The organism is Streptomyces sp. NPDC002825, assembly GCF_040295385.1.
Taxonomy (GTDB): Bacteria; Actinomycetota; Actinomycetes; order Streptomycetales; family Streptomycetaceae; genus Streptomyces.
Window position 1 is genome coordinate 1 of record NZ_JBEOVH010000022.1, and the last position, 56,059, is coordinate 56,059.

General features: G+C 71.9%; 53 protein-coding genes and 2 tRNA genes (1 of these 55 cut by a window edge). 10 read left to right on the forward strand and 45 right to left on the reverse strand.

Annotation, left to right across the window (positions count from 1 at the left end):
• Window positions 1–100: 100 nt before the first annotated feature.
• From nusB to ABT041_RS25305, 15 genes are all read right to left on the reverse strand, one after another.
• Entirely contained in the window at window positions 101–538 is a 438-nt protein-coding gene (nusB, locus tag ABT041_RS25235; RefSeq protein WP_351188075.1) for a transcription antitermination factor NusB, read from the reverse strand.
• 2 nt (window positions 539–540) lie between these two features.
• Window positions 541–1,107 (reverse strand): elongation factor P, encoded by a 567-nt coding sequence (efp, locus tag ABT041_RS25240; RefSeq protein ID WP_351188077.1) that lies wholly within the window; start codon window positions 1,105–1,107, stop codon window positions 541–543.
• Window positions 1,108–1,154: 47 nt separating this feature from the next.
• Window positions 1,155–2,267, reverse strand: coding sequence for an aminopeptidase P family protein (locus ABT041_RS25245; RefSeq protein ID WP_351188079.1), 1,113 nt, complete (start codon window positions 2,265–2,267; stop codon window positions 1,155–1,157).
• Window positions 2,268–2,327: 60 nt separating this feature from the next.
• Window positions 2,328–3,410 carry an AAA family ATPase gene (locus tag ABT041_RS25250; protein ID WP_351188081.1) on the reverse strand — a complete coding sequence of 361 codons (1,083 nt, stop codon included), beginning with the start codon at window positions 3,408–3,410 and terminating at the stop codon, window positions 2,328–2,330.
• Between the two features lie 141 nt (window positions 3,411–3,551).
• Window positions 3,552–3,998, reverse strand: coding sequence for a type II 3-dehydroquinate dehydratase (gene aroQ, locus ABT041_RS25255; RefSeq protein WP_351188083.1), 447 nt, complete (start codon window positions 3,996–3,998; stop codon window positions 3,552–3,554).
• The gene (aroB, locus tag ABT041_RS25260; RefSeq protein ID WP_041128243.1) at window positions 3,995–5,092 is read right to left on the reverse strand and encodes a 3-dehydroquinate synthase; all 1,098 of its coding nucleotides are present in this window, start codon (window positions 5,090–5,092) and stop codon (window positions 3,995–3,997) included. Before aroB ends, aroQ begins: the two co-directional genes overlap by 4 nt.
• Window positions 5,089–5,607: a shikimate kinase gene (locus ABT041_RS25265; RefSeq protein ID WP_351188085.1), complete on the reverse strand. Its 519-nt coding sequence runs from the start codon at window positions 5,605–5,607 to the stop codon at window positions 5,089–5,091. Before ABT041_RS25265 ends, aroB begins: the two co-directional genes overlap by 4 nt.
• A complete protein-coding gene (aroC, locus tag ABT041_RS25270; RefSeq protein ID WP_351188087.1) occupies window positions 5,604–6,788 on the reverse strand; it encodes a chorismate synthase in 1,185 nt (394 codons plus the stop codon). Before aroC ends, ABT041_RS25265 begins: the two co-directional genes overlap by 4 nt.
• A gap of 114 nt (window positions 6,789–6,902) precedes the next feature.
• The gene (locus tag ABT041_RS25275; protein WP_351188089.1) at window positions 6,903–7,115 is read right to left on the reverse strand and encodes a hypothetical protein; all 213 of its coding nucleotides are present in this window, start codon (window positions 7,113–7,115) and stop codon (window positions 6,903–6,905) included.
• Between the two features lie 79 nt (window positions 7,116–7,194).
• Window positions 7,195–8,037: a shikimate dehydrogenase gene (locus tag ABT041_RS25280; RefSeq protein WP_351188091.1), complete on the reverse strand. Its 843-nt coding sequence runs from the start codon at window positions 8,035–8,037 to the stop codon at window positions 7,195–7,197.
• Window positions 8,018–9,787: an endolytic transglycosylase MltG gene (mltG, locus tag ABT041_RS25285; protein ID WP_351188093.1), complete on the reverse strand. Its 1,770-nt coding sequence runs from the start codon at window positions 9,785–9,787 to the stop codon at window positions 8,018–8,020. Before mltG ends, ABT041_RS25280 begins: the two co-directional genes overlap by 20 nt.
• Before the next feature lie 102 nt (window positions 9,788–9,889).
• Complete coding sequence (ruvX, locus tag ABT041_RS25290) at window positions 9,890–10,354, reverse strand: Holliday junction resolvase RuvX (RefSeq protein WP_030693079.1); 465 nt, start codon at window positions 10,352–10,354, stop codon at window positions 9,890–9,892.
• A gap of 2 nt (window positions 10,355–10,356) precedes the next feature.
• Window positions 10,357–13,026, reverse strand: a complete 2,670-nt coding sequence (alaS, locus tag ABT041_RS25295) for an alanine--tRNA ligase (protein WP_351188095.1) — start codon at window positions 13,024–13,026, stop codon at window positions 10,357–10,359.
• Window positions 13,026–13,379 (reverse strand): DUF6167 family protein, encoded by a 354-nt coding sequence (locus ABT041_RS25300; protein ID WP_351188097.1) that lies wholly within the window; start codon window positions 13,377–13,379, stop codon window positions 13,026–13,028. The genes alaS and ABT041_RS25300 overlap by 1 nt, the downstream gene beginning before the upstream one ends.
• Before the next feature lie 6 nt (window positions 13,380–13,385).
• The gene (locus ABT041_RS25305; RefSeq protein WP_351188099.1) at window positions 13,386–13,823 is read right to left on the reverse strand and encodes a DUF948 domain-containing protein; all 438 of its coding nucleotides are present in this window, start codon (window positions 13,821–13,823) and stop codon (window positions 13,386–13,388) included.
• A gap of 158 nt (window positions 13,824–13,981) precedes the next feature.
• On the opposite strand from ABT041_RS25305, the gene ABT041_RS25310 reads away from it, so the two are divergent.
• The gene (locus tag ABT041_RS25310) at window positions 13,982–16,198 is read left to right on the forward strand and encodes an ATP-binding protein (protein ID WP_351188101.1); all 2,217 of its coding nucleotides are present in this window, start codon (window positions 13,982–13,984) and stop codon (window positions 16,196–16,198) included.
• Between the two features lie 34 nt (window positions 16,199–16,232).
• Here ABT041_RS25310 and rpsD read toward each other — a convergent pair whose 3' ends face one another.
• The 5 genes from rpsD to ABT041_RS25335 form a co-directional block, all read right to left on the reverse strand.
• A complete protein-coding gene (gene rpsD / locus ABT041_RS25315; RefSeq protein WP_041128255.1) occupies window positions 16,233–16,847 on the reverse strand; it encodes a 30S ribosomal protein S4 in 615 nt (204 codons plus the stop codon).
• Window positions 16,848–17,188: 341 nt separating this feature from the next.
• A complete protein-coding gene (locus ABT041_RS25320; RefSeq protein WP_351188310.1) occupies window positions 17,189–18,544 on the reverse strand; it encodes a replication-associated recombination protein A in 1,356 nt (451 codons plus the stop codon).
• Window positions 18,545–18,586: 42 nt separating this feature from the next.
• Window positions 18,587–19,213: a vitamin K epoxide reductase family protein gene (locus tag ABT041_RS25325; protein ID WP_351188103.1), complete on the reverse strand. Its 627-nt coding sequence runs from the start codon at window positions 19,211–19,213 to the stop codon at window positions 18,587–18,589.
• Window positions 19,214–19,345: 132 nt separating this feature from the next.
• Complete coding sequence (hisS, locus tag ABT041_RS25330; protein WP_351188105.1) at window positions 19,346–20,608, reverse strand: histidine--tRNA ligase; 1,263 nt, start codon at window positions 20,606–20,608, stop codon at window positions 19,346–19,348.
• Window positions 20,609–20,618: 10 nt separating this feature from the next.
• Window positions 20,619–21,326 (reverse strand): MBL fold metallo-hydrolase, encoded by a 708-nt coding sequence (locus tag ABT041_RS25335; RefSeq protein ID WP_351188107.1) that lies wholly within the window; start codon window positions 21,324–21,326, stop codon window positions 20,619–20,621.
• A 162-nt stretch (window positions 21,327–21,488) separates the two neighbouring features.
• Here ABT041_RS25335 and ABT041_RS25340 point away from each other — a divergent pair, with 162 nt between their 5' ends.
• Both ABT041_RS25340 and ABT041_RS25345 read left to right on the forward strand, forming a co-directional pair.
• On the forward strand, window positions 21,489–22,283 hold the full coding sequence (locus ABT041_RS25340) for a peptidylprolyl isomerase (protein WP_351188109.1): 795 nt from the start codon (window positions 21,489–21,491) through the stop codon (window positions 22,281–22,283).
• Between the two features lie 199 nt (window positions 22,284–22,482).
• Window positions 22,483–23,712: a DUF349 domain-containing protein gene (locus ABT041_RS25345; RefSeq protein WP_351188111.1), complete on the forward strand. Its 1,230-nt coding sequence runs from the start codon at window positions 22,483–22,485 to the stop codon at window positions 23,710–23,712.
• Window positions 23,713–23,852: 140 nt separating this feature from the next.
• On the opposite strand, the gene ABT041_RS25350 is transcribed toward ABT041_RS25345, so the two are convergent.
• The 16 genes from ABT041_RS25350 to pgsA all read right to left on the reverse strand — a co-directional run bounded on the left by ABT041_RS25350 (window position 23,853) and on the right by pgsA (window position 39,828).
• Window positions 23,853–26,315, reverse strand: a complete 2,463-nt coding sequence (locus tag ABT041_RS25350) for a RelA/SpoT family protein (protein WP_351188113.1) — start codon at window positions 26,313–26,315, stop codon at window positions 23,853–23,855.
• A 225-nt stretch (window positions 26,316–26,540) separates the two neighbouring features.
• Window positions 26,541–27,092 carry an adenine phosphoribosyltransferase gene (locus ABT041_RS25355; protein ID WP_351188115.1) on the reverse strand — a complete coding sequence of 184 codons (552 nt, stop codon included), beginning with the start codon at window positions 27,090–27,092 and terminating at the stop codon, window positions 26,541–26,543.
• Window positions 27,089–28,159, reverse strand: coding sequence for a protein translocase subunit SecF (gene secF, locus ABT041_RS25360; RefSeq protein ID WP_351188117.1), 1,071 nt, complete (start codon window positions 28,157–28,159; stop codon window positions 27,089–27,091). The genes ABT041_RS25355 and secF overlap by 4 nt, the downstream gene beginning before the upstream one ends.
• Window position 28,160: 1 nt before the next feature.
• The gene (secD, locus tag ABT041_RS25365; RefSeq protein ID WP_351188119.1) at window positions 28,161–29,918 is read right to left on the reverse strand and encodes a protein translocase subunit SecD; all 1,758 of its coding nucleotides are present in this window, start codon (window positions 29,916–29,918) and stop codon (window positions 28,161–28,163) included.
• A gap of 144 nt (window positions 29,919–30,062) precedes the next feature.
• Entirely contained in the window at window positions 30,063–30,536 is a 474-nt protein-coding gene (gene yajC / locus ABT041_RS25370; RefSeq protein WP_351188121.1) for a preprotein translocase subunit YajC, read from the reverse strand.
• Between the two features lie 165 nt (window positions 30,537–30,701).
• A complete protein-coding gene (ruvB, locus tag ABT041_RS25375) occupies window positions 30,702–31,793 on the reverse strand; it encodes a Holliday junction branch migration DNA helicase RuvB (protein ID WP_351188123.1) in 1,092 nt (363 codons plus the stop codon).
• Between the two features lie 32 nt (window positions 31,794–31,825).
• A complete protein-coding gene (ruvA, locus tag ABT041_RS25380) occupies window positions 31,826–32,458 on the reverse strand; it encodes a Holliday junction branch migration protein RuvA (protein WP_351188125.1) in 633 nt (210 codons plus the stop codon).
• The gene (gene ruvC, locus ABT041_RS25385) at window positions 32,455–32,991 is read right to left on the reverse strand and encodes a crossover junction endodeoxyribonuclease RuvC (protein ID WP_351188127.1); all 537 of its coding nucleotides are present in this window, start codon (window positions 32,989–32,991) and stop codon (window positions 32,455–32,457) included. Before ruvC ends, ruvA begins: the two co-directional genes overlap by 4 nt.
• A gap of 123 nt (window positions 32,992–33,114) precedes the next feature.
• Window positions 33,115–33,867, reverse strand: a complete 753-nt coding sequence (locus ABT041_RS25390) for a YebC/PmpR family DNA-binding transcriptional regulator (protein ID WP_351188129.1) — start codon at window positions 33,865–33,867, stop codon at window positions 33,115–33,117.
• Window positions 33,868–33,930: 63 nt separating this feature from the next.
• The gene (gene pdxT / locus ABT041_RS25395; protein WP_351188131.1) at window positions 33,931–34,518 is read right to left on the reverse strand and encodes a pyridoxal 5'-phosphate synthase glutaminase subunit PdxT; all 588 of its coding nucleotides are present in this window, start codon (window positions 34,516–34,518) and stop codon (window positions 33,931–33,933) included.
• Between the two features lie 6 nt (window positions 34,519–34,524).
• Window positions 34,525–35,439: a pyridoxal 5'-phosphate synthase lyase subunit PdxS gene (gene pdxS / locus ABT041_RS25400; protein ID WP_184932491.1), complete on the reverse strand. Its 915-nt coding sequence runs from the start codon at window positions 35,437–35,439 to the stop codon at window positions 34,525–34,527.
• A 114-nt stretch (window positions 35,440–35,553) separates the two neighbouring features.
• On the reverse strand, window positions 35,554–36,096 hold the full coding sequence (locus ABT041_RS25405; protein WP_351188133.1) for a LemA family protein: 543 nt from the start codon (window positions 36,094–36,096) through the stop codon (window positions 35,554–35,556).
• 11 nt (window positions 36,097–36,107) lie between these two features.
• Window positions 36,108–36,743, reverse strand: a complete 636-nt coding sequence (locus tag ABT041_RS25410) for an N-acyl homoserine lactonase family protein (protein ID WP_351188135.1) — start codon at window positions 36,741–36,743, stop codon at window positions 36,108–36,110.
• 360 nt (window positions 36,744–37,103) lie between these two features.
• Window positions 37,104–38,258 carry a glycosyltransferase family 4 protein gene (locus tag ABT041_RS25415; RefSeq protein ID WP_351188137.1) on the reverse strand — a complete coding sequence of 385 codons (1,155 nt, stop codon included), beginning with the start codon at window positions 38,256–38,258 and terminating at the stop codon, window positions 37,104–37,106.
• Complete coding sequence (locus tag ABT041_RS25420; protein WP_351188139.1) at window positions 38,255–39,169, reverse strand: phosphatidylinositol mannoside acyltransferase; 915 nt, start codon at window positions 39,167–39,169, stop codon at window positions 38,255–38,257. The genes ABT041_RS25415 and ABT041_RS25420 overlap by 4 nt, the downstream gene beginning before the upstream one ends.
• On the reverse strand, window positions 39,166–39,828 hold the full coding sequence (gene pgsA, locus ABT041_RS25425) for a phosphatidylinositol phosphate synthase (protein WP_351188141.1): 663 nt from the start codon (window positions 39,826–39,828) through the stop codon (window positions 39,166–39,168). The genes ABT041_RS25420 and pgsA overlap by 4 nt, the downstream gene beginning before the upstream one ends.
• Before the next feature lie 277 nt (window positions 39,829–40,105).
• Here pgsA and ABT041_RS25430 point away from each other — a divergent pair, with 277 nt between their 5' ends.
• Together ABT041_RS25430 and ABT041_RS25435 are read left to right on the forward strand one after the other, a co-directional pair.
• Window positions 40,106–42,322 carry an elongation factor G-like protein EF-G2 gene (locus ABT041_RS25430; RefSeq protein ID WP_351188143.1) on the forward strand — a complete coding sequence of 739 codons (2,217 nt, stop codon included), beginning with the start codon at window positions 40,106–40,108 and terminating at the stop codon, window positions 42,320–42,322.
• Between the two features lie 176 nt (window positions 42,323–42,498).
• On the forward strand, window positions 42,499–44,154 hold the full coding sequence (locus ABT041_RS25435; protein ID WP_351188145.1) for an AbeC-like domain-containing protein: 1,656 nt from the start codon (window positions 42,499–42,501) through the stop codon (window positions 44,152–44,154).
• 27 nt (window positions 44,155–44,181) lie between these two features.
• On the opposite strand, the gene ABT041_RS25440 is transcribed toward ABT041_RS25435, so the two are convergent.
• On the reverse strand, window positions 44,182–44,745 hold the full coding sequence (locus ABT041_RS25440) for an HIT family protein (RefSeq protein ID WP_225799511.1): 564 nt from the start codon (window positions 44,743–44,745) through the stop codon (window positions 44,182–44,184).
• Window positions 44,746–44,810: 65 nt separating this feature from the next.
• Here ABT041_RS25440 and ABT041_RS25445 point away from each other — a divergent pair, with 65 nt between their 5' ends.
• A complete protein-coding gene (locus tag ABT041_RS25445; RefSeq protein ID WP_351188147.1) occupies window positions 44,811–45,509 on the forward strand; it encodes a potassium channel family protein in 699 nt (232 codons plus the stop codon).
• Between the two features lie 46 nt (window positions 45,510–45,555).
• On the opposite strand, the gene thrS is transcribed toward ABT041_RS25445, so the two are convergent.
• The 3 genes from thrS to ABT041_RS25460 all read right to left on the reverse strand — a co-directional run bounded on the left by thrS (window position 45,556) and on the right by ABT041_RS25460 (window position 49,605).
• The gene (gene thrS, locus ABT041_RS25450; protein ID WP_351188149.1) at window positions 45,556–47,532 is read right to left on the reverse strand and encodes a threonine--tRNA ligase; all 1,977 of its coding nucleotides are present in this window, start codon (window positions 47,530–47,532) and stop codon (window positions 45,556–45,558) included.
• 193 nt (window positions 47,533–47,725) lie between these two features.
• A complete protein-coding gene (locus ABT041_RS25455) occupies window positions 47,726–49,039 on the reverse strand; it encodes a serine/threonine-protein kinase (protein WP_351188151.1) in 1,314 nt (437 codons plus the stop codon).
• Window positions 49,039–49,605, reverse strand: a complete 567-nt coding sequence (locus ABT041_RS25460; protein ID WP_351188153.1) for a DUF4365 domain-containing protein — start codon at window positions 49,603–49,605, stop codon at window positions 49,039–49,041. The genes ABT041_RS25455 and ABT041_RS25460 overlap by 1 nt, the downstream gene beginning before the upstream one ends.
• Window positions 49,606–49,726: 121 nt before the next feature.
• Here ABT041_RS25460 and ABT041_RS25465 point away from each other — a divergent pair, with 121 nt between their 5' ends.
• Window positions 49,727–50,455 carry a 3'-5' exonuclease gene (locus ABT041_RS25465; protein ID WP_351188155.1) on the forward strand — a complete coding sequence of 243 codons (729 nt, stop codon included), beginning with the start codon at window positions 49,727–49,729 and terminating at the stop codon, window positions 50,453–50,455.
• A 79-nt stretch (window positions 50,456–50,534) separates the two neighbouring features.
• Here ABT041_RS25465 and ABT041_RS25470 read toward each other — a convergent pair.
• Window positions 50,535–50,606, reverse strand: a tRNA-Val gene (locus ABT041_RS25470).
• Window positions 50,607–50,645: 39 nt separating this feature from the next.
• Window positions 50,646–51,092, reverse strand: a complete 447-nt coding sequence (locus ABT041_RS25475; RefSeq protein ID WP_351188157.1) for an SRPBCC family protein — start codon at window positions 51,090–51,092, stop codon at window positions 50,646–50,648.
• 92 nt (window positions 51,093–51,184) lie between these two features.
• On the opposite strand from ABT041_RS25475, the gene ABT041_RS25480 reads away from it, so the two are divergent.
• Window positions 51,185–53,959, forward strand: a complete 2,775-nt coding sequence (locus ABT041_RS25480) for an SCO7613 C-terminal domain-containing membrane protein (RefSeq protein WP_351188159.1) — start codon at window positions 51,185–51,187, stop codon at window positions 53,957–53,959.
• Between the two features lie 50 nt (window positions 53,960–54,009).
• On the opposite strand, the gene ABT041_RS25485 is transcribed toward ABT041_RS25480, so the two are convergent.
• Window positions 54,010–54,084 (reverse strand) — tRNA-Val (locus ABT041_RS25485).
• 54 nt (window positions 54,085–54,138) lie between these two features.
• Window positions 54,139–54,561: a TIGR02611 family protein gene (locus ABT041_RS25490; RefSeq protein ID WP_351188161.1), complete on the reverse strand. Its 423-nt coding sequence runs from the start codon at window positions 54,559–54,561 to the stop codon at window positions 54,139–54,141.
• 190 nt (window positions 54,562–54,751) lie between these two features.
• Between ABT041_RS25490 and ABT041_RS25495 the strand changes: the two genes are divergently transcribed.
• Window positions 54,752–55,165 (forward strand): SsgA family sporulation/cell division regulator, encoded by a 414-nt coding sequence (locus ABT041_RS25495; protein ID WP_015032345.1) that lies wholly within the window; start codon window positions 54,752–54,754, stop codon window positions 55,163–55,165.
• A gap of 191 nt (window positions 55,166–55,356) precedes the next feature.
• Complete coding sequence (locus tag ABT041_RS25500; protein WP_351188163.1) at window positions 55,357–55,914, forward strand: CGNR zinc finger domain-containing protein; 558 nt, start codon at window positions 55,357–55,359, stop codon at window positions 55,912–55,914.
• A 37-nt stretch (window positions 55,915–55,951) separates the two neighbouring features.
• Here ABT041_RS25500 and ABT041_RS25505 read toward each other — a convergent pair whose 3' ends face one another.
• On the reverse strand, window positions 55,952–56,059 hold the 3' portion of the coding sequence (locus ABT041_RS25505) for a hypothetical protein (protein WP_177181792.1). Its footprint extends 57 nt past the window's final position; only the last 108 of its 165 coding nucleotides appear in the window; its start codon lies off the right edge, out of view; its stop codon occupies window positions 55,952–55,954.

Consider the following 56,059-nt stretch of genomic DNA (forward strand, 5'->3'; position numbering starts at 1 on the left):
CTCTCCCGATCGGGCGCGGATTTTTTCTCCGGGGGGGGGGGGGACGGGTTGGGGGCCCGCAGCACTCGGTGCTGCGGGCCCCTTCGCGTGCCGTGCGGGACTAGACGTCGGCGTCCCGGCGCAGGCGCGGCTTCAGGTCCTTGAAGCGCCCCAGCAGGCCGTTGACGAAGACCGGGGACTCGTCGGTGGAGAACTCCTTGGCGAGCTGCACCGCCTCGTCGATCGCGACCGCGTCCGGCGTGCCGTCCTCCCAGATCAGCTCGTACGCACCGAGGCGCACGATGTTCCGGTCGGCGACGGGCATCCGGTCGAGGTCCCAGTCCACCGCGTAGGTAGCGATGAGCTCGTCGATCCGCGCCACGTGGGCCGCGTACCCCTCGATCAGCTGCATGGTGAAGTCGTTGACCGGCGGCTGACGGTCGTCGGACCGCGCGAGCCGGACCTGGTCCGCGAGGACCTCCTGGACGGAGGCGCCGCGCTGGTCGGCCTCGAAGAGGATCTGGAAGGCGCGCTTGCGCGCCTTGCTCCGAGCGGCCACGGTTAGCTGTTCACCCGGCCGAGGTAGCTGCTGTCGCGGGTGTCGACCTTGACCTTCTCACCGGTGGTGATGAAGAGCGGGACCTGGATCTCGTGGCCGGTCTCCAGCGTGGCGGGCTTGGTGCCACCGGTGGAGCGGTCGCCCTGGACGCCCGGGTCGGTGTGCTGGATGGTCAGCTCGACGGCGGCCGGGAGCTCGACGTAGAGCACCGAGCCCTCGTGCTGCGCGACCGAGGCGGTGAAGCCCTCGATGAGGAAGTTGGCGGCGTCGCCCACCGACTTGCGGTCGACGTGCAGCTGGTCGTAGGTCTCCATGTCCATGAAGACGAAGTAGTCGCCGTCCATGTAGGAGAACTGCATGTCGCGGCGGTCGATGGTGGCCGTGTCGACCTTCACGCCGGCGTTGAAGGTCTTGTCGACGACCTTGCCGGACAGCACGTTCTTGAGCTTGGTGCGCACGAAGGCCGGGCCCTTGCCGGGCTTGACGTGCTGGAACTCGACGACGGACCAGAGCTGGCCGCCTTCGAGCTTGAGCACCATGCCGTTCTTGAGGTCGTTCGTGGAAGCCACGGTTGCGGAATCTCCTGGACTGACGTGACCGGGGAGGCGTACGCGCCCTACAGCGCGAGCAGCTCCTTGGTCGTGATGGTGAGTAGCTCGGGTCCGCCGTCCGCCTCCTGGCGTACGACGAGCGTGTCATCGATCCGGACCCCGCCCCGGCCCGGGAGGTGGACCCCCGGTTCGACGGTGACCGGCACACAAGCGTCCAGTTTACCCATGGCCGAGGGTGAGAGCTGCGGGTCCTCGTCGATTTCGAGCCCCACACCGTGCCCGGTGAGGGGCACGGCGGCCTCCGCGTGCCCTGCGGCGTCCAGGATCTGGCGGGCCGCCCGGTCCACGTCCCGGTACTCGGCGCCGGGCGCGAGGGACTCGCGGCCCGCCCGCTGAGCGGCGAAGACGAGCTCGTACAGCTCGATCTGCCAGTCGGCGGGGGCCGTACCGATGACGAAGGTGCGGCCGATCTCGCACCGGTAGCCGCGGTAGTCCGCGCCGAGGCAGACGGAGAGGAAATCGCCTTCCTCGACCCTGCGGTCGGTGGGCCGGTGCCCGCGGCGGCCGGAGTGCGGGCCGGTGCCCACCGAGGTGGGGAACGCGGCCCCGTCGGCGCCGTGGTCGACGAGCCGCCGCTCCAGCTCAAGGGCGAGGTGACGCTCGGTCCGGCCCACCAGGATGGACTCCAGGAGCTCGCCGAGGGCCTGGTCGGCGATCTCCGCCGCGATCCGCAGGCAGCCGATCTCGTCCTCGTCCTTGACGATCCTGAGCTGTTCCACGGCGCAGGCGAGGTCGGCGAGGCGCAGTGCGGGGGCGACGGAGCCCATGGCCCGGTGCCGGGCCACCGTCAGGTGGTGCTCCTCGACGGCGAGCGCGTCGGCGCCGGCCCGGCGGGCGAGGTCGACGGCCGCGACGGCCGGATCGCCTCCGCCGGTGGGCAGGACCTGCTGCCGGAGCAGTTCGTCGAGCCGCCCGTCGGCCTGTTCGCCACCGGGCGCGACGGGGCAGAGGAGGACGTCCGTCTCCGGTTCCGGCCCGACGAGCAGGACGGAGCCGGGTGGCGAACCACCCGCGAGATAGCGGACGTTGGCGGGACGGGAGACCAGGGCCGCCGGGCTGCCCGCGGCCGCGCACCGGTCGCGCAGCCGCACACGGCGGTCCGCATACACCTCTGACATGCTCCGAGCCTACGAGCCGGGCGCCGGGTCGTCCTGTTCAGAACGGCCGTCCGGGCGCGGTCACCAGGTGGGCGGGCTCGCGATCGCGCGGGCGAGGACGTCGTCGAGGACGCGCGCGGTGGTCTCGACGTCGTACGTGGAGTTGTCGATGATCGGCAGGCCCGAGCCGTACCAGCCGGCCATCCGGCCGTGGATGGCGGCGACCTCCTCGTCGGAGAGGCGCCGGTTGCCGCTGCGCTCGGCGTTGCGCTCCAGGACGATCTCCAGGCCGGGCAGCAGCACGACGGGCAGCAGACCGGGGCCGACGTGGCGCTTCCAGCCGCCGAGGCCGACGACGGGCCGGTCCGGGAAGACGGCGTCGTCGAGGATGCACGAGATGCCGTTGGCGAGGAAGTTCCGCGCGGCGAAGCCGCAGGTGCGGCGGGCGAGCCGGTACTGCGCCTCGGAGTGCTCGTTCCAGCCGGACTGCGGGTCGGCGAAGCCGGAGCAGACCCACTCGCGGACGTCGTCGAGGCTGATGTGCGCGGTGGGTACGCGGCGGCGCTGCGCCCAGTGCCGGGCGACGGTCGTCTTGCCGGCACCCGCGGGGCCGATGAGGAGTACGGCGAGGGTCGCCGCGCCGGTCCCGGCGCCGTGCTCCACGGCCGGCGCGAGGGGCGCGCTCACGGGCGGCAGCGGCACGTGCCCGGTGAGGTCGGCACGCGGCGGGGCGACGGAGGGGTGCTGCGGACCGGCGGGGTGGGGCGCGGAGCCGGGATGCTGCGGGGCGGCGGGGTGCGGCCCCGAGCCGGGGTGCTGCGGGGGCCCGGGGTGCGGCCCGGCGCCCGGATGCTGTGGGGCGGCGGAATGCGGCCCGGAGCCGGGATGCTGCGGGGCCCCCGGGTGCTGACCGGCCGCAGGCTGCGGGGCGCCCGGGTGGGGTGCCGCGGGGTGCTGCGGTATGCCCCCGGGAGGGCCCCAGCCCGGCGCGGGCTGCGAGGGCTGCGAGGGCCGCGGGGTCCCGGCCTGGACCGTGGGGTGCACACCGAGCCGGGGTCCGGACGCGGGCCCCGGGTACGGGGCACCGGGCGCGACCGGCGGAGGAACGGGCGGCCGGCCGCCCAGGTCCCCGCCGTCCGCCGGACCCCCCACTGCGTGCTGCATCCGGTGCCACTCCGTCTCGTACGCCTGTCGGATCCCCGGACGGTTGTGTCCGTGGACGGCGGAACGTTACCGCCCCCGGCCCCCACGGGGGGAACGACCGGGGACGCCCCCTGGTGCCCTGTCAGGCCCTGGCAAGCCCTCTCAGGCGGCGAGCTCCTCGGCGAGCGCCCGCAGCGCCAGCCGGTAGGAGCCGATCCCGAACCCGGCGACCGTCCCGGTCGCCACGGCCGCGACGACCGAGGTGTGCCGGAACTCCTCCCGGGCGTACGGGTTCGAGATGTGCACCTCGATCAGCGGGGCGGTCCGCTGGGCGGCGGCGTCCCGCATCCCGTACGAGTAGTGCGTGAACGCGCCGGGGTTGATCACCACAGGGATCGAGCGGTCCGCGGCCTCGTGCAGCCAGCGGATCATCTCGCCCTCGTCGTTCGTCTCCCGTACCTCGACGTCGAAGCCGAGCTCCGCGCCGAGGGTCCGGCAGGACTCGACGAGCCCCTTGTAGGAGGTCGCGCCGTAGATGTCGGGCTCCCGGGAGCCGAGACGGCCCAGGTTGGGGCCGTTGAGCACCAGAACCGGACGCGTCTCGCTCACGCGGACACCTCGCCGTAGGCCGCGATCAGCACGGCCGGGTCCGGGCCCTCCAGGACCGTCGGCTTGGCGAGGCCGTCGAGCACGATGAAGCGCAGCAGGTCGCCGCGGGACTTCTTGTCGACCCGCATGGTCTCCAGGAGCTTCGGCCACTGGTCACCGCGGTAGGTGAGCGGCAGGCCCACGGACTCCAGGATGGCCCGGTGCCGGTCGGCGGTGGCGTCGTCGAGCCGCCCGGCGAGGCGGCCGAGCTCGGCGGCGAAGACCATGCCGACGGAGACCGCGGCGCCGTGGCGCCACTTGTACCGCTCGTTCTTCTCGATGGCGTGGGCGAGGGTGTGGCCGTAGTTGAGGATCTCCCGGCGGCCGGACTCCTTGAGGTCGCCGGAGACGACCTCCGCCTTGACCTTGATCGAGCGGACGAGCAGCTCGGCGGTGTGCGGACCGGCCGGGGTGCGGGCGGCCTGCGGGTCCTCCTCGATGAGGTCGAGGATCACCGGGTCGACGATGAAGCCGGCCTTGATGATCTCCGCGAGCCCGCTGACGTAGTCGTGCACCGGCAGCGAGTCGAGGGCCGCGAGGTCGCACAGGACCCCGGCGGGCGGGTGGAAGGCGCCGACGAGGTTCTTGCCCTCGGCGGTGTTGATGCCGGTCTTGCCGCCGACGGCCGCGTCGACCATGGCCAGGACCGTGGTCGGCACGGCGATCCAGCGCACGCCCCGCAGCCAGGTCGCGGCGACGAAGCCGGCCAGGTCGGTGGTGGCGCCGCCGCCGACGCCGACGACGACGTCGCTGCGGGTGAAGCCGGTCTGGCCGAGCGCCTTCCAGCAGTAGGCGGCGACCTCGGCGGTCTTGGCCTCCTCCGCGTTCGGCACCTGGATGGCGACGGCCTCGTAGCCCTGCTCGGCGAGGTCGGCGCGGAGCGCCTCGCCGGTGTCGGCGAGCGCCTCGGGGTGGATCACGGCGACCCGCTTGGCCTGGGTGCCGATCAGGCCGGGCAGCTCGCCGAGGAGCTGCCGCCCGACCAGTACCTCGTACGGATCGGTGCCCGCGGAGCCGCCGACCTGGATACGGGTCACCTGGTCCTGGTCCGTCATACGTCCTTCAACTCCAGTGCGTCGAGGACCGCCTGGGCGACCTCTTCGGGCGTGCGGTCGTCGGTGGCGACGACGGCGCGTGCGACTTCTTCGTACAGATGGCGGCGCGCCTCCATCAGCTCGCGCCACTGGCGGCGCGGGTTGACGGCGAGCAGCGGCCGCGCGGTGTTCAGGCCGACGCGGCGGACCGCCTCCTCGACGTCCATCGAGAGGTACGCGACGGGCAGCCCGGCGAGCAGGGCGCGGGTCCCCGCGTCCAGGATGGCGCCGCCGCCGAGGGCGAGGACGCCCTCGTGCTCGGCGACGGCCGTGGCGACCGCGGCCCGCTCCAGGGCGCGGAAGTGCTCCTCGCCGTCCTCGACGAAGATGTCGGAGATCTCGCGTCCTTCGGCGGCGACGATGTCGGCGTCGGTGTCCCGGTAGGGCGCGCCGAGCCGTTCGGCCAGGAGCGCGCCCACCGTGGACTTGCCGGAGCCCATCGGCCCGACGAGGACGACCAGGGGTCCGGCGGTCACCGGATGTTCAGGTTGTCGAGGTAGGACCGGACGTTGCGACGGGTCTCGGGGACCGAGTCGCCGCCGAACTTCTCGACGACCGCGTCCGCGAGGACGAGCGCGACCATGGCCTCGGCGACGATGCCGGCGGCGGGGACGGCGCAGACGTCGGAGCGCTGGTGGTGGGCGGCCGCGGCCTCGCCGGTGGCGACGTCGATCGTGGCCAGGGCGCGCGGGACGGTCGCGATCGGCTTCATCGCGGCGCGGACGCGCAGCAGCTCGCCGGTGGTGAGGCCGCCCTCGGTGCCGCCGGAGCGGCCGGAGGTGCGCTTGATGCCGTCCTCGGTGCGCACGATCTCGTCGTGGGCCTTCGAGCCGGGCACGCGGGCGAGGTCGAAGCCGTCGCCGACCTCGACGCCCTTGATGGCCTGGATGCCCATGAGGGCGGCGGCGAGCCGGGCGTCGAGACGACGGTCCCAGTGGACGTGCGAGCCGAGGCCGACGGGGACGCCGTAGGCGAGGACCTCGACGACGCCGCCGAGGGTGTCGCCGTCCTTGTGGGCCTGGTCGATCTCGGCGACCATCGCCTTCGACGCGTCGGCGTCGAGGCAGCGGACCGGGTCGGCGTCGAGCTTCTCGACGTCGGCGGGGGTCGGGTAGACGCCGTACGGGGCCTTGGCCGCGGCCAGCTCGACGACGTGCGAGACGATCTCGATGCCGGCGGCCTCCTTGAGGAAGGACCGGGCGACGGCGCCGAGGGCGACACGGGCGGCCGTCTCCCGGGCGCTGGCGCGCTCCAGGATCGGCCGGGCCTCGTCGAAGCCGTACTTCTGCATGCCGGCGAGGTCGGCGTGGCCGGGCCGGGGCCGGGTCAGGGGGGCGTTGCGGCCCGTCTCCTTGAGCTCCGAGGGGTCGACCGGGTCGGCCGACATGACCTTCTCCCACTTGGGCCACTCGGTGTTGCCGACCATGACGGCGATCGGGGAGCCGAGGGAGAGTCCGTGCCGGACGCCGCCGAGGAAGGTGACCTCGTCCTGCTCGAACTTCATGCGGGCGCCACGTCCATAGCCGAGGCGTCGCCGCGCGAGGTGGTCCGCCACCAGCTCAGTGGTGACCGGGACGCCGGCGGGAAGACCCTCCAGCGTCGCGACCAGCGCGGGTCCGTGGGATTCCCCAGCGGTCAGCCAACGCAACCTGCTCAACGATGCTCCTCATGCTCGCGCCTGGGCACTGCAACGACGCGGCCGGGTGCGCGGCCCTGGCCCGCCACCCCCGATCCTCCCACGTCCGGGGGACGAACCGGCCCTCCGGTCCAGCTATCGGACGTCGGCCTCGCTCTCCTGGTCGGCCTCGCCGCTCTCGTGGTGGGCCTCGCTCTCCTCCAGGGGCGCGCCGAACCGCTCACGCAGCCAGTCGAGGACCTGGTGGACGAGCAGGGTGCAGCCCAGCGCGAGCAGGGAATACCTCACCCATTCGGGCAGCTCGTCGCGGAACCCGAAGACGACCGCGCGCACGATGTCCCAGGTCACGCTCCACCGCGACGCCAGTACGAATTCCCCACCCGTGTCCACAACCGCTCCCCCGTGATCGACTCGGTGCGGGTGGAGCCTACCGAGCCGCCAGCGCCTGCTCCCCCGCCGCCCGCATGGCCGCGAGCGGGGCCTTCGGGACGCCCGTCATCTGCTCCACCTGAAGGACGGCCTGGTGGACGAGGAGGTCGAGGCCGCCGACGACCTTGCCGCCGTGCTCGGACCAGGCGGCCGCGAGCGGGGTCGGCCAGGGGTCGTACAGGACGTCGAAGAGGGTGCCGACGCTGTCCGGGACGGCGGCCGCCAGGGCGTTCGTGGTGCCGGCCGGGGTGGTCGCGATGACCAGCGGCTCGTCGAAGGCCTCCGCCGCCCGCTCCCAGTCGGCCGTACGGACGTCCACGCCGAGCCGCTCGCCCCAGCCGCGCATCTCCTCGGCCCGCGCCTCGCTGCGGACGTACGCGGTGACGGGGCCCGCGCAGATCCGGGCGAGGGCGGCGAGCGCGGAGGAGGCGGTGGCGCCGGCGCCGAGGACGGCCGCCGACTCCACCTTCTCGACGCCCCGCTCGCGCAGGGCGGCGATCATGCCGGGGATGTCGGTGTTGTCGCCGACCCGGCGCCCGTCCTCCCGGAAGACGACGGTGTTGACGGCCTCCACGGAGGCGGCCGTATCGCTGATCTCGTCGAGCAGCGGAATGATCGCCCGCTTGAGCGGCATGGTCAGCGAGAGCCCGGCCCAGGTCTCGTCCAGCTCGGCCACGAACCCCGGCAGCGCCGCCTCGTCGACCTCGAAGCGGTCGTACGCCCAGTCGTCGAGCCCGAGCTCGGCGTACGCCGCCCGGTGCAGGACCGGGGAGAGCGAGTGGGCGATCGGCGAACCGAGGACGGCCGCGCGGCGGCCCGTCTCACTGGTTCGTGCTGGCATTGAACTTGTCCTTCAGCTTGAGGAACTCTGCGTGCGTCTTGGCGAACTCGGTCTTGTTCATGCCGTCCGTGGCCACGAAGTAGAGCCAGCCGTCGTTCGTGGGGTTGAGCATGGAGGCCAGGGCCTCGTTGCCCGGGTTGCCGATCGGCCCCGGCGGCAGCCCCTTGTGCTTGTACGTGTTGTACGGGTCGGTGTTGGTGTTCGCCTCTTGCTCGGAGATCTTGATGTTGCTCTGACCCTTGAGGTAGTTGAGGGTCGAGTCGAACTGCAGGAGCTGGACGGTCTCCAGGTTCTCCGGCTTCAGGCGGTTGTAGACGACCTCGGCCATCTTGCGGAAGTCGTCGTGGGTCTTGCCCTCCGCCTGCACGAGGCTCGCGACCGTGACGAGCTCCCACGGTCCCTTGAGGCCGAGCCCCTTCGCCTTCGCGTCCAGGTCCAGCTTGGCGTACTCCTGGTTCGCGCGGGACACCATCTTGCGCAGTGCGTCCTCGGGCTTGGTGCCCTTCGCGACCGGGTAGCTCGCGGGGAAGAGGAATCCTTCCAGCGGGTCCTTGACCTCGTCGTGGTTCTTGGCCCAGTCGGGCAGCCCGAGGGAGTCCGCCTTCGCGAACGCGATCTCCTTGGTGGTGCCCGGCTTGAGGTCCAGACGCTCGTCGAGCTTCTCGTAGACCCAGGCGTTCCGCTTGCCCTCAGGGATGATCAGGTTGGCCTGGCTGGCCGGGTTCAGCATCAGCGTCACCGCGGCGTCGGCCGACATCTCCAACTTCAGCGTGTAGGCACCCGCCTGGATCGACAGACCCCGGGGATTCTTCTGCTGCGCGGAGACGAAGGCGTCGACGCTCTTGACCACGCCCGCCTTCTTGAGGATGTTGCCGATCTCGTAGCCGCCCGCGGACTTCGGGATCTCGACCTGGACCTCGCCGCTGCCGCTGCCCACGTAGTCGGGGGCCGCACCGAACTCGCCCTGCCAGAACTGGTAGCCGAAGTAGCCGATGCCGCCGACGCCGCCGACCATGACGAGCGCGACGACGAGGCAGGCCACGCCGTTCTTGCCTTTGCGTTTCTTCGCTTTGCTCCGACGCTCGCGGTCGTCGTCACGGGAGCCGCGGCCACGCCCCGGCTCGTCGTCGTAGTCGTCGTAGTCGTCCTGGGAGTCACCGGTGAAGAAGGGGTGCTTCTCCTCCTCGGGCTCCGGACGCGCCTCTTCCTCCGGCGCCCAGTCGACGACCGGCTCCGGCGGAGTCCGCCGCCGGCCGGGCGGCTGGGGCGGCGGGTAGGCCTCGGGCGTGCCGTAGAGGTCCGGGTTCTGGCCGCCGTACGGATCGGCCGGGGGCGCGCCGTACGCCATCGCCGCCTGGCCGGTCTCCCAGTTGCCGTCGTACTGCTGTCCGAGCTGCCCGGGCGTTTCGTAACCGCCCGGGTAGCCCGTCTCGTACTGCTGCGGCTGCTGGTACTGCGGGTGCTGCTGCTGGTACTGGGGATCGACGTACTGCTGCGGCTGCGGCTGCGGCTGCTGGTACTGCTGCTGCGGCTGGTACTGCTGCTGTGCCTGCTGCTGGTACGGGTCGCCCCCGTAGCCCTGTCCGGCGTGACCGCCCTGGGCATAGGGGTCCGCGTAGCCCTGGCCACCGTGGCCGTACTGGTTCGGCTGCTGCGGGTACTGCTGCTGGCCCTCCCACCCCTGGTCCCCGTAGAGCGGGTCCCCGGGGTGCCACGGTTCGGAGCCAGAGCCCCGGCCATACTCAGTCATCGATCCCCAAAACAGCCGCGAGGCTTCCGGACGATCCGCCTCTACGTAGTGCGGCAGCTGTTCGAACACCGCCGCATCGCGCGGAACGTTACCGTATCGCGATCAGATGACCACTTCGACGCCCTCGCCGGGCGGATTACCTGATACCCGTTCGGACTCAAGAGCGTTCTGAAGGATGATCACAGCGGCGGCCTGGTCGATCACGGACCGGCCCTTCTTCGCCTTCACGCCCGAGGCCCGCAGACCCTGGGTCGCGGTGACGGTGGTCATCCGCTCGTCGACGAGCCGGACCGGCACCGGGGCGATGCCCTTGGCCATCTCCCGGGCGAAGGCGCGGACCTTGGTCGCGGCCGGGCCCTCCCGCCCGCTGAGCGAGCGGGGCAGGCCGACGACGACCTCGATCGGCTCGTACTCCTCGACGATCTGGCGGAGCCGCCGGTGGGCGGCCGGGACGTCACGTCCCGGCACGGTCTCCACCGGCGTCGCGAGGACCCCGTCGGGGTCGCACGAGGCGACCCCGATCCGGGCGTCCCCGACGTCGACCGCGAGACGGCGGCCGCGGCGCATCGTCACGCCGTCTCCACCACGAGGCGCTCGACCGCGGCGATGGCCTCGCCGACGGCCTCCGGGTTCTGGCCGCCGCCCTGGGCGACGTCCGGCTTGCCGCCGCCACCGCCGCCGAGGGTCTTGGCGGCCGTACGGACCAGCTCGCCGGCCTTGAGACCGCGCTCGCGGGCGGCCTCGTTGGTGGCGATGACCGTCAGCGGCTTGCCGCCGACCGTGGTGAACAGGGCCACGACGACAGGGCGGTCCGAGGGAATGCGGCCGCGGACGTCGAGGACCAGCTTGCGCAGGTCGTCGGCGCCGGTGCCGTCCGGGACCTGCCCGGTGACGAGGGCGACGCCGCGGATGTCACGGGCGGAGTCGACGAGACCGGCGGCGGCCTGGAGGACCTTCTCCGCACGGAACTTCTCGATCTCCTTCTCGGCGTCCTTCAGCTTGCCGAGCATGGAGGAGATCTTCTCCGGCAGCTCCTCCGGGCGGCCCTTGACGAGCTCCTGGAGCTGGGCGACGACCGTGTGCTCGCGGGCGAGGAAGTTGTACGCGTCGACGCCCACGAGGGCCTCGATGCGGCGCACGCCGGAGCCGATGGACGACTCGCCGAGCAGCTTCACCAGACCCAGCTGGGCGGTGTTGCCGACGTGCGTACCGCCGCACAGCTCCTTGGAGAAGTCGCCGATGGTGACGACACGGACCTGCTCGCCGTACTTCTCGCCGAACTCGGCGATGGCGCCCTGGCGCTTGGCCTCGTTGATCGGCATGACCTCGGCGTGGACGTCGAGCTCGCGCGAGAGGACCTCGTTGATCTTCTGCTCGACGTCGGTGAGGACCGCGCCGGGGACGGCGTTCGGCGAGCCGAAGTCGAAGCGGAAGCGGCCGGGCTGGTTCTCGGAACCCGCCTGGGCGGCCGTCGGGCCGAGGGCGTCACGCAGGGCCTGGTGCGTCAGGTGCGTGGCGGAGTGGGCGCGGGCGATGGCCCGGCGGCGCTTGACGTCGATGGTGGCGTAGGCGGTGGAGCCCACGGTCACCTCACCGACCTGCACGGAGCCCTTGTGGACCGAGACGCCCGGGACCGGCTGCTGGACGTCGCGGACCTCGATGACGGCGCCGCTGTGCAGCTTGATGCGGCCCTGGTCGGCGATCTGGCCGCCGCCCTCGGCGTAGAACGGGGTGCGGTCGAGGACGACCTCGACCTCGTCGCCCTCGGAGGCGGCCGGCGAGGGGACGCCGTTCACGAGGAGGCCGACGACCGTGGTCTCGCCCTCGGTGTTGGTGTAGCCCGTGAACTGGGTGGCGCCGTTGCTGTCGGCGATCTCCCGGTACGCGGTCATGTCGGCGTGGCCGGTCTTCTTGGCCTTGGCGTCGGCCTTGGCGCGGTCCCGCTGCTCCTTCATCAGGCGGCGGAAGCCGTCCTCGTCCACGGAGAGGCCCTGCTCGGCGGCCATCTCCAGGGTGAGGTCGATCGGGAAGCCCCAGGTGTCGTGGAGCAGGAAGGCCTTCTCGCCGGCGAGGACCGTGCCGCCGGCGGCCTTGGTCTCGGTGACGGCGGTGTCGAGGATGTTGGTGCCGCCCTTGAGGGCCTTGAGGAAGGCGGCCTCTTCGGCGAGGGCGACGGTCTCGATGCGCTTGCGGTCGGTGACCAGCTCCGGGTACTGCTCGCCCATCGTGTTGATCACGGTGTCGACGAGGTCCTGGACGACCGGGCCGGTGGCGCCGAGCAGGCGCATGTTGCGGACGGCGCGGCGCATGATGCGGCGCAGCACGTAGCCGCGGCCCTCGTTGCCGGGGGTGACGCCGTCGCCGATGAGCATCACGGAGGTGCGCATGTGGTCGGCGACCACGCGCAGCGAGACGTCGCTGTCGTGGGCCTTGCCGTAGTCGACGCCGGTCAGCTCGGTGGCCTTGTCGATGACGACCTTGAGGGTGTCCGTCTCGTACATGTTCTGGACGCCCTGGAGGATCATCGCCAGGCGCTCGAGGCCGAGGCCCGTGTCGATGTTCTTCGACGGCAGCTCGCCGAGGATCGGGAAGTCCTCCTTGCCGGAGCCCTCACCGCGCTCGTACTGCATGAAGACTAGGTTCCAGATCTCCACGTACCGCTCGTCGTTGACGGCCGGGCCGCCCTCGACGCCGAAGTCGGGGCCGCGGTCGTAGTTGATCTCGGAGCAGGGGCCGCAGGGGCCGGGGACGCCCATCGACCAGTAGTTGTCCTTCTTGCCGAGGCGCTGGATGCGCTCGGCCGGGACGCCGACGACGTCGCGCCAGATCTGCTCGGCCTCGTCGTCCTCCTGGTAGACGGTGATCCAGAGCTTCTCCGGCTCGAGCCCGTAGCCGCCGTGCTCCACCGGGGTGGTCAGCAGCTCCCAGGCGAGCTTGATGGCGCCTTCCTTGAAGTAGTCGCCGAAGGAGAAGTTGCCGCACATCTGGAAGAACGTGCCGTGCCGGGTGGTCTTGCCGACCTCCTCGATGTCCGGCGTGCGCACGCACTTCTGCACGCTGGAGGCGCGCGTGAAGGGCGGCTTGACCTCGCCCAGGAAGTAGGGCTTGAACGGCACCATGCCGGCCGGGACGAGCAGCAGAGTCGGGTCGTCCGCGATGAGCGACGCCGAAGGGACGACGGTGTGCCCGCGCTCCTCGAAGAAGCTCAGCCAGCGGCGGCGAATTTCAGCCGACTCCATCAGTGGTCCTCATTCCGGTTGTACGAACTCGAAGGCATCTTGGAAAACGAATAGGTGGTCGGGCGCGCGGCCGGGCCGAGTGCGGCCCTCCGGTGCGGCTCCGGGAGCTCCCGGCCCTGGTCCACGGGGGCGTCGAGGCCGAGCGCCTCGCCCAGCTCGGCCTCCCGCTGGACCATGCCCGCGCGGACGTCGAGGGCGAAGTCCTTGAGGCGGTGGCCGGTCTCGAGCGCCTTGTTCGCCGCCTGGGCCGCGAGGCTCTCGGGGGTCAGCTGCTTGAGCTTCCGGTTGACCTTGGTGGTGGCCCACACGCCGGCGGCTGCGCCGGCCGTGAACCAGAACGTGCGGCGGAACATCGCGGCTCAGCCCTTCTGCTTCCGGCGTCGCGAGGACGGCACGGTACGGCCGACGATCACAGTACGGCGGACGGCCGCGCGCGGCGCGTCCTCCGCCTCACGACCCCGGCCGAGCGCCTTGCGGACGCCGTAGCCGAAGGCGGCCACCTTGACGAGCGGACCGCCGAAGGTGGAGGCGACGGTCGTGGACAGCGCCGAGGCGTTGGAGGTGACCTCCTGGACGTCCGAGGCGATGGCATCGACCCGGTCGAGCTGGGTCTGTGCCGAGCGCACGGTCGCGGAGGCGTCGGCCAGCAGGGGAACGGCCTGCTCGGTCACGTCCGCCACCAGCTTGGTGGTCGCCCTGAGCGTCTGCGCCAGCCTCACAAGCACCACGGCGAGGAAGGAGACGAGGATCGCCCAGAACACGGCCACCAGGATCCCGGCAACCTCTCCACCGGTCACTGTGCACCGCTCTCTGCTGTCGTTGGGCCCTGTGAAAAGTCGTCCCCCGACCCTATCGCGCCCGGGCTGTCCTGCCGTACCGCATTACCGCCCGCGGGACGGGAGATAGGGCAACCCGATTGTACGGAGCGCGCGCGGGTGAGTACGCTCCGTGTCCCATGCGACGGAGCAATCTCCCGGCAGAGCTGAACCGGTTCGTCGGACGGGCCGCCGAGGAGGCCGCACTGACGGCGCTCCTCGAGACGTCCCGCCTGGTCACGGTGGTGGGCGTGGGCGGGGTCGGCAAGACCCGGCTCGCGCTGCGGGCTGCGGCGGGAGCGCAGAAACGCTACGGCGAGGGGGTCCGGCTCGCCGAGCTCGCGCCGCTGCGCGACCCCGACCTCGTCGCGTACGCCCTGGTCGAGGCGCTCGGCCTCACCGACCACACGCCGAAGCCCCCGCGCGAGGTCCTGCTCGAACACCTCGCGGAGCGGCGGATGCTGCTGGTCGTGGACGGCTTCGAGCACCTGGTGGAGAGCTGTGCGCCGCTGGTGCGGGAGCTCCTCGCCCACGCGCCCGGCCTCACCGTGCTCGCGGTCGGCCGGCGGCCGCTGCGGGTGGCGGGCGAGGCGGTGTTCCCGCTGGCCCCGATGGACGAGGCGGACGCGGTGGCACTGCTCACCGAGCGGGCCGCGGAGGCGGGCGCGCCGGTGGTGGCGGCGCACGCGGCCGCGACGCTCGTCCCGGGGACGGGGACGGTCCTGGCCCCCGATCCCGGTGCGGCGGCCGTACGGGAGCTGTGCCGGCGGCTCGACGGCATCCCGCTCGCCCTCGAACTCGCGGCGAGCCGCCTCCGCCTGCTGTCCGTCGAGCAGATGCTGCACCGTCTCGACGACCGCTTCCGGCTCCTGACGGACGGCGAGCGCGGGGCCCTCCCCCGCCATCAGACGCTGCGCACCGCGATCGGCTGGAGCCACGAGCTGTGCACGCCCGAGGAGCGGCTGCTGTGGGCGCGGCTCTCGGTGTTCGCCGGGCCCTTCGACCTGGAGGCGGTGGAGTACGTGTGCGGGGGCCGCGAGCTGCCGCCGGAGCGGATCCTCGACCATCTCGGAGGCCTGCTCGCGCAGTCGATCGTGTCGCGGGAGGACACGTCCGCGGGCCCCGCCTACCGGCTCCTGGACACGGTCGCCGCGTACGGGGCGGAGTGGCTGGCGGCGCTCGGCGACACGGAGCGGATGCGCCGGCGGCACCGCGACTGGTACATGGGGCTCGCCACCTGGTGCGAGCTGGAGTGGTTCAGCTCCCGCCAGCCGCAGGTGGCGGCCCGTACGGACGCGGCGCTGCCCAATCTGCGGGCGGCGCTCGACCTGTGCCTCGAATTCCCGGAGGACGCCCACCTCGCCCAGCACCTGGCGGGCACGCTCTGGTTCGCCTGGGTCGGCTGCGGGCGTCTCTCGGAGGGCCGGCACTGGCTGGAGCGGGCGCTCACGCTGGAGTCCGGGCACGAGGAGGCCCGGCTCAAGGCGCTGTGGGTGCTCGGGTACGTGGCGGTCCTGCAGGGCGACGGCACGGCGGCGGTGGCGGCGCTCCACGAGTGCGGGGAGCGGGCCAGGTCCTCGCGGAACGCGCTGGCGGAGGCGTACGCGACGCACCGGATGGGCTGTCTCGCGCTGCTCTCGGACGATCTGCCGCGGGCCGAGGCGCTGATCGAGCGGGCTCTCGCCTCCTACCGGGAGTTCGGCGAGCTGAACAGCAATGTGCTGATGGGCCAGGTCGAGCTGGCGATGGCCCGGGCCTTCCGGGGCGATCTGGAGGGGGCGGTCGCGATCTGCCGGGAGGTCCGGGAGGTCTGCGAGGAGCGCGGGGAGCTCTGGACCCGGGCCTACGCCCTCTACGTCCTGGCGTACTCGGCGTGGACCCGGGAGGCCTTCGCGGAGGCGCGGGAGCTGCTCACCGAGTGCGTCTCGATCAACCACACCTTCCGTGACCTGGTCGGTCTCGTCCTGGCGATCGAGCTGCTGGCGCTCGTGACGGTCAGCGAGGGGGATCCCGCGGAGGCGGCGGTCCTCCAGGGGGCCGTGGTGCCGGTCTGGGACACGGTGGGCATCCGGCTGTTCGGCTCGCAGGCCTTCGACGGGCCGAGGGCGCTGTGCGAGCAGCTGGCGGCGGAGGCCCTGGGCGCGGAGGCCTTCGATCACGCGGTGCGGGAGGGCCGGCGTCTGCCGCTCGACGCGGTTGTGGAGCGCGCGCTCGCCCGGCGCCGGGATCCGGCCCTCGACGGTCCGTCGGATCCGACGGCCCCGCGTCCGTTCCGTACGGGCAGGTCGGCCGGGGTCCCGGGAACGCGGAAGCCCGCCGGCTCCCCCACCGGAAAGGGCGGGGAAGCGGCGGGCTGAACACCGCGTGGGTGGTACTGCTGCCGTGCTGGGATCAGCGGGCGTAGTACTCGACGACCAGCTGCTCGTCGCAGATGACCGGGATTTCCTTGCGGTTCGGGTCGCGGTCGAGGCGGAAGGCCAGGGCCTTCAGGTTGACCTGCAGGTAGCGCGGGGTCTCGCCGTCGGCGGCGAAGCCACCCTCACGGGCCATCTCGAACAGCGGCTTGTTGCGGCTGCGCTCGCGGACCATGACGACGTCGTCCGGACGGACACGGAACGACGGCTTGTCGACCTTGCCACCGTTGACCTGGATGTGACCGTGCACGACCATCTGGCGGGCCTGGTAGATGGTGCGGGCGATGCCCGAACGCAGGACCAGGGCGTCGAGGCGACGCTCGAGCTCGACGACCAGCGCCTCGCCCGTCTTGCCCTCGGCCTTCTTGGCGCGGTCGTAGGCGCGCGCCATCTGGCGCTCGCTGATGTCGTACTGGGCGCGCAGACGCTGCTTCTCGAGCAGACGGACCTTGTAGTCCGAGTTCTGCTTGCGGCCACGGCCGTGCTCGCCCGGCGGGTAGGGGCGGGCCTCGAAGTACTTGACGGCCTTCGGGGTCAGCGCGATGCCGAGGGCACGCGACTTCTTGACCTTGGGACGGGACTGGTTCGCCATGAACCAACCTCTCTATCTGTACGAATACGGCTTCACCAGGGTTAGGGGAGGTCGCATCCGCAGCCCGGGAAACCCGTCTGGTCCGTACGGGACGGACGTGGCGGGCAGCCGCTCCTGGGTCTGGGCACATACGTGCAGCACGCGAACGACCCATCGCCGCTCCCGGGAATCCGGGTGGTGATGGGTTGCCCGCGACACCTTCGAAGGTGCGCGACGCTCCTGGAAACCCCGCCCGGGGGCCGGGTCTCCGGCTGACTGTCCCGTTCTGGTGGTGCCGACCGGAGTCGGACACGGGACGCAGCGATCCGGACCAGTGTACCGGGTCCGGAGAGTGCCGGGGGTCAGCCCCCCTCGCCCTTGAGGCGTTCGCGCACCCGCTCCACCACGTCCGCGTATCTCGCCTCCGCCCCGTACCGCGTGGGTTCGTAGTACTGGCGGCCGTGGATCGAGTCCGGGGCGTACTGCTGGGCCGCGATGCCGCCCGGTACGTCGTGCGGGTACACGTACCCCTGGGCGTGGCCGAGCTTGGCCGCGCCCTTGTAGTGGCCGTCGCGCAGGTGCGGGGGGACCGAGCCCGCGAGGCCGTTGCGGACGTCGGCGAGGGCGGCGCCGATCGCGGTCGTCGCGGAGTTCGACTTCGGGGCCAGTGCCAGGGCGATGGTGGCGTGGCTCAGGGTGAGGGCCGCCTCGGGGAAGCCGATCATGGCGACGGCCTGGGCGGCGGCCACGGCGATCGGCAGGGCGCCCGGATCGGCGAGGCCGATGTCCTCGCTCGCGGAGATCATCAGCCGGCGGGCGATGAAGCGCGGGTCCTCCCCCGCCTCGATCATCCGCGCCAGGTAGTGCAGGGCCGCGTCCACGTCCGAGCCGCGGATCGACTTGATGAGCGCGCTGGCCACGTCGTAGTGCTGGTCGCCGTCCCGGTCGTACTTCACGGCCGCGCGGTCGACGGTCTCCTCGACGGTCTGGAGGGTGATCTCCGGCTCGCCCTTGGCGATCGCCGCGCCCGCCGCCGCCTCCAGGGCGGTCAGGGCGCGCCGGGCGTCGCCGCCGGCGACGCGCAGGAGGTGCGCCTCGGCGTCCTCCGGCAGGGTCACGGCCCCGCCGAGTCCCCGCTCGCCGGTGAGTGCCCGGGCCATCAGGCCCTTCAGGTCCTCGTCGGTCAGCGGCTCCAGGGTGAGGAGCAGGGAGCGGGAGAGGAGCGGGGAGATGACGGAGAAGTACGGGTTCTCCGTGGTGGCGGCGATCAGCGTCACCCAGCGGTTCTCGACGGCCGGCAGGAGCGAGTCCTGCTGGGCCTTGGAGAAGCGGTGGATCTCGTCGAGGAAGAGGACGGTCTCCTTGCCGAAGCCGCCGACGGCGCGCCGGGCGCCGTCGATGACGGCCCGGACCTCCTTGACGCCCGCGGTGATCGCGGACAGCTCCACGAAGCGCTTGTTGGTCGCCTTCGACACGACGTACGCGAGGGTCGTCTTCCCGATTCCCGGCGGGCCCCAGAGGATCACCGAGGAGGCGCCGGCGGGGCCGCCGTCCCCGTCCCCGACGAGTCGGCGCAGCGGTGATCCGGGCTTGAGCAGGTGCTGCTGCCCCACCACCTCGTCGAGGGTGCGGGGGCGCATCCGGACGGCCAGCGGGCTGCTGGCCGGGTCCTTCTCCTGGCGTTCTTCGGCTGCTGCCGTAAAGAGGTCGGGCTCCACAGTCATGAAGCCTAAGTCAGGGCACTGACAGCCCGACCCGGATCAGCCGGTCCAGAAGTCCCACCAGCGGGTCAGGATCAGCATGCCGATGATCCCGATGTGCAGGACCGGCAGGATCCAGGTGAACTCGTCGAAGAAGGTCCTCAGGCCGCGGGGGGCGGGGATCACGCCGAGGCGCACGTTGTGCGAGGTCACGTACCAGAACATGACGATGGTGGCGACCCAGGCGAGGCAGCACCACAGGCAGAGGGAGCCGATCACGTACAGGGACTGGTACATGAGCCAGGTGCAGAATCCGACGCCGAAGAGGGTGCCGGCGTTGAGCCCGAGCCAGTACCAGCCGCGGTAGCGGGCGCCGGCGAGCAGGCCCATGCCGATCGCGATGACCACGGGGTACGCGACGAGGCCGATCATCGGGTTCGGGAAGCCGAACACCGAGGCCTGCTCGCTCTTCATGATGTTGCCGCAGGAGACGATCGGGTTGAGGCTGCACCCCGGGGTGAAGCCGGGGTCTTCGAGCAGCTTGAACTTGTCGATGGTGATGACCCAGGCGGCGAGCAGTCCGGCCGCGCCGGTGATCACGAGGAGCCAGGAGAAGGCCCGGCTCGCCCCGATCGTGCCGCCGACGTCCCGGCCGGAGCCGACCTCGTCCACCGCTGCCTTCGCCATGTCACCTTTTCCCTCGTTCGACCGGCCTTGTGGGCACGGTCATTCTGCAACACGGACCTGTCGCCGGGCCGTTCGCGCGGGATAAGGAAGGGCCCGGACCAGGGTGTGGTCCGGGCCCTTCCTCGCTACGGATCAGGCCAGCTTGGCCCGTACGGCCTCGACGAGACCGTCCACGGCGACGGCCTGCTGCTCACCGGACTCCATGTCCTTGAGCTGCACGACGCCCTCGGCGAGGTCGCGCTCGCCGGCGACGACGGCGAGGCGGGCACCGGAGCGGTTGGCGTCCTTCATGGCGCCCTTGAGGCCCTTGCCGCCGAAGGAGAAGTCGGCGGCGACGCCGGCCCTGCGGAGCTCGGTGACCTTGCCGAAGAGGAGGCGGCGGGCCTCCTCGCCGATGGCGACGGCGAAGACGCTGGTGGCGGCGGGGATGTCGAGCTCGACGCCCTCCGCCTCAAGGGCGAGGACCGTGCGGTCCACGCCGAGCGCCCAGCCCACCGACGGCAGCGCGGGGCCGCCGATCATCTCGGAGAGGCCGTCGTAGCGGCCGCCGCCGCCGACCGCGGACTGCGAGCCGAGACCGTCGTGCACGAACTCGAAGGTGGTCCGGGTGTAGTAGTCCAGGCCGCGCACCAGCTTCGGGTCGTCCTCGAAGACGACGCCCGCCGCGGTGATCAGGGCGCGCACCTCCTCGTGGTACGCCTTGCACGCGTCGCACAGGTAGTCGCGCAGCAGCGGCGCGTCGACCAGCTGCTTCTGGACGTCGGCCCGCTTGTCGTCGAGGACGCGCAGCGGGTTGATCTCGGCACGCCGCAGGGTCTCCTCGTCCAGGTCGAGACCGCGCAGGAAGGTCTGCAGGGCCTCCCGGTAGACGGGGCGGCACTCCTTGTCGCCGAGCGAGTTCAGCAGGATGCGGAAGTTCCGCAGCCCGAGGGAGCGGTAGGCCTCGTCGGCCAGGATGATCAGCTCGGCGTCGAGCGCCGGGTCCTCCGCGCCGATCGCCTCGGCGCCGACCTGGGAGAAGTGCCTGTAGCGGCCCTTCTGCGGGCGCTCGTAGCGGTAGTACGAGCCGGAGTACCAGAGCTTGACCGGCAGGTTGCCCTGCTTGTGGAGGTTCGCCTCCAGGGCGGCGCGCAGCACGGAGGCGGTGCCCTCGGGACGCAGGGCGAGCTTGTCGCCGCCCTTGGTCTCGAAGGCGTACATCTCCTTGCTGACGATGTCGGTGGACTCGCCGACGCCGCGGGCGAAGAGGTTCACGTCCTCGAAGCCGGGGGTCTCGACGTACCCGTAGCCGGACCGGCGCAGGGGTCCGGAGATCGCGTCCCGGACCGCCAGGTACTTGGCGGAGTAGGGCGGGATCAGGTCGTACGTGCCCTTGGGGGCCTTGAAGGTGCTCACGGAAATCTCGTCACATTCCTCGTCGGGGAGCGTCCGTGCTCCCGAGGCCGGCGGCCACGTCCCGGAGGTAGGGATTCGTGGCGCGCTCCTGGCCGATGGTCGTCTGGGGACCGTGTCCCGACAGGACCACGGTCGAGTTGTCGAGCGGCAGGCACACGCGGGCCAGCGACGCGAGCATCTCGTCCATGTCACCGCCGGGAAGGTCGGTGCGTCCGATGGAGCCGGCGAACAGCAGATCCCCGGAGAAGAACACGGAGGGGATCTCCGTGGTCTCGGGCATCCGGAAGGTCACCGACCCCTTGGTATGACCGGGCGCGTGGGCGACGGAGAACTCCAGACCGGCGAGCTTCAGCTGGGAGCCGTCGGTGAGCTCGCGCATGTCGTCGGGCTCTCCCACGGTCAGCTCGCCCATGAGGGGCATCCCGATGGAGCGGCCGAGGGCCTTCTCCGGGTCGCTCATCATGTAGCGGTCGGACGGGTGGATCCACGCGGGGACGTCATGGGCGCCGCACACCGGGACGACGGAGGCGACGTGGTCGATGTGTCCATGGGTGAGGACGACGGCGACGGGCTTGAGCCGATGCTTCTTCAGCGTCTCCTCGACACCCTGGGTGGCCTGGTGGCCCGGGTCGATGATCACGCACTCCTCGCCTGCGGCGGGGGCGACCAGGTAGCAGTTGGTCCCCCAGGCCCCGGCGGGGAACCCGGCAATCAGCACGTTCGTCCTTAGTTGTCGTCCGGCACGCGGGCGCGGAACTCGTGGAAACACGGAATGCGGCAGATCAGAGCCTACCGGCGGTGCCGCTTCCACAGCCAACCCGTATACGGTACGGGCACATCCGGCCAGGACAGGAACAACCGAGCGACAGGAGCGGACCCGGTGGTCACCAGCGATCAGCGGCGGCGGCAGCTTGCCAGGGAGAAGTACGCGCGGCAGCAGCAGCGGCGGGAGGAGAACCGGCGCAAGGCGAAGCGCCGCAACACCGTGATCGCGGCCTCCCTCGCGGTGGTGCTGGCCGCGGGCGGCGCCGTCTACGCCTCCGTGGCGCTGACGGACGACTCCTCGAAGGCCTCGGACAACGCGGCGAGCGAGACGCCCACCACCCCGGCGCCCACGGAGAGCGAGTCGGCGAGCCCGGAGCCGAAGCTGACCGTGGACCAGAAGGCCACGTACGCGATGGCCCTGAAGACCAACGAGGGTGAGATCACGATCACCATGGACGCGGCGAAGACGCCGCACACGGTGAACTCCTTCAAGCACCTCGCCGACAAGAAGTACTTCGACGGGACGAAGTGCCACCGCCTCACGACCGAGGGCATCTACGTGCTCCAGTGCGGCGACCCCAAGGGCGACGGCACCGGCGGCCCCGGCTACACGATCCCCGACGAGAACCTGACCGCCCTCGGCAAGGCGGGCGCGGACGGCACGGTGACCTTCCCGGCCGGCACCGTCGCCATGGCCAACACGGGGCAGCCGGGCTCCGGCGGCTCGCAGTTCTTCCTCGTCTACAAGGACACCAAGCTGCCGCCGACCTACACCCCCTTCGGGAAGATCGACGCGGCCGGTCTCGCGGCGGTCCAGGACGTGGCGAAGGCCGGTGTCGAGGGCGGCGCCACGGACGGTGCCCCGAAGAAGGCGGTCACCATCGAGAAGGCGACCGTCGCGAAGAAGTGAGTCCGCTCGTCCGCACGCGCGCGTGACCGTGGAATCTCGGTCGCGCTGAGTGCGGACAGCCGGGCCGCGGTTCGCCTAGATTGGCGTTGTGCAGCGTGGGCCGTCGGCCGCGCTGCGATGGCGGGCGAGGCCCGCCGGGAAACTGTGGACGATGCCCGGGGGGTACGACCCCGCGACGGCATCATGGTGAGGAGGCGCTGTGAGCAGCGACCCGTGGGGCCGTGTCGACGAGACGGGCACCGTGTACGTGCGGACGGCCGAGGGCGAGAAGGTCGTCGGATCGTGGCAGGCCGGCACCCCTGAGGAGGCCCTGGCCTACTTCGAGCGCAAGTACGAGGGCTTGGTTGTCGAGATCGGCCTCCTCGAGAAGCGGGTGAGGACCACCGACCTCTCCGCGAAGGACGCCACCGCGGCGATCGAGCACATCCGGCAGCAGGTCGACGAGCACCACGCCGTCGGCGACCTGGCGGCGCTCGCGACCCGTCTCGACAAGCTCGTCGAGACGGTCGACTCGCGCCGCGAGGAGCGCAAGGCCCAGAAGGCCAAGCAGACCGACGAGGCGCGCGCCGCGAAGGAGAAGCTCGTCTCCGAGGCCGAGGAGCTGGCCCAGAGCGAGCAGTGGCGCTCCGCCGGCGAGCGGCTGCGGGCGCTCGTGGACACCTGGAAGGGCCTTCCGCGGCTCGACCGCAAGTCCGACGACGAGCTGTGGCACCGCTTCTCGCACGCCCGCTCGGCGTTCTCGAAGCGGCGCAAGGCGCACTTCGCGTCGCTCGACGCCCAGCGCGAGGACGCCCGCAAGGCGAAGGAGCGTCTGGTCGCCGAGGCGGAGTCGCTGTCGAACTCCACGGACTGGGGCAACACGGCGGCGCGCTACCGCGAGCTGATGGCGGAGTGGAAGGCCGCCGGCCGCGCCCAGCGCGAGCACGAGGACGACCTGTGGAACCGCTTCCGCGGCGCCCAGGACGTCTTCTTCGCGGCGCGCGGCGAGGTCTTCGCCGAGCGGGACGCGGAGCAGACCGAGAACCTCAAGCTGAAGGAGGAGCTCGCGACCGAGGCCGAGAAGCTGGTGCCGGTGACGGACCTGAAGGCGGCGCGCGCGGCCTTCCGTTCCCTCAACGAGCGCTGGGAGGCCATCGGCCACGTCCCGCGTGACGCCCGTCCCAAGGTCGAGGGTCGGATGCACACGGTGGAGCGGGCGATCCAGGAGGCCGAGGAGGCCGAGTGGCGCCGGACGAACCCGGAGGCGCGTGCCCGTGCCGCGGGTCTGACCGGTCAGCTCCAGGACGCCGTGGAGAAGCTGCGCAAGCAGATCGACGCGGCCCGTGCCGCCGGCAACGACGCCAAGGCCGACAAGCTGGCCCGTGAGCTGGAGGGCCGCCAGGCCCTGCTCGACCAGGCGCTGAAGGGCCTGGAGGAGTTCGGCGGCTGAGTCTCCCCTTTGCGCCTGGACCGGCGCTCTCTCGCGGAGGTGGTTGCCCTCCGTAGGGGTTGCTCAATTGATGGCTGAGGCAGCATCACGAAAGGCGGCTTCGGTACGCGAGTACCGAAGCCGCCTTTCTCGTGGGCGCGCTACGGCCTGCGGGCCGAGGTCACGCGGTAGACGTCGTAGACGCCCTCCACGCCCCGTACGGCCTTCAGGACGTGGCCCAGGTGCTTCGGGTCGCCCATCTCGAAGGTGAAGCGGGAGGTGGCCACCCGGTCGCGGGAGGTCTGGACGGCCGCCGAGAGGATGTTGACGTGCTGGTCCGAGAGGACCCGGGTGACGTCGGAGAGGAGCCGGGAGCGGTCCAGTGCCTCGACCTGGATGGCGACCAGGAAGACCGAGGACTGGGTCGGGGCCCACTCGACCTCCAGGATCCGCTCCGGCTCCCGGGACAGCGACTCGACGTTGACGCAGTCGCTGCGGTGAACCGATACGCCGCTGCCCCGGGTGACGAACCCGATGATCGGGTCGCCGGGCACGGGCGTGCAGCAGCGGGCCAGCTTCACCCAGACGTCCTCGACGCCCTTGACGACGACACCGGGGTCGGCGCTGGAGCGGCGCTTGGAGCGGCCGCGGGTCGGCGGTGCGGCCTCCTCGATGTCCTCGGTGGCGGCCTCCTCGCCGCCGAGCGCCTGGACCAGCTTCTGCACGATGGACTGGGCGGTGACGTGGCCCTCGCCGATCGCCGCGTACAGCGAGGAGATGTCGGTGTAGCGCATCTCGTGGGCGAGGGTGACGAGGGAGTCGCCGGTCAGGATCCGCTGGATCGGCAGGTTCTGCTTGCGCATGGCCCGCGCGATGGCGTCCTTGCCCTGCTCGATGGCCTCGTCGCGGCGCTCCTTGGAGAACCAGGCGCGGATCTTGTTGCGGGCGCGCGGGGACTTGACGAAGCCCAGCCAGTCGCGGGAGGGCCCGGCGCCGGCGGCCTTGGAGGTGAAGACCTCGACCAGGTCGCCGTTGTCGAGGGTCGATTCGAGCGGCACGAGCCGCCCGTTGACCCGCGCCCCTATCGTGCGGTGGCCGACCTCGGTGTGGACCGCGTACGAGAAGTCGACGGGGGTGGCGCCGGCGGGCAGCGCGATGACGTCGCCCTTCGGCGTGAAGACGAAGACCTCGTTGCGGGAGAGGTCGAAGCGCAGGGACTCCAGGAACTCGCTGGGGTCCTCGGTCTCCTTCTGCCAGTCGAGGAGCTGGCGCAGCCACGCCATGTCGTTGAGGTGGTCGTCCTTGCCGGCCTTCTTGGGCACGTCGGCGCGGACCTTGGAGGCGCCGGCGACGGCCTCCTGCTTGTACTTCCAGTGCGCGGCGATGCCGTACTCGGCGCGCCGGTGCATGTCGAAGGTCCTGATCTGGAGCTCGACGGGCTTGCCGTTGGGTCCGATGACCGTCGTGTGCAGCGACTGGTACATGTTGAACTTCGGCATCGCGATGTAGTCCTTGAACCGGCCGGGGACCGGGTTCCATCGCGCGTGGACGGTGCCGAGGGCCGCGTAGCAGTCGCGGACGGTGTCCACGAGGACGCGGATGCCGACCAGGTCGTAGATCTCCGCGAAGTCACGGCCGCGGACGATCATCTTCTGGTAGACGCTGTAGTAGTGCTTCGGGCGGCCGGTGACGGTCGCCTTGATGCGGGCGGCGCGCAGGTCGGCCTGGACCTCGTCGGTCACTATGGCGAGGTACTCGTCCCGCTTGGGGGCGCGCTCGGCGACGAGCCGGACGATCTCGTCGTACATCTTGGGGTAGAGGATCGCGAAGGCGAGGTCCTCCAGCTCCCACTTGATGGTGTTCATGCCCAGGCGGTGGGCCAGGGGCGCGTAGATCTCGAGGGTCTCGCGGGCCTTCTTCTCCTGCTTCTCCCGCTTGAGGTAGCGCATGGTGCGCATGTTGTGCAGGCGGTCGGCGAGCTTGATGACCAGGACGCGCGGGTCCTTGGCCATGGCGACGACCATCTTGCGGACGGTCTCGGCCTGGGCGGCCTCGCCGAACCTGACCTTGTCGAGCTTGGTGACGCCGTCGACGAGGAGCGTGACCTGGTCGCCGAAGTCGCGGCGCAGGTCCTCCAGGCCGTACTCGGTGTCCTCGACGGTGTCGTGGAGGAGGCCGGCCATCAGGGTCGCCGGGTCCATGCCGAGCTCGGCGAGGATGGTGGTGACGGCGAGCGGGTGCGTGATGTACGGGTCGCCGCTCTTGCGCTTCTGGCCGCGGTGCCAGCGCTCGGCGACCTGGTAGGCCCGCTCGATCTGGCGGAGCGTCGCCGTCTCGATCTTGGGGTCGTTGGAGCGGACGATCCGCAGCAGCGGTTCGAGGACCGGGTTGTACGGGGAGGAGCGCTGGACGCCGAGCCGGGCGAGGCGGGCGCGGACGCGGTTGGACGAGCCGCCGGAGCGGGCGGGCGCGGGCCGCTCGGGGGCGGCGGGCGCGGGGGCGGGCGCAGCAGGCGTGGGCCTGGTCTCCGCTGGCTTGTTCTGGGGCGTGTCCGTCCCCTGCGCGGCCTTCTCGGCCTTCGGGTCGGGCTGCGCGGCGGAGAGTGACTGGGCCTCGTCTGGCAAGAGCGCTCCTCTGGGGTCCCCCCGGACGGAGTCTGGGGGAGGTCCGGGTCCCCCGGTCAGGCCCGGAAAGGCCATGGTATCGAGCCAAGTGTGCGCGTGCTCACGTGCCCGGGTTTCGGACGGCTCCGGGAGGGGCAGCGCTGTGCGGCCGGGGCACGTTCGGGAGAACGCCGAGGGGCGCCCCGGGGATTCCCCGGAGCGCCCCGATCGGGGTGAACCCCGATGTCAGACCGTGATCAGCGCCGTGAGCGGAGCGGCCCCCAGGGCCGGCTCCAGCCGGGCGCGGCCCGGGAGGAAGCCGAGCTCCATGAGGACGGCGACGCCCGCGACCTCGGCGCCCGCGCGGCGGATCAGCTCGATGGAGGCCTCGGCCGTGCCGCCGGTGGCGAGGACGTCGTCGATGACCATGACGCGGTCGCCCGCGGCCAGGTCCTCGGCGTGCACCTCGATCTCGGCGGTGCCGTACTCCAGCTCGTACGCCTGGCGGAGCGTGGCTCCGGGGAGCTTGCCGGCCTTGCGGACCGGGACGAAGCCCAGGCCCGCGCGGACGGCCACCGGGGCGGCCAGGATGAAGCCGCGGGCCTCGAGTCCGACGATCTTCGTCGCGCCGTGCGCGGAGCACAGCGAGGCGAGGGCGTCGGTGAGGGCCGTGAACGCCGCGGGGTCCGCGAGCAGCGGCGTGATGTCCTTGAACAGCACGCCCGGCTTCGGGTAGTCGGGGACGTCACGGATGCGGCTGAGCAGGAGCTCGGTGACGCCCTGGGCCTCGGCGGTCATCCGCGGTGCTCCTGGGTGCCTCGACGGCCGGCCCGGGGGCCGACGACGGCGGCCTCGGCGGACAGGTCGTCCGCCGCGTCCAGCGACTCGCCCTTGGCGGCGGCGCTGGCGCGCTTGGCCAGGACGCGCTTCTTGAGCGCCTTGATCGAGGGCTCGCGCTCCTTGAGATCGGCCACGAGCGGGGTGGCGATGAAGATCGAGGAGTACGCACCCGCGGCGAGGCCCACGAAGAGCGACAGCGAGATGTCGTTGAGCATGCCGGCGCCGAGGACGCCGCCACCGATGAAGAGCAGGCCGGCGACCGGGAGGAGCGCGACGACGGTGGTGTTGATCGAACGGACCAGGGTGCCGTTGATCGAGCGGTTGGCCAGCTCGCTGTAGGTGTAGCGGGTCTGCTTCGTGATGTCCTTCGTCTGCTCCTTGAGGGAGTCGAAGACGACGACGGTGTCGTACAGCGAGTAGCCGAGGATCGTCAGCAGACCGATGACCGTACCGACGGTGACCTCGAAGCCGACCAGGGAGTAGATGCCCACCGTGATCGTGAGGTCGTGGATGAGGGCGACGAGTGCCGCGAGCGCCATCCGCCACTCGAAGGCGATGGCCAGGTAGATCACCACGAGGATCATGAAGACCCCGAGGCCGGTCCAGGCCTTGGTGGCGATCTGCTCACCCCAGCTGGGGCCGACCAGCTCGGCGGCGATCTTGTCCTCGGGGACGTTCAGGTCCTTGGCGAGCTCCGCGCGGACCTGGTCGGACTTGGCGGTGTCGAGGCCGCCGACCTGGATGCGCAGCGAGCCGCTGCCGAGCTCCTGGACGATGGCGTCGTGGCCGGAGGCCTCTTCCGCGTACTCCTGGGCCTGGCTGACGGAGACGTCCGTCTTCGGGGTGGTGAAGACGGCGCCGCCCTGGAACTCGATGCCCATGTTGAGGCCGCGGACGGCCAGGGCGACGATGGCGGTGATGGTGATCAGGATGGACAGGCCATACCAGATCTTGCGGTTGCCGATGAAGTCGTAACCGACCTCACCGCGGTGGAGCCGGGCGCCGAGATTGCCGAGCTTCGACATCTCACGCCTCCTTCGCGTCGACGGGGGCGTGGGTACGGCGGGTGCGGCGCAGCGGCGGCTTGGCGCCGAGCCGCTTCGGGTCCAGGCCGGACCACTTGTGACCGTTGCCGAAGAACTTGGTGCGGGCGAGCAGCGTCATGACCGGCTTGGTGAAGAGGAACACCACGACGATGTCGAGCAGGGTGGTCAGGCCGAGCGTGAACGCGAAGCCCTGGACCTTGCCGACGGTCACGATGAACAGCACGGCCGCGGCCAGGAACGACACGAAGTCGGAGACCAGGATGGTGCGGCGGGCGCGCGGCCAGGCGCGCTCGACGGCCGGGCGGAGCGTGCGGCCCTCGCGGAGCTCGTCGCGGATGCGCTCGAAGTAGACGATGAACGAGTCCGCGGTGATGCCGATGGCGACGATGGCACCGCAGACGGCCGGCAGGTTCAGCGCGAAGCCGATGGCCGGGCCGAGCAGGGCCATGATCACGTAGGTGAGGATCGCCGAGACGCCGAGGCTGAGGATGGCGATCAGCGACAGGCCGCGGTAGTAGGCCACCAGGTAGATGATGACCAGGCCGAGACCGATGGCACCGGCGATGAGGCCGGCCTGCAGCTGGTCGCCGCCGAGCGCGGCGGTGACGGTGTCGACGCTCTGGGTCTGGAACGTCAGCGGCAGGGCGCCGTAGGACAGGACGTTGCCGAGGTCCTGGGCCGACTGCTGGGTGAAGTTGCCGGAGATCTCCGCGCTGGCGCTGAGCGTCTGGCGGACGGAGGGCGCCGAGACGACGTCGCCGTCCAGGACGATCGCGAACCGGTTCTGCGGGTCGGCCTGCTGCGACAGCTTGCTGGTGATCGACTGGAACTTCTTCGAACCGGCGTCCGTGAAGTCCATGGTGACGATCCACATGCCGCGCTTCTGGTCGAGGACGCCTTTGGCGTCGTCGACGTCCTTGCCGTCGACCTCGGCCGGGCCGAGAAGGTACTTCGACCAGACGCCCGGGCTGTCCTCGCCACAGGCCACGGTGGGCTCGGACGCCTTGACGCCCTTGCCGGCGGCGGTGCGCTGCTTGGGGTCGAGGCAGTTCAGGTCGGCGAACTTCTGCTGCAGCGCCGCGGTCGCCGGGTCGGGCTTCGGGGTCGCCTGCGGGGTCCCGGTCGCCTTCGGCTTCGCCGAGGAGCTCGCGGTGGGCGTCGGGCTCGGGGCCTTGAGGGCCTCGGTGAGCGCGCGGCCCTGCGTGGAGGCGGTGGCCGTCGGGGTCGCCGACTTCTCACCCGCGGTGGTGCCGGAGGCGGAGGACTTCGGCTTCGGCGTGGCCGAGGGGGAACCCGAGGTCGTGGCGCTCGGTGCCGGCTGCGGCGCGCCGCTCGTCACGGCGAGAACGGGCCGGAAGTAGAGCTGGGCGGTGGTGCCGACCTGCTCGCGGGCCTGCTTCTCGTTCGTCCCGCGAGGGATGTTGACGATGATGTTCTCGGCGCCCTGCGTCTGAACCTCGGCCTCGGAGACACCCAGACCGTTGACACGGCGCTCGATGATGCCGACCGCCGTGTTCATGTTGGTCTCGTTGACCGCCGACTCCTGGCCCGGCTCGGCCTTCGCCTTGAGCGTGATCGACGTGCCGCCGGCGAGGTCGATGCCGAGGCGCGGGGTGGTGTGCCCCGACCAGAACATCCCGCCGGTGAGCGCGACCATGGCGATCAGGATGAGTGCCAGGGCGCGGCCCGGACGGCTCTGTCCCCCCGCCGGCCTTCGGCCCTTCTTCGGTGCTGCCACCTGTCGTATCTCCCTGTCCAACCGCCTCACGCCGGGTATGCGTGAGACGGCCACGAAGTGTGTGTGGGGACCTGCCCCCGCAGACGTGGAACCGTTCCGGGGACCGCGCTCGCCGGTGGGCGTGCGCGCGGTCCCCGGCCGCGACTACTTCGCGTCGGTCTCGCCGTCGGCCTTGCCGTCCTTCTGACCCTCGGCGGCGGCCTCGGCCGCGTCCGACTTCTTCGTCAGGTCGGCCTTCGGCGCGTCCTCGACGCTCTCGGCGGCCTCGGCCTCGGCGGCCTCGGTCAGCGAGGAGGCGTCGTCCGGGACGACGGTGTCGGAGTCCGACTCCTCGTCGTCGCCGTGGACGATCCGGTTGTACTCGGCGTCCTCCAGGACCGCACCGATCGCGTTCTTCGCGTAGACCGCGTGCACGCCGGGCGCGACCTCGAGGAGAACGGTCTCGTCGCCGATCTCCTTGACCGTGGCGTACATCCCCCCGATCGTCCGTACGCCGGTGCCGGGCTGCATCTCATTGCGCATCTGCGCCGCCGCCTGCTGCTTCTTCTTGGCAGAGCGGGTCATCAGGAACATGGCCCCGATGAGGACGATGAAGGGGAGGAGGGTCACGATGCTCACGGGACGGGTTTCCTTCGCACGGTCGCGGAGAACCCGCGGCCTGATCTTCGGGGGTGGGCGCGCCGACCGGAAAGGGCGGCATCGGCGGAGTCTAGGCGAGTCCGCATCGATGGAACAACGTCCAGCATCGCACCCCGGTTCCGGTCCGGGCGAGTGTCCGCACCGTCACGCCCCGAAGAGCCCCTGTTGTCCCGTTCCCGTGCCGTACCCTGCGCTCCCCGGGCCCGCTGCCTGCGGCGGAACGAGTCCGAGGTGGGTCCATGCGGCGGGGGTGGCGACCCGGCCACGGGGTGTGCGGGCGAGCAGTCCTTCGCGTACGAGGAAGGGTTCGGCGACCTCCTCGACGGTCTCGCGCTCCTCCCCCACGGCGACCGCGAGGGTGGACAGACCGACCGGTCCGCCGCCGAAGAGCTTGAGCAGGGCCTCCAGGACCGCGCGGTCGAGCCGGTCGAGGCCGCGGCTGTCCACCTCGTACACGCTGAGGGCCGCCTCCGACACCTCGCGGGTGATCACCCCGTCGGCCCTGACCTGTGCGTAGTCCCGGACCCGGCGGAGCAGTCGGTTGGCGATGCGGGGGGTGCCGCGGGAGCGTCCGGCGATCTCGGCGGCGCCGTCGGGGTCGATCTCGACGTCGAGGAGTCCGGCGGAGCGGTGGATCACCCGCTGGAGCTCGGCCGGGTCGTAGAACTCCATGTGGGCGGTGAAGCCGAAGCGGTCGCGCAGCGGCGGCGGCAGGAGTCCGGCCCGGGTGGTGGCGCCGACCAGGGTGAAGGGCGGGAGTTCCAGCGGGATGGCGGTGGCGCCGGGGCCCTTGCCGACGATGACGTCGACGCGGAAGTCCTCCATCGCCATGTAGAGCATCTCCTCGGCGGGCCGGGACATCCGGTGGATCTCGTCGAGGAAGAGGATCTCGCCCTCCTGGAGGGAGGAGAGGATCGCGGCGAGGTCGCCGGCGTGCTGGATGGCGGGGCCCGAGGTGATGCGGATCGGGGCGTTCATCTCGGCCGCGATGATCATCGAGAGGGTGGTCTTGCCGAGGCCGGGGGCGCCGGAGAGCAGCACGTGGTCGGCGGTGGCACCGCGCTGGCGGGCGGCCTTGAGGACGAGGTCGAGCTGCTGGCGGACCTTCTCCTGGCCGACGAACTCGCTGAGGTCCTTGGGGCGCAGGGCCGCTTCGACGGCCTGGTCGTCGCCCTCGGCGGAGGCGCCGACGATCCGCGCGTCCGGCTCGGCGGTGCTGTCGTCGTCCCAGTTCACGGTGGTGGTTGCCTTCTCGTTCGTACGGGCGGTCAGCGGGCGCGGTTCAGGGTCTGCAGCGCGGCGCGCAGCAGCTGGGGCACGGGGGCGGAGCCGGTCTCGGCGATCGCGGCCTCGGCCTGCGGGGTGACGGCGCTGACGGCCTCCTCGGCCTCGCGGCCGGCGTAGCCGAGGCCGATCAGGGCGGCGGACAGCTGCTCGGTCCACGGCGCGGGGCCGGCGGCCGCGGCGCGCTGGGCGCCGACGAGGCCGCTGCTGCCGAGCGGGGCGCCGAGCTTGTCCTTCAGTTCGAGGAGGAGCTTCTGGGCGCCCTTCTTCCCGATGCCGGGGACGGCGGTGAGGGCCTTCTCGTCGCCGGTGGAGACGGCGAGGCGCAGCGCGTCCGGGCTGTGCACGCCGAGCATGGCCTGGGCGAGGCGGGGGCCGACGCCACTGGCGGTCTGGAGGAGCTCGAAGACCTGCCGCTCGTCGTCGTCGGCGAAGCCGTACAGGGTGAGGGAGTCCTCGCGCACGACCAGGGAGGTGGCGAGCCGGGCGTGCTCACCGAGGCGAAGCCCGGCGATCGTGTTCGGGGTGCACTGGACGGCCATGCCGACTCCCCCGACCTCGACGACGGCGGTCGTGGGGGCGAGGGCGGCGACCGGGCCGCTCACGAAGGCGATCATCGGGTACGGCCTTTCACTGCGGAGGCGTGCTGGGCGACCGCCTGCTGGAGGCGGTTCTGGGCGGGGGCCCGCCAGATGTGGCAGATGGCGAGGGCGAGGGCGTCGGCGGCGTCGGCCGGCTTGGGCGGGGCGGAGAGCCGCAGGAGCCGGGTCACCATGGCCCCGACCTGGGCCTTGTCGGCGCGGCCGCTGCCGGTGACGGCGGCCTTGACCTCGCTGGGGGTGTGCAGGGCGACGGGGATGCCGCGCCGGGAGGCGCAGAGCATGGCGACCGCGCTGGCCTGGGCCGTGCCCATCACCGTACGGACGTTGTGCTGGCTGAACACCCGCTCCACGGCGACGAGTTCGGGCGAGAAGCGATCGAGCCACTCCTCGATGCCGCGCTCGATGCCGACCAGGCGCACACCGATGTCGGCGTCGGCCGCCGTGCGCACGACGCCGACGCCGAGCATGGTCAGGGGCCGTCCGGCGACGCCCTCGACCACCCCGACGCCGCACCGGGTCAGTCCGGGGTCCACCCCGAGTACACGCACGCCCGCCCCCTCCCTGATCGCAAGCAGATCGCAAGTCTGTTTGTGCAGGCTATCGCCCGGCACTGACAACGCAGCGGGCCGACGGGGTGTGTCCCGTCGGCCCGCTGCTCGGAAGGTCCGCGATCAGGCGTCGACCTTCTCCATGACCTCGTCGCTGACGTCGAAGTTGGCGAAGACGTTCTGCACGTCGTCGCTGTCCTCCAGCGCGTCGATCAGCTTGAACATCTTGCGCGCGCCCTCTTCGTCGAGCTCGACCTGCATGGTCGGGACGAAGCTGGACTCGGCCGAGTCGTAGTCGATGCCGGCCTCCTGGAGGGCGGTACGGACCGCGACCAGGTCGGTGGCCTCGCTGATGATCTCGAAGGACTCACCGAGGTCGTTGACCTCCTCGGCGCCGGCCTCGAGCACCGACTCCAGGACGTCGTCCTCGGACAGCTCGCCCTTGGGGAGGACGACGACGCCCTTGCGGTTGAACAGGTACGAGACGGAGCCCGGGTCCGCCATGGAGCCGCCGTTGCGGGTCATGGCGACGCGCACGTCGGAGGCGGCGCGGTTGCGGTTGTCGGTGAGGCACTCGATGAGCACCGCGACACCGTTCGGACCGTAGCCCTCGTACATGATGGTGGCGTAGTCGACGCCCCCGGCCTCGAGGCCGCCGCCGCGCTTCACCGCGGAGTCGATGTTCTTGTTCGGCACCGAGCTCTTCTTCGCCTTCTGGATGGCGTCGTAGAGCGTCGGGTTGCCGTCCGGGTCGGCACCGCCGGTGCGGGCCGCGACCTCGATGTTCTTGATCAGCTTCGCGAAGAGCTTGCCGCGCTTGGCGTCGATCACGGCCTTCTTGTGCTTCGTCGTAGCCCATTTAGAGTGGCCGGACATCTGCCTGTCTCCTTCGCGTAACCAACTTCTTGAACGAACCCCAGAGATCCTACCGGGATCGTGTCACCGTTCGGCGCGCACCATGTCCACGAACAGCTCGTGGATGCGGTGGTCCCCGGTGAGCTCGGGGTGGAAGGAGGTCGCGAGGGCCCGGCCCTGGCGGACGGCGACGATGTGGCCCCCGTGCTCGGCGAGCACCTCGACCTGGGCGCCGACGGACTCGACCCACGGGGCGCGGATGAAGACGCCCTCGACGGGCGAGTCGATCCCGGCCACGGTCACACCGGCCTCGAAGGACTCGTTCTGCCGCCCGAAGGCGTTGCGGCGGACGATCATGTCGATGCCGCCGAAGGTCTCCTGGCCCGAGCGCGGGTCGAGGATCTTGTCGGCGAGCATGATCAGGCCGGCGCAGGTGCCGTACACGGGCATGCCCGCGGCGATGCGCTCGCGCAGCGGCTCCATGAGGCCGAAGAGGACGGCCAGCTTGGAGATGGTGGTGGACTCGCCACCGGGGATGACCAGGCCGTCGACCTCGGCGAGCTCCTCGGGGCGCCGGACCGGCCTGGCCACGGCGTCAGCCGCGGCCAGGGCGATCAGGTGCTCCCGTACGTCGCCCTGGAGGGCCAGGACACCGATTACGGGCGTGCTCATGGGTGCTTACCAGCCCCGGTTCGCGTAGCGCTCGGACTCGGGGAGGGTGTCGCAGTTGATGCCGACCATGGCCTCGCCCAGGTTGCGGGAGGCGTCCGCGATGACCTTCGGGTCGTCGTAGAAGGTGGTGGCCTTCACGATGGCGGCGGCGCGCTTGGCCGGGTCGCCCGACTTGAAGATGCCGGAGCCGACGAAGACGCCCTCGGCGCCGAGCTGGCGCATCAGCGCGGCGTCGGCGGGGGTGGCGACACCACCGGCGGAGAACAGCACGACCGGCAGCTTGCCGAGCTCAGCGACCTCCTTGACGAGCTCGTACGGGGCGCGGAGCTCCTTGGCGGCGGCGAACAGCTCGTTGTTGTCGAAGCCGCGCAGCTTGGCGATCTCGTTCTTGATCTGGCGGAGGTGGCGGACGGCCTCGACGACGTTGCCGGTGCCGGCCTCGCCCTTGGAGCGGATCATGGCCGCGCCCTCGGCGATGCGGCGCAGGGCCTCGCCCAGGTTGGTGGCGCCACAGACGAAGGGGGTCGTGAAGGCCCACTTGTCGGAGTGGTTGATCTCGTCGGCCGGGGTCAGGACCTCGGACTCGTCGATGTAGTCGACGCCGAGGGACTGCAGGACCTGGGCCTCGACGAAGTGACCGATGCGGGACTTGGCCATGACCGGGATGGAGACCGCGCCGATGATCTCCTCGATCATGTTCGGGTCGGACATGCGGGCGACGCCGCCGTCCTTGCGGATGTCCGCGGGGACCCGCTCCAGGGCCATGACGGCCACGGCGCCGGCGTCCTCCGCGATCTTCGCCTGCTCGGCGTTGACCACGTCCATGATCACGCCGCCCTTGAGCTGCTCGGCCATGCCGCGCTTCACGCGCGCGGTGCCGGTCTCGGGGGACTGGAAGGTGGTGGAAGGCGTGGTGGACACGGATACCTCACTCGTGACAACAGGGGTTGACGACAAGACGAGGAAACAGGCCACCTGGGGTCCTCATCAAGGGCCAATGTGGACCCGGTGGATCGTTTTCCCAGGTGATCGACGTCAGGCTGGGCGATCGGCAAGGGCAACGGGCGGCTCGTCGTCCATTTCGAAGGCCAGCGGGAAGGGCGCGTGGCCCGCGAGCCGGAACCAGCGGACCTTGCGGTGCCGCCGCAGGGCGCGGGCCGCGCGTACGGCGTCGTTGTGGAAACGGCGGGCCATCGGGACCCGGCGGACCGCCGCGGCCAACTCCCCCGCGGCCTCCTCGCCGCCGGGCGCCTGCCGTACGAGCTCCACCTGCTCGGGCTCGCCGAAGACGGCCCGCAGCGCCTGGCTCAGCTCGCTCTCGGCGACTTCGCGCTGGTCCTCCTCCGCCTGCCGGGCGGCATGCGCCGCCTCGTACAGCACGATCGAGGCGGCCGGGTCGAGGATGCCGGAGGTGGCCAGCTCCTGGGTGACCGAGGCCCGGCGCAGCAGCTGCGCGTCCAGGGCGGCGCGGGCGGCGTCGATGCGCGAGTGCAGCCGGTCGAGCCGCCCGGCGGTCCAGCTCAGGTAGACGCCGATGAGGATCAGCGCGACGACGGTCCAGATCAGGGTTTCGGTCACGGGCGCACAGGCTACCGGGGCGGGGGCAGCACACCTTCCCAAAGGTCGTGGTCGTGGGCGAACAGGACACGGGCGGGACGGCCGTCGGCGAGCTCGGCGAGCCGGTCGAGCCAGGGGCGGCACGGGCTGCCGAACTCGTGGGCGAAGTCGTACGCCTGACCCGCGAGGACCGTGACGCGGTCGCCGTGGTCGAGGACGAGGCTCTGATGGCCCTCGGTGTGGCCGGGCGTGGGCACGATCCGCACGCCCGGCGCGAGCTCGTACTCGCCGTCGAGCTCCTCGTACCGGACGCCGGGCAGCAGCGCGTCGATCGTGTACCCGCCGGCGCGGGCCTCGGCGAGCTCCTTGCGCTGAACGAGGACGGGTGTGGCGGGGAATCCTTGGTTGCCGCCGATGTGGTCGAAGTGCAGGTGGCAGTTGACGACGAGGTCGACGTCGTCGGGACGGACGGTCAGGGGATGCCGGACGGGCCGGTAGTGCGCGTCGGTCTCGGGGGAGCCGGTGCCGATGCCGGTGTCGAAGAGCAGCCGCACGTCGGCGTGCCGCACGAGATACCCGAGAACGGGCTCCACGCGGGGGTGTGGGCCCTGCCACTCGTGGGCGGGGCGGGTGATGTGCCCGAGGTCGAGCCGGGTGATCGTCTCCATGGGCCCACCCTGCCCGCGCCGGGCCGTTGTGGGCCAGCGTTCCGCCCGTTGTGGGCAGGCGTTCCGCAAGGGGCGATGGGGGTCCCCCCTGCTCGAGCGAAGCCGAGAGCTTGGGGGAGGGTGGGCAGAACGGACGGCGTCCTGCCGGCGCCAGAGGCTTCCGCGCCCTGACCCGCACCCCGTGTGCGCAGTGCACTGGTGGTGCGGGTCCAGGCCCGGAACGCGGAGGCGCCGCTGGAGGGCGCCGTCCCGTGTGCCCACCCGTCCCTCCCCCTAGGACTTCGTCCTGGGGGACCCCCATGCGGGACGATTGCCCACACGGGGGGGGCGGACCCGGGCACCGCCCCGCAGGCGCGGGCGCTACAGCCCCAGGCGGGCTCGTAGGCCGCCCGTGCGTTCGTCCGTGTCCACCGCCGCCGCCCCGTCCGTCACCGTCTCGTACACCGCGAGGATGTCCGCACCGACCGTCGCCCAGTCGAAGCGCCGCACATGGGCCGAGCCCCGCGCGCTGAGCTCCTTGCGGCGCGCGGCGTCCCCGAGGAGCGCGATGGCGGCGTCCGCGAGCGCGTCGGCGTCCTCGTTGGCGAAGAGCTCGCCCGCCGCCCCCTGGTCGAGGACCTGCGCGAAGGCGTCCAGGTCGGAGGCGAGGACGGGGGCCCCCGCCGAGAGCGCCTCGACGAGGATGATGCCGAAGCTCTCGCCGCCGGTGTTGGGAGCCACGTACACGTCGACGCTCCGCAGCAGCCGCGCCTTGTCCTCGTCGCTGACCATGCCGAGGAACTCGACGCGCGAGCGCATCTCGGCGGGGAGCGAGGCGACCGCCTCCTCCTCGTCGCCGCGTCCGGCCACGAGGAGACGGGCGTCGGGCCGCTCGGCGAGGATCTTCGGGAGGGCCCGCATGAGGACGGGCAGGCCCTTGCGCGGCTCGTCGATGCGGCCGATGAAGCCGAGGGTCCCGCCCTGCCACTCCTTCTTCGGTTCGGCGCGGGCGAAGAAGCCGACGTCGACGCCGTTCGGGATGACGACGGCGTCGCCGCCCAGGTGCTCCACCAGGGTCCGGCGCGCGTACTCGCTGACCGCGATGCGGGCGCTGATCTTCTCCAGGGCCGGCTGGAGGATCGGATACGCGGCGATCATGGCGCGCGAGCGCGGGTTCGAGGTGTGGAAGGTGGCCACGATCGGCCCCTGCGCGGCCCAGCAGGTGAGCAGCCCGAGCGACGGCGAGGTCGGCTCGTGGATGTGGACGACGTCGAAGGTGCCGTCGTGCAGCCAGCGGCGGACCCGCGCGGCGGAGAGGAAGCCGAAGCTGAGCCGGGCCACCGAGCCGTTGTACGAGACCGGGACGGCCCGCCCGGCCGAGACGACGTACGGCGGGAGCGGGGTGTCGTCGTCGGCGGGGGCGAGGACGGAGACCTCGTGGCCCAGCCGGATCAGGTGCTCGGCGAGGTCACGGATGTGGAACTGGACGCCGCCCGGCACGTCCCAGGAGTACGGACAGACGATCCCGATCTTCACGCGCCCGGCTCCTCCCGCTCCTCCAGGTCCGAGAGCCACAGTCGTTGCAGCATGTGCCAGTCCTCCGGGTGGTCCGCGATGCCGCCGGCGAAGGCGTCGGCGAGGTCCTGTGTCATCGAGGACGTCTTCTCGGCCCGCGTGCCTGACTCGGGTACGTCGATCGGTGCGTGGATCCGGCCCTTCATGACCGCCGTGTCGTCGTACCAGAGCGTCACCGGCAGCAGCAGCGCGCCGGTCTGCTGGGCGAGGATCGCCGGGCCGGCGGGCATCCGTGCGGTGTCCCCGAAGAACGTGACCTCGGTGCCGGAGGCCGACAGGTCGCGGTCGGCGACCAGGCAGACCAGGCCGCCGGCCCGCAGCCGCCGCGCGAGGGTGCCGAAGGCGGAGCCGCCGGTGTGCGGCAGGACCTCCATGCCGAGGGACTCGCGGTAGGCGACGAACCGGTCGTAGAGCGTCTCCGGCTTGAGCCGCTCCGCGACCGTGGTGAACGGCACGCCGACCGATCGGGTCACCCACACGCCCGCGAGGTCCCAGTTGGCCAGATGCGGCAGCGCGAGGATGACGCCGCGCCCGGAGGCGAGGCCCTCGTCCAGGTAGTGGCGGTCCTTGATGTCGATGGACCGCTCGACCCGCTCCTTGGTCCAGGTCGGCAGCCGGAAGGACTCCATCCAGTACCGCATGTAGGAGCGCATGCCGGCCCGCGACAGTTCGGCGAGCCGCTCGGGCGTGGCGTCCGGCACCACGCGCGCGAGGTTGGACTCCAGCCGCAGGACGCTCTTGCCGCGCCGCTTCCACGCGAAGTCGGCGATCCGCCGGCCGAGGCCCGTCGCCACCGGGTCCGGCAGCTTCTTCACGGTCGCCCAGCCGGCGCCGTACAGCCCGTCGCTCAGTCGCTCCTTGAGGGTGCTCACGAGGCCGCCCCGCCTTCCGCGGCCGTGGCGGCGTCCGCCTCGGCCGATTCCCGGCGCACGGTCACGACCCGCTGGCCCAGGGTGACGGCGCTGCCGACGGCCACGATCCACAGGGCGATCGGGAGGAGGACCTCGACGCCGGGCACGCCGAACGTGTGGAGTCCGGCGAGGCCGGCGGCGACCAGCGAGATCACCAGGCGCTCGGCGCGCTCGACCAGTCCGTTCACGGCGACGGGCAGGCCAATCGATTCGCCTCGGGCCTTGGTGTACGAGACGACCTGGCCGCTCGCCAGACAGAAGATCGCCACGGCGCACAGGATGTTGTCGTCGCCCTTGCCCGCGTACCAGAGCGCGAAGCCGCCGAAGATCGCGCCGTCGGCGACCCGGTCGAGCGTCGAGTCGAGGAAGGCGCCCCAGCGGCTGGAGATCCCCGCCTGCCGGGCCATGTTGCCGTCGACGAGGTCGGAGAAGACGAACAGGGTGATGACGATCGTGCCCCAGAAGAATTCTCCGCGGGGGAAGAAGACCAGCGCACCGGCCATCACCCCCGCCGTGCCGATGAGCGTGACCGCGTCGGGGCTGACGCCCCGGCGGAGCAGAAACGCGGCGAACGGTGTGAGGACACGCGTGAAAAAGGCACGCGCGTACTTGTTCAGCATGGCCTTCCCGAGGTTCGGTGGGCCGCGCGGCCCCTATGACCACCGGCTCACCCATCGTAGCCACGAGCGTCCCGGCGCACGGGCGGCACCCGCCCGGCCGCGTCGGCGTCCCGCCGACGGCCCTCGGGGGGCTCCGCGGTGTACGACGTATGGACGGGTCCTGGCGTCGGTGCAAAGCTCGAAGGACCACCGCGGGCACCGCAGGAGCCGTACCGCGACACACCACTCCCCCGCGCCCGCGTCCCGCCGCACCGTGGAGCAGTCGGGAGGAAACATCATGGGTGACAAGGCGAAGACCCCCGCCGGAGCCGCCGGCAGGGCTCCTACGGCCGACCGGCCCTCGGCCGTGCGGAACGTGGTGCTGGTCGGCCACAGCGGATCGGGCAAGACGACCCTCGTCGAGGCCCTGGCGCAGACCGCGGGAGCGGTGAACCGGGCCGGGCGGGTCGAGGACGGCGCGACCGTCTCCGACTACGACGAGATCGAGCACCGCCAGCAGCGCTCCGTACAGCTCTCCCTCGTCCCGGTCGGCTGGGACGGTTACAAGATCAATCTTCTCGACACCCCCGGGTACGCCGACTTCGTCGGGGAGCTGAGGGCCGGTCTGCGCGCGGCGGACGCGGCCCTCTTCGTCGTCTCGGCCGCCCAGGAGGCCGATGCCGTCGCCGGCTCCACCCGCATGATCTGGGAGGAGTGCGCGGCCGTCGGGATGCCACGCGCCATCGTCGTCACCCACCTCGACACGGCCCGCACCGACTTCACCGAGCTCACCGCGGTCTGCGCCGAGCTCTTCGGCCGGGACGACCCCGACGCCGTCCTCCCGCTGTATCTGCCGGTGCGCGGCGCCGAGGGCGCCGACGGGCACGCGCCCGCGACCGGCCTGGTCGGCCTGCTCTCGGAGCGGATCTTCGACTACTCCTCCGGGGTGCGCCGGGAGAACCCGCCCGACGAGACGCAGCGGGAGCTCATCGCGGAGGCCCGTGCCCGGCTCATCGAGGGGATCATCGCCGAGAGCGAGGACGAGACCCTCATGGACCGGTACCTCGGCGGCGAGCAGGTCGACGTGAAGACCCTCGTCGACGACCTGGAGAAGGCCGTCGCCCGAGGCGCCTTCCATCCGGTGCTCGCGGCCGCCCCCGCCGCCGACGGCGGGACGCAGGGCCTCGGCACCCTGGAACTCCTGGAGCTCATCACCGGCGGCTTCCCCTCGCCCCTGGAGCACGAGGCGCCCGCCGTCACCACCCCCGACGGCCGGTCCCGGCCCCCGCTCACCTGCGACCCCGAGGGGCCGCTGGTCGCCGAGGTCGTCAAGACGGCCGCCGACCCCTATGTGGGCCGGGTCTCCCTGGTCCGGGTCTTCTCGGGCACCCTGCGGCCCGACGAGGTCGTGCACGTCTCGGGGCACGGCCTCGTGGATCCGTCCCACAACGGCCATGAGCTGCACGAGGCGGACGAGCGGATCGGCGGGCTCACCTCGCCCTTCGGCAGGCAGCAGCGCCCACTCGCCGAGTGCATCGCCGGCGACCTCGCCTGTGTCGCCCGGCTCGGCCACGCGGAGACCGGCGACACCGTCTCCGGCAAGGACGATCCGCTCCTGATGGAGCCGTGGACCATGCCGGAGCCACTGCTGCCTCTGGCCGTCCAGGCCCACGGCAAGGCCGACGAGGACCGGCTCTCGCAGGGCCTCGCCCGGCTGGTGGCCGAGGACCCGACCCTGCGGCTCGAACAGAACCAGGACACCCGCCAGGTGGTCCTGTGGTGCCTCGGCGAGGCCCATCAGGACGTCGCCCTGGAGCGGCTGCGCGGCCGGTACGGGGTGCAGGTCGACGCCGTCCCGTACAAGGTGGCGCTGCGCGAGACCTTCGGCGGCCCCGCCTCCGGCCGCGGGCGGCACGTCAAGCAGTCCGGCGGCCACGGCCAGTACGCCATCTGCGAGATCGACGTGGAGCCGCTGCCGCCGGGCAGCGGCATCGAGTTCGTCGACAAGGTGGTCGGCGGGGCGGTCCCGCGCCAGTTCGTCCCCTCGGTCGAGAAGGGGATCCGGGCGCAGGCGGCGCGCGGGCTGGCGACCGGCCATCCGCTCGTCGACATCCGGGTCACCCTGCGGGACGGCAAGGCCCACTCGGTGGACTCCTCCGACGCGGCCTTCCAGACCGCCGGTGCGCTGGCGCTGCGCGAGGCGGCCGCGGAGGTGCCCGTCCATCTCCTGGAGCCGGTGGCCCAGGTCGAGGTCCTCGTCCCCGACGAGTACGTCGGCCCCGTCATGAGCGATCTGTCGGGGCGGCGCGGCCGGGTCGTCGGCACCGACCAGGCCGGTCCGGGACGGACCGTGGTCAGGGCCGAGGTGCCGGAGATCGAGATCGGACGGTACGCGATCGACCTGCGCTCGATCTCGCACGGCACCGGCCGGTTCGACCGCACGTACGCCCGGCACGAAGCGATGCCGCCGCACCTGGCGGAGAAGATCCGCGAACAGGCCGAAAAGGGCTCCTAGCTGACGGAGGAACAGAAGCCCGTGTCCGCCCGGCACTCGCCGGGCGGACGTCATTCGGCCGAGGACATCCACAGGCCGTGACGCATCCGGCCGTACCCGGTTACGCTGTGGTGCCCAGCTCAGAAGGTGTGCGGGGCACGGCAGTTGGGAACAGCCCGCACAGGTACTCGCGCGCGATGGGGGCGGCAGTGGCGATCGACGGTTTCGGACCCGGGGCACAGATCCCCCTCCAGAGCACGGGAGGCGGCACGGGCGCGACCAACGCGCTCGCGTCCGCCGCGTACCGCGACAGTCCGCTGAAGACGATCCAGGAAGCCGACAACGACCTCTACAAGACCGCGGTAAAGGAGGGGAAGTGGGGGCTCTTCAGCCCCGACCTCGGCGAGGCCTTCTCCCGCGCGGTCCAGGTCCGCATGCTCGGCGGCGCCCGCAAGGCCCTGATCCAGTCCTTCGGGGCCGAGCCGCAGCCGGTCGTCGAGCACTGCCTGGCCGCCACGCACCTGCGCAGGCAGCGCGACATCAAGCTGACCCTGGTCACCTTCTTCTGCGGTGTCCTCTTCCTGCCCGGTCTGCTGCTCTGGCTGGGCGTCATCCAGCTCCGCCGGCTCGTCTCCGGCTCCGAGAACAAGCGCAACAGCGCCGTCGGCACGGCCCTCCTCTGGGCCGCCGGGATCTTCGCCGTGCTCGTCCTGATCAAGCTGCCCTTCGACGGGATCCTGCCGAACTACCTGCGCGCGATGGTCGTCGCCCCGGTCGTCGGCTGGTACCTCGCGAGCCGGATCTGCCTGAAGGCCGCCGTCGACCTGCGCGAGCGCTGGTCCGGCCTGCTCGGCGGCGGCGGCATCGGCCCCCACGTCCCCAAGTCCGTCCCCCAGGACCCGGGCGAGAAGTCCGCCGAGGCCCTGCGGGTCAACCTGGAGAAGCTCTCCGCCGAGCAGCAGTCGAACATCGTCTTCTACGCCGGCACCAAGGGGATCCTCGGTCTTGGCACCCGCTGGGGAAGCTGGACGCTCGCCGAGGAGCTGATCCCGCAGGAAGGAAAGGAACTCCACGCCTTCCGCGCCTGGGACGTCATCCGCAGGATCCACGACGAGCTGACGCTCCTGGAGCGCGGCTCCCTGAAGACCGGCTTCCCCAAGCCGAGCGTCAAGCACTGGATCGTCTCCCCGGTCGGCGAGGGCGCCGACGAGGTCACCCGCCCCGAGGGCGACAACATCGTCCACTACCAGGTCAAGCCGCACGAGATACAGCGCATCTGCAACGACCAGCAGTTCGGCGCGGGCAACCGCCACTACCTCGGGGTGCAGTTCACCCTCTGGGACGGCAATCTCGTCCTCACGATGATGGTGACGGTCACCTCGCTCCACCACACGCTCCGGATCGAGGTCACCGGCCACGCGCTCGGCCCCGTCCACGGTCTCTTCACCACGAAGCCGAAGGCGAAGACCAAGGAGGTGTCGAAGACCGTCCGGTTCTGGGAGACGAAGGAGATCCAGCAGCCGCTGCTCACGACCCAGGACATCGTGCGGCTCGCGGTGCGCGCCCCGCTCACCTGGTACCCGCCGGTCCTGGACTTCCTCGGCGGCAAGATGACGCTGCCCGAGCCGTTCGGCCTGCGGCACGTCTGGGCCGGTCCGCTGTGGAAGAACCGCTTCATGGCCGACGACGCCATCCGCATGGCCACGCCCGTGCTGCGGGCCGTGCACACGGCGACGCTCAAGGTGCTCGACGAGCACAACGTGGAGACGGAGCGCTTCACCAACCGCTCGCTCGTCCTCAGCGGCGGCATTCAGGACCCGGGTCCGAAGAAGGCCGACGTCTACGACGCCTGACCCGGGTCCCGCACGGCGCTCAGGGTGTCAGAGGGTGGCCGGCCAGGCGTCGGCCAGCATCTTCCGGGTGTCGGCGAGCAGCTGGGGCAGCACCTTGGTGTGCCCCACGACCGGCATGAAGTTGGTGTCCCCGCCCCAGCGGGGCACCACGTGCTGGTGCAGGTGCGCGGCGATCCCGGCGCCCGCGACGGCACCCTGGTTCATGCCGATGTTGAAGCCGTGCGCGCCGGACGCGGCCCGCAGCGCGACCATCGCCCGCTTGGTGAAGGCGGCGAGCTCGACCGTCTCCGCCTCGTCGAGGTCGGTGTAGTCGGCGACGTGACGGTACGGGACCACCATCAGGTGACCGCCGTTGTACGGGTAGAGGTTGAGCACCGCGTAGACGCCCTGGCCGCGCGCGATCACCAGCCCGTCCTCGTCCGACTTCGACGGAATCACACAGAACGGACAGCCGTCCTCGGCCCCCGGCCCGGTCGGCTTGTTCTCGCCCTGGATGTACGCCATCCGGTGAGGCGTCCACAGGCGCTGGAACGCGTCCTGCGTCCCCACTCCGATCTGCTGCTCCGGCTCAGTCGTCATGCTGAGCAGCATATTGCGTCGTCCGTTCGGAACGTGTCGCCGGGGCGGAAGATCCATGCAGCGGCCATGCTGATCCGATGAGAGAAAGGCCGCTGATCCCGCCCGCGCAGGAACGCTGGGACGACCGGATGGAGACCCCGCTGACGGTGATGGCGCTGGTCTATCTCGCCGCCTACGCGGTACGGATCCTCGCCCATGATCTGGCGGGGGCCCTGCGCGACCTGTGCCTCGCGCTGACGTACACGGCGTGGGCGGTCTTCATCGTCGACTATGTCGTACGGGTCAGGTTGAGCGGTCTCGGCCTGTTCCGCTTCATGCGCCACCACTTCCTCGACACGGTGGTGGTGGTGCTGCCGCTGCTGCGCCCGCTCCGGGTGGTGAGCGTGTACGACCGGGTGCAGCGCCGCCAGGACAAGCCCCGGCTCACGCTCTACGCCCGGGTCATGGCGTACGCGGGAATGACGGCGAGCCTGCTGGGCTTCGCGGGGGCGCTGACCGTCTACCACTACGAGTACGGCGCCCCGGGCGCGACGATCCGCACCTTCGGGGACGCGGTGTGGTGGGCGTGCGCGACGCTGGCGACGGTGGGGTACGGGGACGTGACCCCGGTGACGCCCATGGGACGCCTCACGGCGGTGGGCATGATGGGGGTCGGTCTGGCCCTGCTCGGCGCGGTGACGGGTTCCTTCTCGTCCTGGCTGATCCAGGCGTTCACCCGGGAGGACGAGCGGGAGGACGGGAGGAGGCCCCCGGGGGATTTCCCGGGGGCCTCCTGAAGGCTCAGGCCGTCAGACCTGGACGCGGTCCTCGACGACCGGGTCGTCAGACCTGGACGCGGTCCTCGACGATCTTGGCGAGCTTGGCGATCGCCTCGTCGACGGGGATGCCGTTCTCCTGCGAGCCGTCGCGGTAGCGGAAGGAGACGGCGCCGGCGGCCATGTCCTCGTCACCCGCGATGATCATGAACGGGACCTTCTGCTTCTGCGCGTTCCGGATCTTCTTCTGCATCCGGTCCGAGGAGGAGTCGACCTCCACCCGCAGGCCCTGCTTCTTGGCCTTGGCGGCGAACTCGTGCAGGTAGTCGACGTGCGCGTCACCGATCGGGATGCCGGTCGCCTGCACCGGGGCCAGCCACGGCGGCATCGCGCCCGCGTAGTGCTCGAGGAGCACCGCGAAGAAGCGCTCGATCGAGCCGAACAGCGCGCGGTGGATCATGACCGGGCGCTGCTTGGTGCCGTCCGGGGCGGTGTACTCCAGGTCGAAGCGCTCCGGCAGGTTGAAGTCGAGCTGCACGGTCGACATCTGCCAGGTACGGCCGATGGCGTCCCGCGCCTGCACGGAGATCTTCGGGCCGTAGAACGCGGCGCCGCCCGGGTCGGGGGTCAGCGGGAGGCCCTGCTTCTCGGCGACCTGCTGGAGGACCGCGGTGGCCTCCTCCCACACCTCGTCCGAGCCGACGAACTTCTCCGGGTCCTTGGTCGACAGCTCCAGGTAGAAGTCGGTCAGACCGTAGTCGCGGAGCAGGTTCAGGACGAAGGTGAGGGTGCGGTCGAGCTCGTCCGCCATCTGCTCACGGGTGCAGTAGATGTGCGCGTCGTCCTGGGTGAAGCCACGGGCCCGGGTCAGACCGTGGACGACGCCGGACTTCTCGTACCGGTACACGGTGCCGAACTCGAACAGGCGCAGCGGCAGCTCACGGTAGGAGCGCCCGCGCGCGTCGAAGATCAGGTTGTGCATCGGGCAGTTCATGGGCTTGAGGTAGTAGTCCACGCCCTCGTCGAGCTGCATGGGGGGGTACATGCCCTCGGCGTACCAGTCGAGGTGGCCCGACTTCTCGAACAGCTTGCCCTTGGTGGCGTGCGGCGAGTAGACGAACTCGTAGCCCTCCTCCTCGTGGCGCTTGCGCGAGTAGTCCTCCATGACCCGGCGGATGATGCCGCCCTTGGGGTGGAAGACGGCGAGGCCGGAGCCGATCTCGTCCGGGATGGAGAAGAGGTCGAGCTCGTTGCCCAGCTTGCGGTGGTCGCGCTTCTCGGCCTCGGCGAGGAAGTCGAGGTGCGCCTTGAGCTCGTCCTTCGACGGCCAGGCGGTGCCGTAGATGCGCTGGAGCATCGGGTTCTTCTCGCTGCCGCGCCAGTAGGCGGCGGCGTTGCGCATCAGCTTGAACGCCGGGATGTTCCGGGTGGTGGGCAGGTGCGGACCGCGGCAGAGGTCCTTCCAGCACAGCTCGCCGGTCTTGGCGTCGAGGTTGTCGTAGATGGTCAGCTCGCCGCCGCCCACCTCGACGTTCGCACCGTCGTCGGTCGACGCGGAGCCCTTGATGCCGATGAGCTCCAGCTTGTACGGCTCGTCCGCCAGCTCCTCGCGGGCGGCCTCGTCGGTCACCACGCGGCGGGCGAAGCGCTGGCCGCGCTTCTGGATCTCCTGCATCTTCTTCTCGATGACCTTGAGGTCCTCGGGAGTGAAGGGCTTCTCGACGTCGAAGTCGTAGTAGAAGCCGTCCCGGACCGGCGGGCCGATGCCCAGCTTGGCCTCGGGGAAGAGCTCCTGCACGGCCTGGGCCATGACGTGCGCGGTCGAGTGGCGCAGGATGTCGAGACCGTCCGGGGAGGAGATCTCGACGCCCTCGACGACATCGCCGTCGCGGAGCTCGTACGACAGGTCCTTCAGCTCGCCGCCCACGCGGGCGGCGATGACGGTGCGGTCGTCGGCGAACAGGGCGCCGGCGGTGGTGCCCGCGCTCACCGCCCTCTCCTCTGCCTCCGAGGCGGACTGGACGGTCACACGGACATCAGACACGGGTACTCCATACATAAGGGCGCAGGCAGACACGAGGTGCCGGCGCCGGCGACGCGCGGCAGAGACGAGGTGCCGCGTCGTCACCGATCTTACCGAGCGGTTCGCACCCCCGGCGAAAGGGATTCCCGCGCCCCCGCTCCTTCCCCGTTCCCGCGCCCCCCGACGTTCCTTGCCCGTTCCCGCTCCCCCGCCGCTACTCCTCCTCCGGCCCGCAGGCCTCCTCGAAGAAGTCGAGGTTCTCGTGCAGGGCCTTGAGCAGCCGGTCCCGTTCCGTCTCGTCGACCTGGACGGGGACGACCCCGGTGGCGTCGGTGAGCCGGCGGAAGCCGCCCCGGCTCTCCAGGCGCCCGACCACCCGGATCGGGAGGCCGACGAGATGGGCGTGGCCGGCCGTGCGGTACGCCTCCTCGTCGAGGGCGACCCGGACGTGCGGGACCTCGGCGCCTGCGAGCACCCGCAGCCGGACGATCCCCTCGCCGCGCGGCCCCGAGCGGCGCATGCGGACGACGGCGCCGGTGAGGCGGACCGGCACGGAGGGCTCGTCGGTCAGATAGCGGGCGCTCGCCTCCCGCAGCGCGGGGAGGTCGCCGGGCGAGAACTCGACCGGTTCGGGCCGGGCGGCGCACCCCTCGGGCGCACCCGCGGCCGGGGCCCACTCCAGGGCGACGCGGGCTCCCTCGGTGCCCCGGACGAGGGCGACGAGCGCCTCGGTGAGCTCGCGGCTGACGCCCGCCTCGACGGCCGCGTCGAAGGCCTCCATGCCGCCGGTGGCCCGCTGGTAGTCGACGGCCTCGCGGGCCGCGTACAGCGCGTGGTAGAGCCGGACGGCGATCGGCCGGCCCGGTTCGACCGGCAGGAAGGCCGTCAGGCCGCGCCCGCCCGGCGCCGCGCCGACGACGACGGTCTCCAGGGAGGCCTGGGCGGCGCGCCGGTGCCGGGCCCCGTAGTAGCCGGCCCGGCCGCGCACGGCGAGGGCGCCGGCCAGGAGGAGCTGGCGGGCGGCGGACCTGAGCTGCTCCTGCACGGTCCAGGGGACGGTGCCGGCCGGGCCCGGGGGCACGTCGCGCCACCAGCGGATCTCGTCGCTGGGCACGGACAGGCCGGTGAGCACCTCGCGCGCGGAGGGCGTGGCGCTGCGGGCGAGGGCGGTGAGCGCCTCGCCGAGCAGGTCCTCGCAGTCCGGGAAGGCGCGGCTCTCCGGGACGAGGAGGCTCGTGCCGGTGCCGCTGCCGGGCGGGGTCCAGCGGCTGTAGCGGCCGACGGCGCCGCCGCGCCGCCGCCAGCCGTGGCGGGCGAGCAGGGCGCCGAGGACGCGCGGGTCGACCCTGCCCGGGTCGGGTGTCCCCTGGGTGTCGGCCCAGGGCCCGATGGGCGGGGCGGGAACGCCGGTCCAGGGTCCTGGGGTCTCGCCGGGGGCCGGATGGGGCCGGTAGGGCGGGGGGACGGGGCCGCGCCCGGCCCCGTCCCCCTCGTACCCGAACCCGGGTTCGTCGATCGGCCGGTGCATCAAGGTCTCCCTCCCACGCCGACCCGGGTCATGATCTCGCAGAGCGCCCGGTCGTCGAAGATCCGCGCCGTCGGGATGCGCACGGTGGTCCGGCGCCGTCCCGTGACCGGGTGTCCGGCCAGGTTGATCCAGTAGCAGCAGTGCCGCAGGTCGAGCCGGTCGTGGCTCGCCCTCAACCAGTCCTCCTGCGTCCTCGGGACGAGCATCACGACCAGGATCTTGTGCACGGACACCGGCGTCCGGGCGAGTTTCACCAGGTGGTCGTTGTCGAGGGTGAACGAGAACGCGTTCCCCGGCGGGCGGGGCGGTATCTGGTAGGTGCACTTGAGCTGCACCTTGATGGTCACTTCGTCGTCGACGGTGTGCCCGGGAGCGCTGTGGCTCACGTGCCAGTCGATGCCGTTGTCCGGAAAGGGCTGGGACAGCGAGCAGCCGGCCGCGGCGGCGACGGCGTGCAGGTATCCCACCTGAAGGGTCTCCATGCAGGCGGTGGTGGCGAGTGAGCCGCGCGTCGGTGCCAGCCGCTGGGGCGGCAGCCCTCCCGACTCGGGCTGGGCGAGCGCCATGTCTTCTTCCTTCCCCGTCCCTTGTGTTGTGACCGGTCCGCGTACGACGCAAACAGTCCGGGTATCACCGTTTCGGGGCAGGGGGTTGGCCATCTGCCGCACGTGTTCAGGGAGTTCGGGGATGTCGATGCACTGGTACGAAGGGCCCCTGGCCGCTTTCGACACGGAGACCACAGGAGTTGACGTCGAGGAGGACCGGATCGTCTCGGCCGCCCTCGTCGTCCAGGACACGGAGGGGGCGCGTCCGCGGGTGACGCGCTGGCTGGTCAACCCCGGCATACCGGTGCCGGAGGGGGCCACGGCGGTCCACGGCCTGACGGACGATCACCTCCAGCGGAACGGCCGCTGGCCGGCCCCCGTGATGGAGGAACTGGCGCGCGCCCTCGCCGAGCAGTCGGCGGCGGGGCGGCCGCTGGTGGTGATGAACGCGCCGTTCGATCTGACGATCCTGGACCGCGAACTGCGCCGGCACCGGGCCTCGTCGCTGGGGAACTACACGGCGGGCAGCCCCCTGACGGTGCTCGACCCGCGGGTCCTGGACAAGCACCTGGACCGGTACCGGAAGGGCCGCAGGACGCTGACGGACCTGTGCGCGCACTACGAGGTGGAGCTGACGGGGGCGCACGACGCGGCGGCGGACGCGACGGCGGCGATGGATGTCGTACGGGCGGTGGCGCGGCGCTTCTCGTCCCGCCTCGAGCGGCTGACTCCGGCGGAGCTGCACACGCTCCAGGCGGTGTGGCACGCGGCGCAGGCGCGGGGCCTGCAGGCCTGGTTCACCCGGCAGGGGACGCCGGAGACGGTGGACCCGTCGTGGCCGCTGCGACCGGAGCTGCGCACGGCGGCGTGACCGGGTGTCGCGGTCCCGGGAACACGGGGCCGGGAATGCGGAAGGCCGGTCCGTCTTTCGACGGACCGGCCTCTCCCGGTGGGCGATACTGGGATCGAACCAGTGACCCCTTCGGTGTGAACGAAGTGCTCTCCCGCTGAGCTAATCGCCCGGGAACGGGTTGAACCATACAGGTCTTCGCGCCTCTGGTTCAAACCGCGCGCAGGCGGGCCGCGAGTCCACGCCGCCCGCCGCGCATCATCAGGGCGTGGTTGGCCCGGAAGACGGGCCGTCCGGGGACGGCGAGCGCCCGCAGCAGCCGGGCCCGGACCTCGACCTCCTGCTCGTACAGGGCGTGCGTGCCGCTCCCCTCCGGGGTGAGGGTCCAGCGGGCCCATCCCTCCAGGTCCCCGCCGAGGCCGATCTCCAGGACGCCGGCCGCCGGGTCGCGGCGCAGGGCCCGGGCGGTGACGACGAGCTCGTACGGGAGGAGGGAGCGGAAGCGGGCGGTGCCGGTGGTCTCGTCGACCGGGACGACCTCGCGGACCTGGGGCCACCAGAGGGGGTACTCCTCGGCGCGTTCGAGGACCGCGTAGACCGCCTCGGTCGGGGCGGCGAGCCGCCAGACGCAGCGGAAGCGGTACCGGCACCAGTCCATGCCCCCAGTGTGGACGTACTCAGGCGGGAAGCGCGGGAATCTGAGTAGCGGGACGCATTCCCGCCGGCCGTGGCCGGGACCACACTCCGGGTATGGACAACTCCCTGCCGCCCGCGGACGAGCTGGTGCTCGTCGACCGCGAGCTGGCGCAACTCGACGCGCGCCGCTCCCAGTTGCTGGCCCGCCGCGCCTGGCTGATCCAGGTGCTGTACCCGCCGCGCGCCGCGGCGGCCCCGGCACACCCGCTTCGGCCGGTCGCGGACTCGACGCCGCGGAGCGCGCAGAACGTGCTCCTCACGCTCGGCGGCACGCTGCTGACGATCGCCGCCGTCGCCTTCACCCTGGTGAGCTGGGGCTCGATGGGGATCGGCGGCCGCGCGGCGGTCCTGGCCGTGGTGACCGGTGCGGCGCTCGCGGCGCCGGTGGCGCTGCTGCGCAAGGGCCTGGTGTCGACGGCCGAGTCGGTGGCGGCGCTCGGCCTGGTCCTGACGGTCCTCGACGCGTACGCGCTGCACCGGGTGGCGCTGCCGGGGACGGACGGCCTGGGCTACGCGGCGGCCGCCTCGGCCATCCTGGCGGGCGCGTGGACGGCGTACGGCTCGGCGCTGCCCCGGCTGCGGCACCCGCTGCCGGTGGCGGTGGTCGCCGCGCAGCTGCCGCTGCCTCTCGGTGTCCTCGCGGCCGGTGGCGGGTCCACGGCGGTCGCCTGGGCGGCGCTCCTCACGGCGACGGCGGACGCGGCGGTCGTCCTGTGGACCCGCCCGGAGGCGGTCCGGATCACCGCGGGCGTGGCCGCGGCCGTCCTGGGCGGCTGGGCCCTGCTGACGGGCGGCTGGCTGTCCCTCGTCTCTCCGTGGACCGGTGCGCCGCTCCTGCTCGCGGGCGCGGCGGTGACGCTGTACGCGGCGTGGCGCATCCCCTCCTTCGCGACGGCGGCCTCGGTGATCGCGGGCCTGTCGACCCTGGCGGCCGTCGGCGGCCTCCTGCGCACGGCCCTTCCCGCGGACTGGACGGTCCCGGGGTACGTGCTGTGCGCGCTGGCCCTGACGTCGGTGTGGTGCGTGGGCCGCACGAAGGCGGTCGAGGGCACCGGGACGGCACCCGCCGCCGCGACAGCCGGGGACGGCGTGACCGGCCCTGCCGGGGGCGGCTCCGCGTCGCTCGGCACGGCCCCGGCCGCTGCGGCGGCGGAGGACGGCGGCCGTCCGCACGGCTCGGGCACGGCGGTCCCGGCCGGTGGACGCGGACGCCTGCCGCAGGGCATCCGGCTCGGTCTCGCGGCCGCCGGTGCCGGTGTCGCGGCCCTCGGGGTCGTGTGGGCGCTGCCGCCGACGGTGGTGGGGCTCCTCGGGCCGGTGGCCCGGACGACGGACGTCTGGTCGGGCGAGCACGCGACGCGTGCCCTGACCTCCTACCCGGCGACGACGGTCCTGGTCCTGGCGGCGGCCGTGGCCGCGCTCGCGGCACTCCCCCGCCTGTGGGCCCGCTGTGGAGCACTCGCCCTGGCCTGGGCGCTGCTCACGGCCCTGCCGGTCTCCTTCGGCCTGCCGTACGCGGTGACGCTCGCCCTCCAGCTGCTCACGACGGCGGCGGCCCTGTGGATCGCGGTCCGCCCGGGCCCGCTGACCCTCGGCCTCCCCGCACCCGCCGCCCCGGCCGGACCCCTCGCCGAGCCCGGCACGGACACCCGGGAAACCCCGCCGACGGCCGCCGCCCCGGCCACCCGGCAGGACACAGGTCCGGCCGCCCCGGAAGCGCCGGCCACCGGCCAGGCCACACCGGCGGCCCCGGCCGCGCCCCAGCCTTCCGCGCCGTCGGCCCCTGCCGCCGTGCCCGTCTCCGCGCCCTCGGCCCCCTGGGCCGGGTGGGCGCCGTCCCTGCCGCGCAGGCAGGCCGCCGCGCCCGGGAGCGTGCTCGGGTGGGTCGCGTACGTCGGTGGGCTCGCGTCCGCCCTGAGCGCGGTGGCGCTGGGCCTGGACGTCCGGGGGGCCACCTTCGGTGTCCTCGGCACGGTCCTCGCCCTCTTCCTGGGGGTCGCGGTGCTCGGTGCCGGCGCGCGTCGGGTCGTCTCCGCCTCCGGGGCGGTGCTCGCGGCGACGGGGCTCGTGTGGGCGGTGGCGGCCGCCGGCGGATTCGAGCACCACTGGACGGCGCTCGCGCTGCTGCTCGTCCCGGCGGGGACGGCCGCCGTCGGCTCCCGGGCACCGCGCCCGGTGGCCCTGGCGGTCGAGATCACGGGCGGGGCCGTGGGGCTGCTCGCCCTCGGGCTCGCCGTCTCCCGGCCCGCGTTCCTGGCGCTCGCGCTGGCCCTGGGCGGGGTGATCGCGGCGGCGACGGCGGTGCGGCCGGAGCGGCGCCGCTTCGCCTCGTGGACGGCGGCGGTGCTGTTCCTGCTCGCCACCTGGGTGCGGCTCGCGGTCTGGGACGTGACGACCCCGGAGGCGTACACGCTGCCGGTGACGCTGCCCGCGCTGGCCGTCGGGTTCCTGCGGCGCCGCCGGGACCCGGAGGCCTCGTCCTGGACGGCTTACGGCCCCGGGCTCGCGGTGACGCTGCTGCCGAGCCTGTTCGCGGCCTGGACGGACCCGGAGTGGGCCCGCCCGCTGGCCCTGGGCGTGGCGGCGCTCGTGGTCACGCTGCTCGGTGCCCGCTTCCGGCTCCAGGCGCTTCTGGTCCTCGGTGGCGCGGTGCTCGCCCTGGACGGGCTGCACGAGCTGGCGCCGTACGTGGTGCAGGCGGTGGGCGCGCTGCCGCGCTGGCTGCCGCCGGCCCTGGCGGGGCTGCTGCTCCTCGGGGTGGGCGCCACGTACGAGCAGCGGCTGCGGGACGCCCGGCGGCTGCGGGAGCGGCTCGCGCGGATGCGGTGAGACGCCGAAGGCCCGGAGACGGTGTTCCGTCTCCGGGCCTTCGATCCGGGTGGTGGGCGATACTGGGTTCGAACCAGTGACCCCTTCGGTGTGAACGAAGTGCTCTCCCACTGAGCTAATCGCCCGGGCGCACCGCAAACATTACCCCATGTCAGCGGGGCTCCCGAACCACCGGGAGGTCACTCGTCGATCTTCCACGGCATGACGAAGCCGAACTTCCAGAAGTAGACGGCGAGCAGTGCCGCGACGATCACCAGACCGATGGTGGTGAGGATGATGTTCCGGCGGCGGACCTTGGGGTCGAGGGCGCGCTGGGCGGCCTCCGTGACCTTGCGCTTGGTCCAGCGGAGCACGAGCTGGGCCCAGACGAACTCGGTCGCCCAGATCGCCATGCCTCCGAAGATGACCAGCCAGCCGGGCCCGGGGAGCGGCAGCATCACCACTCCGGCGCCGACCACGGCGAGTCCCACGATGAAGACGCCGACCTGCCAGCTCAGATGCAGGCCTCGGCGGGACTTGATGAACTCCGGTGCGCGGGATCCCAGTTCGGCTTCCTGGCCGTCTGCGGACTCCCCGGTGCGCTCGTCACTCTCCGCATTCATACCCCCCAACCTACCGGACGGGGAGGCCCCACCGGAATGGCCGTATTACCGCAGGTCACACGCGCCCATACGAGCTACCTGAACGATCACAAAACCGACAGAGGGGTTTACAACGGCACCGGAGGTGGCATGTCGATTTCGCCGACGTGCGAATCCCCGAGCGCACACTGAGCGAAAGGCCCTGGCGCTTATGAACACCACGGTCAGCTGCGAGCTGCACCTGCGCCTCGTTGTGTCGAGCGAGTCCTCACTGCCTGTACCCGCGGGCCTGCGGTATGACACGGCCGATCCGTATGCCGTGCACGCCACCTTCCACACCGGAGCCGAGGAGACGGTCGAGTGGGTCTTCGCCCGCGACCTTCTCGCCGAGGGGCTGCACCGGCCCACCGGCACGGGCGACGTCCGCGTCTGGCCGTCCCGTAGTCACGGTCAGGGAGTCGTCTGCATCGCGTTGAGCTCCCCCGAGGGAGAAGCCCTGCTCGAGGCCCCGGCGAGGGCCCTGGAGTCGTTCCTGAAGAGGACCGACGCCGCCGTGCCACCGGGCACCGAGCACCGGCACTTCGACCTCGATACGGAGCTCTCCCACATCCTGGCCGACAGCTGAGCCAGGCCGACAGCCGCACGGCGCCGTCCGACTCGGGGAGACGGCGCCGCGCGGACAGTCACATAGGCACGAGATCCGGCGCCCCCACCGCGCAGCCGGCGCGGTGGTGGGCGCCGGTGTCGTTTTCCGGGGCGCGCTAAAGTCAGCGCCATTCCGCGGGCGCCCGCCCGCGGCCGGCCAGGGAGCGAATCGTGCTGATCCCCCACGACACCCGGATCGCCCTCGACACCGTCGTCGATCTGATGAACACCGCGCCCCAGGGCGAGCGGGCCGACGAGCTCGCGGGCGTCCCGGAGCTCCACGCCTTCCTGGAAGCCCACAAGGTCAGCGGCGTGGGCGAGCTCGGGCCCGAGGACCTGCGCGCCGTGCGCGAGGTGCGCGAGAAGTTCGCGGCGGTCTTCTCCGCACCCGACGCCCGGATCGCCGCGCCCCTGATCAACCAGCTGGTGGCGGGTGCGGGCACCACCCCGCAGCTCACCGACCACGACGGCTACGACTGGCACGTGCACTACTTCGCGCCGGGCGCCTCGGTGGCGAACCACCTCGCGGCCGACTGCGGCATGGCCCTCGCGTTCATCGTCGTGGCCGACGAGCAGGAGCGGCTGCGGCGCTGCGAGGCGCCGGACTGCGGCCGGGCCTTCGTGGACCTCTCGCGCAACCGCTCGCGCCGCTACTGCGACAGCCGGACCTGCGGCAACCGTCTGCACGTGGCCGCGTACCGGGCGCGCCGCAAGGAAGCCGCGAGCTGACCACCCCGGGCCCTGAGGGCCGAGGCTCCCGGTGGGGTCACAGCACGAAGAGATCGTGCACGGCCGCCATGAGCAGCAGACAGCCGATCACCCCGAGGAAGATCATCAGCGGCGGCTGGGAGAGCGCGAACAGGCAGCCGCGCGG

Excerpts from the sequence above, each read along its gene's own strand:
- ABT041_RS25245 (WP_351188079.1), bottom strand. The coding sequence starts at position 2,267 with ATGTCAGAGGTGTATGCGGACCGCCGTGTGCGGCTGCGCGACCGGTGC.
- ABT041_RS25250 (WP_351188081.1), bottom strand. The coding sequence starts at position 3,410 with ATGCAGCACGCAGTGGGGGGTCCGGCGGACGGCGGGGACCTGGGCGGC.
- aroB (WP_041128243.1), bottom strand. The coding sequence starts at position 5,092 with ATGACGGACCAGGACCAGGTGACCCGTATCCAGGTCGGCGGCTCCGCG.
- ABT041_RS25280 (WP_351188091.1), bottom strand. The coding sequence starts at position 8,037 with ATGCCAGCACGAACCAGTGAGACGGGCCGCCGCGCGGCCGTCCTCGGT.
- mltG (WP_351188093.1), bottom strand. The coding sequence starts at position 9,787 with ATGACTGAGTATGGCCGGGGCTCTGGCTCCGAACCGTGGCACCCCGGG.
- ruvX (WP_030693079.1), bottom strand. The coding sequence starts at position 10,354 with ATGCGCCGCGGCCGCCGTCTCGCGGTCGACGTCGGGGACGCCCGGATC.
- alaS (WP_351188095.1), bottom strand. The coding sequence starts at position 13,026 with ATGGAGTCGGCTGAAATTCGCCGCCGCTGGCTGAGCTTCTTCGAGGAG.
- ABT041_RS25300 (WP_351188097.1), bottom strand. The coding sequence starts at position 13,379 with ATGTTCCGCCGCACGTTCTGGTTCACGGCCGGCGCAGCCGCCGGCGTG.
- ABT041_RS25310 (WP_351188101.1), top strand. The coding sequence starts at position 13,982 with ATGCGACGGAGCAATCTCCCGGCAGAGCTGAACCGGTTCGTCGGACGG.
- rpsD (WP_041128255.1), bottom strand. The coding sequence starts at position 16,847 with ATGGCGAACCAGTCCCGTCCCAAGGTCAAGAAGTCGCGTGCCCTCGGC.
- ABT041_RS25325 (WP_351188103.1), bottom strand. The coding sequence starts at position 19,213 with ATGGCGAAGGCAGCGGTGGACGAGGTCGGCTCCGGCCGGGACGTCGGC.
- ABT041_RS25355 (WP_351188115.1), bottom strand. The coding sequence starts at position 27,092 with ATGACCGCCGAGGCCCAGGGCGTCACCGAGCTCCTGCTCAGCCGCATC.
- secF (WP_351188117.1), bottom strand. The coding sequence starts at position 28,159 with ATGTCGAAGCTCGGCAATCTCGGCGCCCGGCTCCACCGCGGTGAGGTC.
- ruvA (WP_351188125.1), bottom strand. The coding sequence starts at position 32,458 with ATGATCGCCTTCGTGAGCGGCCCGGTCGCCGCCCTCGCCCCCACGACC.
- ABT041_RS25390 (WP_351188129.1), bottom strand. The coding sequence starts at position 33,867 with ATGTCCGGCCACTCTAAATGGGCTACGACGAAGCACAAGAAGGCCGTG.
- pdxT (WP_351188131.1), bottom strand. The coding sequence starts at position 34,518 with ATGAGCACGCCCGTAATCGGTGTCCTGGCCCTCCAGGGCGACGTACGG.
- ABT041_RS25410 (WP_351188135.1), bottom strand. The coding sequence starts at position 36,743 with ATGGAGACGATCACCCGGCTCGACCTCGGGCACATCACCCGCCCCGCC.
- pgsA (WP_351188141.1), bottom strand. The coding sequence starts at position 39,828 with ATGCTGAACAAGTACGCGCGTGCCTTTTTCACGCGTGTCCTCACACCG.
- ABT041_RS25430 (WP_351188143.1), top strand. The coding sequence starts at position 40,106 with ATGGGTGACAAGGCGAAGACCCCCGCCGGAGCCGCCGGCAGGGCTCCT.
- ABT041_RS25435 (WP_351188145.1), top strand. The coding sequence starts at position 42,499 with ATGGGGGCGGCAGTGGCGATCGACGGTTTCGGACCCGGGGCACAGATC.
- ABT041_RS25440 (WP_225799511.1), bottom strand. The coding sequence starts at position 44,745 with ATGCTGCTCAGCATGACGACTGAGCCGGAGCAGCAGATCGGAGTGGGG.
- ABT041_RS25445 (WP_351188147.1), top strand. The coding sequence starts at position 44,811 with ATGAGAGAAAGGCCGCTGATCCCGCCCGCGCAGGAACGCTGGGACGAC.
- ABT041_RS25455 (WP_351188151.1), bottom strand. The coding sequence starts at position 49,039 with ATGCACCGGCCGATCGACGAACCCGGGTTCGGGTACGAGGGGGACGGG.
- ABT041_RS25460 (WP_351188153.1), bottom strand. The coding sequence starts at position 49,605 with ATGGCGCTCGCCCAGCCCGAGTCGGGAGGGCTGCCGCCCCAGCGGCTG.
- ABT041_RS25465 (WP_351188155.1), top strand. The coding sequence starts at position 49,727 with ATGTCGATGCACTGGTACGAAGGGCCCCTGGCCGCTTTCGACACGGAG.
- ABT041_RS25475 (WP_351188157.1), bottom strand. The coding sequence starts at position 51,092 with ATGGACTGGTGCCGGTACCGCTTCCGCTGCGTCTGGCGGCTCGCCGCC.
- ABT041_RS25480 (WP_351188159.1), top strand. The coding sequence starts at position 51,185 with ATGGACAACTCCCTGCCGCCCGCGGACGAGCTGGTGCTCGTCGACCGC.
- ABT041_RS25490 (WP_351188161.1), bottom strand. The coding sequence starts at position 54,561 with ATGAATGCGGAGAGTGACGAGCGCACCGGGGAGTCCGCAGACGGCCAG.
- ABT041_RS25495 (WP_015032345.1), top strand. The coding sequence starts at position 54,752 with ATGAACACCACGGTCAGCTGCGAGCTGCACCTGCGCCTCGTTGTGTCG.